The organism is Micromonospora sp. NPDC049679 (assembly GCF_040659735.1).
GTDB lineage: Bacteria > Actinomycetota > Actinomycetes > Mycobacteriales > Micromonosporaceae > Micromonospora_I.
The window spans coordinates 1-55892 of record NZ_JBFANZ010000032.1 but is presented as its reverse complement, the minus strand read 5'-3'; the positions used below and the strand labels follow the sequence as shown (position 1 = coordinate 55892).

Below are 55892 nucleotides of genomic sequence, written 5' to 3'. Positions count from 1 at the left end.
GAACGAGCTGACCCGCATCCCCGTTGCCGGTGACCGGCCGTACGACGTCCTGGTCGGACGCGACCTGTTCGGCGGCCTGCCGGCGCTGGTCGCCGGCGCCGAACGCGCCGCCGTGCTGCACGCCGCGCCGCTGAAGTCGCAGGCCGACAAGATCGTCGAACTGCTCGCCCGGGCCGGCATCCGGCCGCTGCTGATCGAGGTGCCCGACGCCGAGGCGGGCAAGACCGCCGAGGTCGCCGCGGGTTGCTGGGAGCAGCTCGGGGCGGCGGGCTTCACCCGTACCGATGTCGTGATCGGGGTCGGCGGGGGCGCGGTGACCGACCTGGCCGGCTTCGTCGCGGCCTGTTGGCTGCGCGGGGTGCGGTGGGTCCCGGTCTCCACCTCGCTGCTGGGCATGGTCGACGCCGCCGTCGGAGGCAAGACCGGGATCAACACCGCCGCCGGAAAGAACCTGGTCGGGGCGTTCCATCCACCGGCCGCCGTGCTCTGCGACCTCTCCCTGCTCGACACGTTGCCGCCCGCGGAACTCGTGGCCGGCCTCGCCGAGGTGGTCAAGTGCGGCTTCATCGCCGACCCGGAGATCCTCGAACTGCTGGAGGCCGATCCGCTCGGTGTGATCTACCCGGCGGGTGGCGTGCTGCGGGAGCTGATCGAGCGGGCGGTCCGGGTCAAGGCCCGGGTGGTCTCGGCCGACCTGCGCGAGTCGGGACTGCGCGAGATCCTCAACTACGGGCACACGCTCGCCCACGCGATCGAGAAGGTGGAGAACTACCACTGGCGGCACGGGCACGCCGTCTCGGTCGGGCTGGTCTACGCGGCCGCCCTCGCCCGCTGCGCCGGGCGGCTCGACCCGCTGACATTGGGTCGGCACCGCGCGCTGCTCGGCGCGCTGGGGCTGCCGACGAGATACCGCGCCGACGCCTGGCCGGAGCTGCTCGCCGCGATGCGGGTGGACAAGAAGGCCCGCGGTAACCAGCTCCGGTTCGTCGTGCTCGACGGGCTGGCCCGGCCGGCCATTCTGGAGGGCCCGGACGACGCCCTGCTGCGCGCCGCCTACCAGGAGATCGCCCAGCCATGAAGGTCTACGTACTCAACGGGCCCAATCTGGGCCGGCTCGGCACCCGCCAGGTCGACGTGTACGGCGTCACCTCCTACGCCGACCTGGTCGCGCTCTGCGAGGGCACGGGCGGTGAGCTGGGGCTCGATGTCGAGGTGCGGCAGACCGACGCCGAGCACGAGATGCTGGGCTGGCTGCACGCCGCCGCCGACGAGCAGGCCGCGGTCGTCCTCAACCCCGGCGCGTGGTCGCACTACTCCTACGCGTTGCGCGACGCCTGCGCCCTGCTGCGTGCCCCGTTGATCGAGGTGCACATCTCCAACATCCACGCGCGGGAGGAGTTCCGGCACCACTCGGTCGTCTCGGCCGTCGCCGCCGGAGTGATCTGCGGCCTCGGCGTCGATGGCTACCGGCTGGCGCTGCGGCACCTGGCGCTCGGTCGGGGTTGACCGCCCCGCGCACCCGCGCCAGCGCTGCGCGGTCCTGGCCAGTAGACTTGGCAGGTCCGTCCGCCACTTGAAGATCAAGGCAGGAAATGGCCAGCACGAACGACCTGAAGAACGGTTTGGTCCTCAACCTCGACGGCGAGCTCTGGGCCGTCGTGGAGTTCCAGCACGTCAAGCCCGGCAAGGGTGGCGCCTTCGTGCGCACCACGCTGAAGAACGTGCTCTCCGGCAAGGTCGTCGACAAGACCTTCAACGCGGGCACCAAGGTCGAGACGGCCACCGTCGACAAGCGGACCATGCAATACCTCTACGCCGACGGCGACGACTACGTCTTCATGGACCTGGACACCTTCGACCAGATCCACGTGCCGGGTGGCACCGTGGGCGAAGCCGCCAACTACCTGCTCCCCGAGGCCGAGGCGACCGTCGCGACCCACGAGGGCGTGCCGCTCTACATCGAGCTCCCCACGAGCGTGTTCCTCGAGGTCACGTACACGGAGCCGGGGATGCAGGGCGACCGCTCGACCGGCGGCACCAAGCCGGCCACCGTGGAGACGGGCGCGACCGTTCATGTGCCGCTCTTCATCACCATCGGTGAGAAGATCAAGGTTGACACCCGCGACGGCCGTTACCTCGGCCGCAGCTGATGGCAGAGGGTCCCAAGACGCAGATGCCCGCTCGCCGCAAGGCGCGCAAGCGGGCACTGGACGTGCTCTACGAGGCCGACGTACGGGATCTTCCGCCGGTTGAGGTGCTCGCCAACTACGTGCAGCGGATCGCCGCGCCCCATCCGGAGCACCTGCCCTACGCGGTGGGCCTGGTCGAGGGCGTCGCCAGCCACATGGCCCGGATCGACGAGCTGATCGCCAGCTACGCCGAGGGCTGGACCCTGGAACGAATGCCGGTGATCGACCGCAACCTGGCGCGGATCGCGGTGCACGAGTTGCTCTACGCCGACGAGATCGACGACGCGGTGGCCATCTCGGAGGCCGTCGAGCTCGCCAAGCAGATGTCGACCGACGACTCGCCGCGGTTCCTCAACGGCATCCTCGCCCGGATCGCCGACTACACCAAGCACTAGCGCCGATCGCGCGGCGCCGCGGTGATAACGCGGAGGGGCCCACGCCGGCTGGCGTGGGCCCCTCCGCGTGGTGCTCAGGACGCGAAGAACGCCCGCGGGTCGGCGACGAGCACGCCCTGCTCGTTGAGCCGCTCGATCAGACCCGACGCCGAGGAGTCGTAGACGATCGCCAGGGCGCGCAGGTCGTCGGCGCGGATGGAGAGCACCCGGCCGTTGTAGTCACCGCGCTGCTGCTGGATAGCGCGCGCGTAGCGGGCGACGTACGCCAGGTCCTCGGAGGCCTCGTCGTAGAGACGCTCCAGGTCCAGGACGATCTTGTTGGTCGACTCGTGCCGGACTCCGCTGCCGTCGGGCAGCAGTTCCGAGACGGGGACCCGGTAGAAGTCGGCCAGTTCGGCGAGGCGCGAGACGGTGACGGCGCGGTCGCCACGCTCGTACGAACCGACGACGACGGCCTTCCAGCGCCCGTTTGACTTCTCCTCCACCCCCTGCAGGGAGAGCCCCTGCTGCTGACGGATGGAGCGCAGGCGGGCGCCCAACGACTTGGCGTACTCAGAGGGCATACGGACACTCCCAGTGGCTGGCCCGGGGGATTTTCCCCGGCGATCGCTACGGAGCGTGACGGTACGGGGGTTCCGAGATGTGGTCAAGTGGCCAGTGCTGAGTGGTTGCGAAAATCGTGTGCGGTTCCGCGATTATTCGACTCCGCGGTGTGTTGTCGAGCGCACCGCAGCGTGGTCGGGCCAAGGTCACTGGTAACGTTGCGTGCAGCCATCAGCCCGACCGGAACGCGGTCGACGCTGGAAATTGACGTCCTTTAACGACCCGTCCGGTGAGGCGGGGAAGGGGGTCCGCCGTGGCCTACCCGCAGGCCGCTAAACCCGAGGTGGCGACGTCGCCACCCGCCAAGGTCATTTTGTCCAGCGCTGATCTGCATCGCGTGGTCGACCGCATCGCGCACCAGATCCTGGAGAAGACCCAGGGCGCCGACCGCACCGTCCTGTTGGGCATTCCGACCCGGGGCGTCCCGCTGGCCCGCCGACTGGCCGCGCGGATCCGCACCTTCGAGGGGATCGACGTCCCGGTGGGTGTGCTCGACATCACTCTCTACCGCGACGATCTCCGGCTCAAGGCCACCCGCGCGGTGGGCCCGACCGACGTGCCGCCGGCCGGCATCGACGGGCAGCGGGTCATCCTCGTCGACGACGTGCTCTTCTCCGGCCGTACCGTGCGGGCCGCCCTCGACGCGCTGAGTGACCTCGGCCGGCCGAGCTCCGTACAGCTCGCCGTGCTGGTCGACCGGGGGCACCGGGAGCTGCCGATCCGGGCCGACTACGTGGGCAAGAACATTCCGACCGCGGTCGCCGAGAGCGTCAAGGTCACGCTCGCGGAGAGCGACGGGACCGACGAGGTCAAGCTCGTGGGGGGTGGCTCGCTGTGAGCGCGAGGAGTGAGCTTGCGAGCCCGGCAGCCGCGAACGGAAGGGGTGCTCGATGATCAAGCATCTGCTCTCCGGGGCCGACCTCGACGCGCAGACCGCGACGCTGATCCTGGACACCGCCGCCGAGATGGCGACGGTCGCCGGTCGCGAGGTCAAGAAGCTGCCGACGCTGCGCGGACGCACCGTGGTCAACCTCTTCTACGAGGACTCCACCCGTACCCGGATCTCCTTCGAGGCCGCCGCCAAGCGGCTCTCCGCCGACGTGATCAACTTCTCGGCCAAGGGATCGAGCGTCTCCAAGGGCGAGAGCCTCAAGGACACCGCGCTCACCCTGCAGGCGATGGGCGCCGACGCGGTGGTCATCCGCCACCCCGCCTCCGGCGCCCCGCACCGGCTCGCCAACTGGGTCTCCGGCTCCGTCGTCAACGCCGGGGACGGCACCCATGAGCATCCGACCCAGGCGCTGCTCGACGCGTACACGATGCGGGCCCGGCTCGGACGCCTCGCCGGCCTGGAGGTCGCGGTCGTCGGCGACGTGCTGCACAGCCGGGTGGCCCGCTCCAACGTCCTGTTGCTCTCCACGCTCGGAGCGAAGGTCACTCTGGTCGGTCCGCCGACGCTGATCCCCGTCGACATCGCCACCGCGCTCGCCCCGGGGGTGCAGGTCTCCTACGACCTCGACGCCGTGCTGCCCACCGCCGACGTGGTGATGATGCTGCGGGTGCAGCGCGAGCGGATGGCCGACTCCTACTTCCCGTCGGCCCGCGAGTACGCCCGCCGCTACGGCCTCGACGGCCCGCGGATGCGCCGCCTGCCCGAGCACGCGATCGTCATGCACCCCGGTCCCATGAACCGGGGGATGGAGATCGCGGCGGAGGTCGCCGACTCACCCCGCTCGACCATCGTCGAGCAGGTCACCAACGGTGTCAGCGTCCGGATGGCGGTCCTCTACCTGCTCCTCGGTGGCCGGGGCGCGGGAGTCGCGCAGTGAGCGTCGGAAATGGAGATCCAGTGACCTCGTACCTCATCCGGGGCGTCCGTGTCCTCGGCCGGGAGCAGACCGACCTCCTGTTGCGCGACGGCGTCGTCGCCGAGTCCGGACGCGGGCTCGACGCGGGCGCTGCGCAGGTCATCGAGGCCGATGGGCTGGTGGCGTTGCCCGGCCTGGTCGACCTCCACACCCACCTGCGTGAGCCGGGGCGGGAGGACGCCGAGACGGTGCAGACCGGCTCGCGCGCCGCGGCGCTCGGCGGCTACACCGCCGTCTGCGCGATGGCGAACACCTCGCCGGTCGCCGACACGGCCGGCGTGGTGGAGCAGGTGTGGCGGCTCGGGCGCGAGGCCGGACTCGTCGACGTGCAGCCGATCGGCGCGGTCACCGTCGGGCTCGCCGGCGAGCGCCTCGCCGAGCTGGGCGCGATGGCGGCCTCCGCCGCCGCCGTGCGGATCTTCTCCGACGACGGGCACTGCGTGGCCGACCCGCGGCTGATGCGGCGGGCGCTGGAGTACGTGAAGGCCTTCGACGGCATCATCGCGCAGCACGCGGAGGAGCCCCGGCTGACCGAGGGCGCCCAGATGCACGAGGGGGAGGTCTCCACCCGGCTCGGGCTGACCGGCTGGCCCGCGGTGGCCGAGGAGGCGATCATCGCGCGCGACGTGCTCCTCGCCGAGCACGTCGGCGGCCGGGTGCACGTCTGCCATCTCTCCACGGCGGGCAGCGTCGACATCGTCCGCCAGGCCAAGGCCCGCGGCGTACGGGTCACCGCCGAGGTGACCCCGCACCACCTGCTCCTCACCGACGAGCTGGCCGCGAGCTACGACCCGGTCTTCAAGGTCAACCCGCCGCTGCGGACCGCCGCCGACGTGGCGGCGCTGCGCGCCGCGCTGGCCGAAGGGATCATCGACATCGTCGCGACCGACCACGCGCCGCACGCCGTGGAGGACAAGGAGTGCGAGTGGGCGTACGCCCGCCCCGGCATGGTGGGGCTGGAGACGGCGCTGTCGGTGGTGCTCTCCACCGCCGCCCTGCACGTCGACGGCCGCCCCGACTGGGATCTGATCGCCGAGCGGATGTCGCGGGTCCCCGCGCGGATCGCCGGTCTCGACGCCCACGGGCACGACCCGGCGCCCGGCGCCCCGGCCAACCTCACCCTGGTGGATCCGGCGGCCCGGCGCACCGTCGACCCCGCTGAGCTGGCCAGCCGTAGCCGTAACACCCCTTACGCGGGCACCGAGCTGCCCGGGCGGATCGTCGCGACCTTCCTGCACGGACACGCGACGGTCCTCGATGGAAAGGCAACGAAATGATCGGCGCGAGGAGTGAGCTTGCGAGTCCCGCAGTCCCGATCGGAGGAGTGAAATGACGAAGCGGCGAGCCGCCATCCTCGTGCTCGAGGACGGGCGCACCTTCCACGGCGAGGCGTACGGCAGTGTGGGGGAGACGTTCGGCGAGGCCGTCTTCACCACCGGCATGACCGGTTACCAGGAGACGCTGACCGACCCCTCCTACCACCGCCAGGTGGTGGTGCAGACCGCGCCGCACATCGGCAACACCGGGGTCAACGACTCCGACGACGAGTCCGGGCGCATCTGGGTCGCCGGCTACGTGGTGCGCGACCCGGCCCGGCTCAGCTCCAACTGGCGGGCCACCGGGAGCCTGGAGGACCGACTCGCGGCCGAGGGCGTCGTCGGGATCTCCGGCGTCGACACCCGGGCGCTCACCCGGCACCTGCGCGAGCGCGGCGCGATGCGGGTCGGCGTGTCCAGTGTGGATGATGACCCGCAGGCGCTGCTGCGCCGGGTGCGCGAGACGCCGCAGATGGTCGGCGCCGACCTCTCCGCCGAGGTGAGCACGGCCCAGCCGTACACGGTCGCCGCGGAGGGGGAGCACCGGTTCACCGTCGCCGCGCTGGACCTGGGCATCAAGCGCAACGTGCCGCGCCGCCTCGCCGCGCGCGGGGTGACCACGCACGTGATGCCGGCCGGGTCGGGCATCGACGACCTGCTCGCCACCGGCGCGGACGCGGTGTTCTTCTCGCCCGGCCCGGGCGACCCGGCCACCGCCGACCACGCGGTCGAGCTGGCCCGCGAGGTGATGCGTCGCGAGGTCCCGCTCTTCGGCATCTGCTTCGGCAGTCAGATCCTCGGCCGGGCGCTCGGCTTCGGCACCTACAAGCTCGGGTACGGCCACCGCGGGATCAACCAGCCGGTGCTCGACCGGGCCACCGGCAAGGTCGAGGTGACCAGCCACAACCATGGCTTCGCCGTGGACGCGCCGCTCAACCAGGTGATCGACACGGACTTCGGCGCGGTCGAGGTCAGCCATGTGTGCCTCAACGACAACGTGGTCGAGGGGCTGCGGGCCAGGGACGTGCCCGCGTTCACCGTGCAGTACCACCCGGAGGCGGCGGCCGGCCCGCACGACGCGGACTACCTGTTCGACCGCTTCGCAGAGTTGATCGACGGTGGTTCCGGGGCGCACCGCGCCGCGACCGCTGGGAAGGGCCACTGATGCCCAAGCGCACAGATCTGAACCACGTCCTGGTGATCGGCTCCGGGCCGATCGTGATCGGACAGGCCTGCGAGTTCGACTATTCCGGCACCCAGGCGTGCCGGGTGCTGCGCGCCGAAGGGCTGCGCGTCTCGCTGGTCAACTCCAACCCGGCGACCATCATGACCGACCCGGAGTTCGCCGACGCCACCTACGTCGAGCCGATCACCCCCGAGTTCGTCGAGCTGGTCATCGCCAGGGAGCGCCCCGACGCGATCCTCGCCACGCTCGGCGGGCAGACCGCGCTCAACACCGCGGTCGCGCTGCACGAGGCGGGTGTGCTGGAGAAGTACGGCGTGGAGCTGATCGGCGCCGACATCGAGGCGATCCGCCGCGGTGAGGACCGGCAGCTCTTCAAGGAGCTCGTGGCGCGCGTCGGCGGCGAGACGCCGCGCAGCCGCGTCTGCCACTCCATGGACGAGGTCCGCGACACCGTCGGCGAGCTGGGGCTGCCGGTGGTGATCCGGCCGTCGTTCACGATGGGCGGGCTCGGCTCCGGAATGGCCCACACCGACGAGGACCTGACCCGGATCGCCGGCGCCGGTCTCGCCGCCAGCCCCGTGCACGAGGTGCTGATCGAGGAGAGCGTGCTCGGCTGGAAGGAGTACGAGCTCGAACTCATGCGCGACAAGCACGACAACGTGGTGGTCGTCTGCTCGATCGAGAACGTCGACCCGATGGGCGTGCACACCGGCGACAGCGTGACGGTCGCCCCGGCGATGACCCTGACCGACCGGGAGTACCAGCGCCTGCGCGACCTCGGCATCGCCGTGCTGCGCGAGGTGGGCGTGGACACCGGTGGCTGCAACATCCAGTTCGCGGTCAACCCGCGCGACGGCCGGCTGGTCGTCATCGAGATGAACCCCCGGGTCTCCCGGTCGTCCGCGCTCGCCTCGAAGGCGACCGGCTTCCCGATCGCCAAGATCGCGGCGAAGCTGGCGATCGGCTACACCCTCGACGAGATCCCCAACGACATCACGCTGCAGACCCCGGCCGCGTTCGAGCCGACCCTCGACTACGTGGTCGTCAAGATCCCGCGGTTCGCGTTCGAGAAGTTCCCCGGCGCCGATCCGGAGCTGACCACGACGATGAAGTCGGTCGGCGAGGCGATGAGCATGGGGCGCAACTTCACCGAGGCGCTCAACAAGGCGATGCGCTCGATGGAGACGTCGTCCCTCGGGTTCTGGACCACGCCCGACCCGGCCGGCGCCACGCTGGAGTCCACCCTGGACGCCCTGCGCACGCCGCACGACGGTCGGCTCTACACCGTCGAGCGGGCGCTGCGGCTGGGCGCGACGGTCGCGGAGGTCGCCGCGGCGTCCGGCGGGATCGACCCGTGGTTCCTCGACCAGATCGCCGCGCTGGTCGACCTGCGCGCGCAGATCATGGCGGCGCCCGTACTGGACGAGGCGTTGCTGCGGCACGCCAAGCGCGCCGGCCTGTCCGACCGGCAGTTGGCCGCGCTCCGTCCGGAGCTGGCCGGCGAGGACGGGGTACGGACCCTGCGCCACCGCCTCGGCCTGCGCCCGGTCTACAAGACGGTGGACACCTGCGCGGCCGAGTTCGCCGCGACGACGCCCTACCACTACTCGTCGTACGAGGAGGAGACCGAGGTCGCCCCCTCCGACCGCCCCAAGGTGCTGATCCTCGGCTCCGGGCCGAACCGGATCGGGCAGGGCATCGAGTTCGACTACTCGTGCGTGCACGCGGTGATGGCGCTGCGTGCGGCCGGCTACGAGACCGTGATGGTCAACTGCAATCCGGAGACGGTCTCGACCGACTACGACACCGCCGACCGTCTCTACTTCGAGCCGCTCACCTTCGAGGACGTGCTCGAGGTCTGGCACGCGGAGGACTCGTCGGGGCGGGCGGCCGGCGGCCCGGGCGTGATCGGGATGATCGTGCAGCTCGGTGGGCAGACGCCGTTGGGGCTGGCGCGCCGGCTCAAGGCCGCCGGCGTGCCGATCGTCGGCACCTCGCCCGAGTCGATCCACCTCGCCGAGGAGCGCGGCGCGTTCGGGGCGGTGCTCGCCAAGGGCGGGCTGCTGGCGCCGGCGCACGGCATGGCCACCTCGTACGACGAGGCGAAGGCGATCGCCGACGAGATCGGCTACCCGGTCCTGGTCCGTCCCTCGTACGTGCTGGGCGGCCGGGGCATGGAGATCGTCTACGACGACGCCACGCTGCGCGACTACATCGGCCGGGCCACGGACATCTCGCCGGAGCACCCGGTCCTGGTCGACCGGTTCCTCGACGACGCCATCGAGATCGACGTCGACGCGCTCTGCGACGCCACCGGTGAGGTCTACGTGGGCGGCGTGATGGAGCACATCGAGGAGGCCGGCATCCACTCCGGCGACTCCTCCTGCGCGCTGCCGCCGATCACCCTCGCCGGGTCGCATCTCGCGGCGGTGCGCGACTACACCGAGAAGATCGCCCGGGGCGTCGGGGTGCGCGGCCTGCTCAACGTGCAGTACGCGCTCAAGGACGATGTCCTCTACGTCCTGGAGGCCAACCCGCGGGCGTCGCGGACCGTGCCGTTCGTTTCGAAGGCGACCGCGGTGCCGCTGGCCAAGGCGGCCGCCCGGATCATGCTCGGCGCCACGATCGCCGAGCTGCGCGCCGAGGGGATGCTGGCGCCGACCGGTGACGGGGGCGCCATGCCGGTCAACGCGCCGATCGCGGTCAAGGAGGCGGTGCTGCCGTTCCAGCGGTTCCGCACCCCCTCGGGCAAGGGCGTCGACTCGCTGCTCGGCCCGGAGATGAAGTCCACGGGTGAGGTGATGGGGATCGACACGTCCTTCGGCAACGCCTTCGCCAAGTCCCAGGCCGCGGCGTACGGCTCGCTCCCCACCGGCGGCAAGATCTTCGTGTCGGTCGCCAACCGGGACAAGCGGGGCATGATCTTCCCGATCAAACGCCTGGCCGACCTCGGGTTCGAGATCGTCGCCACGGCCGGCACCGGTGAGGTGCTGCGCCGGCACGGGATCTCCTGCGAGGTGATCCGCAAGCACTGGGAGGAGCCCGGCGACGGCCCGAACGCGGTCTCGTTGATCGCGGCCGGCGAGGTCGGGCTGGTGATCAACACGCCGCAGGGCTCCGGGGCGAGCGCCCGCTCCGACGGCTACGAGATCCGCAGCGCCGCGGTGACCGCCGACATCCCGTGCATCACCACGGTGCCGGGCGCCGCGGCCGCGGTGATGGGCATCGAGGCCCTGATGCGCGGCGACATGTCCGTACGGCCGCTGCAGGAGCTGCACGCGGCCCTACGGGCCGCCCAGTGACCCGCCCCGCCGCGTTGATCATGGGCATACGCGCGACATTCGGGACACTCGGATGGCGTGTATGCCCATGATCAACGGGTACGGGCTGGCCCGGGCCGCGCTGTTCCGGATCGGCGGCGGAGACGCCGAGGCGGCGCACGAGTGGACGCTGCGCCGCCTCGCGGCCGTGTCGGGCAGCCGGGTGGCGCTCGCCGCGCTGCACGCCCGCTACGCCGTGCCGGCGCCCCGCCGGGTCTTCGGGGTGGACTTCCCCAACGCGGTCGGGCTGGCGGCCGGCATGGACAAGAACGGCGTCGCTCTGCCGGCGTGGCCGGCGCTCGGCTTCGGCTTCGTCGAGGTCGGCACCGTGACCGCGCACGCCCAGCCGGGCAATCCACGGCCGCGGTTGTTCCGGCTCCCGGACAGCGAAGCCGTGATCAACCGGATGGGTTTCAACAACGCGGGTGCGGCCGCGTTGGCCGCCCGGCTCGGGGCGCTCGGCCCGCTGACCGACGGCTCGCGGTTTGGCGGCGGGCGCCGGGTGCCGCTCGGCATCTCGCTGGGCAAGTCGAAGGTGACGCCGCTGGACGAGGCCGTGGACGACTATCTGGCGTCGTACAAGGCGTTGAGCGGGCACGGCGACTACTTCGCGGTCAACGTCTCCTCGCCCAACACTCCCGGCCTGAGATCGCTGCAGGACCGCGATCAGCTCGACGCGATCCTGTCGGCCCTGGTGGGGGAGAAGCCGATCCTCGTCAAGATCGCCCCGGACCTGACCGAGACGGCGATCGCCGAGCTGCTGGAGGTCTGCCTGGACCGGGGCGCCGCCGGCGTGATCGCGACGAACACGACTCTCGCCCGCGACGGGCTGGCCTCCGTCGACACGCCGCGCGCAGGCGAGGCGGGCGGCCTCTCCGGGCGTCCGCTGACCGACCGGGCCCGCGCCGTCGTCTCCTTCGTGCACCGGGAAAGCGGCGGTGCGCTGCCGGTCGTCGGCGTGGGCGGGATCCTCGACCCCGACGACGCGGCCCGGATGTTCGACGCCGGGGCGAGCCTGGTGCAGCTCTACACGGGTTTCATCTTCCGCGGGCCGGCGCTGGTGCGCGCCATCGCCCGGCAGACCCGCCGGTGATTCGCGGATCCGGCCGGGCGGGCCGCCACACGCCCGGGCGTATCGCGGCCACGTGCCCGCCGGTGAGCGGCGGGCTCCCGTCCGGTCGCTCTGCTCTGCTTCCGGGCAGGAAGCGGGCGCCGGCCGGTCCGATGCCGATCGCTGACCCGACGTCCGCCGCTTCCTCCCGGGACGCAGAGCACAGGCGGGCGTCAGCATGTGCCGACGGAAGGGTGGCGATCGGGTGACCCCCGAGGAGATCGCCGGGTACGACGGGGCCCACGTCTGGCACCCCTACGCGCCGATGCCGGCGGCCATGCCGCCATACATCGTGGAGAGCGCCCGGGGCGTACGGCTGCGGTTCGCCGACGGCCGCGAGCTGGTCGACGCGATGTCGTCCTGGTGGGCGGCGATCCACGGCTACCGGCACCCGGTGCTCGACGCGGCCGTCACCGACCAGCTCGCCCGGATGAGCCACGTGATGTTCGGCGGCCTCACCCACGAGCCCGCGGTCACGCTGGCCCGGACCCTCGTGGAGCTCACCCCGCCCGGCCTGGAGCACGTGTTCCTCTGCGACTCCGGCTCGGTCAGCGTCGAGGTCGCGATCAAGATGTGTCTGCAGTACCAGCGGGGCCGCGGCCGTCCGGCCAAGCGGCGGCTCGCCACGTGGCGGGGCGGCTACCACGGGGACACCTTCCACCCGATGAGCGTCTGCGACCCCGAAGGGGGCATGCACCACCTCTGGACCGGCGTACTGCCCCGGCAGATCTTCGCGCCCCCGCCGCCCGACGGCGTCGACGCCCCCGTCGACGAGGCGTACGTCGCCGCGCTGACCGACGCGGTGGCGCGGCACGCCGACGAACTCGCCGCGGTCATCGTCGAGCCCGTCGTGCAGGGCGCGGGTGGCATGCGCTTCCACAACCCGGCCTACCTGCGGGTGCTGCGCGAGGTGACCGCCGCGCACGACGTGCTGCTCATCTTCGACGAGATCGCGACCGGCTTCGGCCGTACCGGGGCGCTCTTCGCCGCCGACCACGCCGGGGTGACCCCGGACGTGATGTGCGTGGGCAAGGCGCTCACCGGGGGCTACCTGACGCTGGCCGCGGCGCTCTGCACGCCGGCGGTCGCCGCGGGGATCTCGGCCGGGGGAGTGCTCGCGCACGGTCCGACCTTTATGGGCAATCCGCTCGCCTGTGCGGTCGCCAACGCCTCCATCGGCCTCCTGCGCGCCTCAACATCCCCAACGGGGGGTTGGGCGAGCCCTGCGCGTCACGGGGGCGGAACGGGCGACTGGGCGGGTGCGGTGACGCGGATCGAAGCCGGCCTGCGCGCCGGGCTGGCGCCGTTGGCCGACGCGCCCGGCGTGAGCGACGTCCGCGTGCTCGGCGCGATCGGGGTCGTGCAGCTGGACCGGGAGGTCGACATTCCGGCCGCGACGGCGGCCGCGGTCGCCGAGGGCGTCTGGATCCGGCCCTTCCGCGATCTGATCTACACCATGCCGCCGTACGTGGCGGACGACGAGGACATCGCGCGGATCGCCCGCGCGATCGGCGCGGCCGCCGCGGCGGCCTGAACGACAGGGGTACGGCATGGAGACCTTCGGCGTACGGCTGCACCGGGCGGTCCGCGAACGGGGGCCGCTCTGCGTCGGCATCGATCCGCACGCGTCGCTGCTGGAGCGCTGGGGGCTCGCGGACGACCTCGACGGGCTCACCCGCTTCACCGGGACCGTCGTCGAGGCCCTCGCCGACCGGGTCGCCGTCTTCAAACCGCAGTCCGCGTTCTACGAGCGTTTCGGCTCCCGCGGAGTGGCCGTGCTTGAGTCAACTATCCGACAGTTGCGTGAGGCCGGTGCGCTCGTCCTGCTCGACGTCAAGCGCGGCGACATCGGCTCGACCGTCGCCGCGTACGCCGCGGCGTACCTTGATCCGGCCAGTCCGCTGCACGTCGACGCGATCACCGCCAGCCCCTATCTGGGCGTCGGCGCGCTCGCACCGATGTTCGACACCGCCGCCGCGCACGGCGGCGGCGTCTTCGTGCTGGCGCTGACCTCCAATCCCGAGGGACGCGACGTCCAGCACGCGCGCACGGCCGACGGGCAGACCGTCGCCCAGACGGTGATCGATGCGATTTCCCAGCTCAATAGGGGTGCTGAGCCGCTCGGCAGCTTCGGACTGGTGGTCGGCGCGACGATCGGTGACACAGGTCACGATCTTTCCGGCGTCGGCGGTCCGCTCCTCGCGCCGGGGCTCGGCGCCCAGGGCGCGACCGCCGCTGACCTGCGTACGGTCTTCGGCACGGCGCTGCCGTCGGTCTTGCCGACGTACTCCCGAGAGGTGCTCGGCGCGGGTCCCACAGCGCCGGGTCTGCGTGCCGCGACCGACCGTGTGCTGGCCGAATGTCGGGCCGCGCTGGGTGTCGCGGCTGAGTGACCGGCCCGTCCTGTTTAAGTGATCATGGCGTGCCCACGTTGCCGAAAACGCCGCTGGCCGCTAGTTTTCCCCGCGCTGGGAACCACATGCCCCTTTGGTTCACAGCCACATCACGTTTCACAGCTGCGGCGGTGCGCCCCGCCCGTCGCAATAGGGACCTGAGGAGAACTGGTGCCGCTCCCGTCACTGACCCCCGAACAGCGTGCTGCAGCGCTCGAGAAGGCCGCGGAGATCCGCAAAGCCCGTGCCGAGCTGAAGGATCAGCTCAAGCAGGGCAAGACCACCCTCGCCGCGGTGCTGGACCGGGCGGAGGCCGACGACGTTGTCGGCAAGCTCAAGGTTTCGGCCGTCCTCCAGGCGATGCCGGGCATCGGCAAGATCCGGGCGACCCAGATCATGGAGAAGCTCAAGATTGCCGACAGCCGGCGCCTGCGGGGCCTCGGCGAGCAGCAGCGCAAGGCGCTGCTTGGGGAGTTCGCTGCGAACTGATTCGCAGGACCGTGTAGAAACAAGCAGTGAGCATGGATGACGACGCGCGCCCGGCAGCTCGGCTCACTGTCCTTTCCGGCCCCTCCGGGGTCGGCAAGGACAGTGTCATCGAGCTGATCCGGGCGCGCTCGCCGTGGGTCTGGCTATCGGTGTCAGTCACCACGCGAAAGATGCGCGACTACGAGGTCGACGGGGTGCACTACTACTTCGTCGACCGCCCCGAGTTCGAACAGATGATCGCCGACGGCCAGCTGCTGGAGTGGGCCGAGTTCGCGGGAAACCTCTACGGCACACCGCGTGCCGCGGTGGAGGCCCGCCTGCACAACGGCGAGCCGGTCCTGTTGAAGATCGACCTACAGGGCGCGCGGCAGGTCCGGGCCAGCATGCCCGAGGCGCAGCTGGTCTTCCTGGCGCCGCCGAGCGTCGAGGAGCTCAAGCGCCGGCTGATCGGGCGCGGCACCGACGACGACGAGACGATCCGGCGTCGGCTGGTGCACGCCGACGAGGAGCTCGCCGCCGAGCACGAGTTCGATGTAACGGTGGTCAACGACCAGGTCGAGCGGGCGGCTGAAGAGCTGGTAGGCTTGCTCGGTTCATCGTTTTTGACCCCTGCCCAACCGCAGAGCTCCGCCTGAGCAGATCTGCCCGGGAGCCTGTCGCCGGCCGACGATACAGAGGTTGCACACACGTGGGATCCATCGCGAATCCGGAAGGCATCACCAACCCGCCGATCGACGAGCTCTTGGAGAAGACCACGTCGAAGTACGCGCTGGTGATCTTCGCTGCCAAGCGCGCGCGACAGGTCAACGCCTACTACAGCCAGCTCGGTGAGGGCCTGCTCGAGTACGTGGGTCCGCTGGTGGAGACCACCCCGCAGGAGAAGCCGCTCTCGATCGCCATGCGGGAGATCAACGCCGGGCTGCTCACCGCTGAGCCGACCGACCAGCCCTGATCGTCCGGCTGCCGGCGCGATGGCTCCCCGTGTAGTCCTCGGCGTCGCCGGCGGGATCGCCGCCTACAAGGCGTGCGAGCTGCTGCGCCTCTTCACCGAGTCCGGCCACCGGGTGCGGGTGGTGCCGACCGCTTCGGCGTTGCGCTTCGTCGGGGCGCCGACCTGGGCGGCGCTCTCCGGCCAGCCGGTCGCCGATGACGTCTGGTCGGACGTGCACGAGGTCCCGCACGTCCGGCTCGGCCAGGAGGCCGACCTCGTCGTCGTCGCGCCCACGACCGCCGACGTGCTGGCCAAGGCGGCCCACGGGCTCGCTGATGACCTGCTCACCAACACCCTGCTGACCGCCCGCTGCCCGGTCGTGCTGGCGCCCGCCATGCACACCGAGATGTGGGAACATCCCGCCACCGTCGACAACGTGGCGACGCTGCGCCGTCGGGGTGTGCTGGTGATCGAGCCCGCTGTCGGTCGGCTGACCGGCGTCGACACGGGCAAGGGGCGGCTCCCCGATCCGGCGCAGATCTTCGCGTTCGCCCGTCGGGTCCTCGCCCGCGGCGCCGCCGCGCCACCCGATCTGGCCGGACGGCACGTCGTCGTCACCGCCGGCGGCACCCGTGAGCCGCTCGACCCCGTCCGCTTCCTCGGCAACCGGTCCTCCGGGAAACAGGGCTACGCCTTCGCCCGCACCGCCGCCGCGCGCGGCGCCCGGGTGACGCTCGTCTCCGCCAACGTGACGCTCGCCGACCCGGCCGGGGTCGATCTCGTCCGGGTGGGCACGACCGAGGAGTTGCGGGTGGCGACCCTGGCGGCGGCGGCCACGGCCGACGTGGTCGTGATGGCGGCGGCTCCCGCGGACTTCCGCCCCGCCACCTACGCCAGTTCGAAGATCAAGAAATCCGATGACGGCGTGTCGCCGGTGATCGAACTGGTCACCAATCCGGACATCGCCGCCGAACTCGGCGCATGCAAGCGTCCCGGCCAGGTGCTGGTGGCATTCGCCGCCGAGACCAGCGACGCGCTGGACAATGCGCGGGCCAAGCTCGTCCGGAAGCGGGCCGACCTGATCGTGGTCAACGAGGTCGGCGTCGACAAGGTCTTCGGCGCGGAGACGAACGCCGCCACGGTGCTGGGCGCGGACGGCTCGACGGAGGTGCTGCCCGAGCAGCCCAAGGAGGAGTTGGCCGAGGCGGTGTGGGATCTGGTGCTGCGCCGACTGGCCCACGAATCCTGATTGTGAGCAACCCTCCGGCTTGGCCTCCGCCGCTCCGTGGACGGTGGCTAGACTGCCGCGGGAACTACTCGTTGAGATTTAGGGAGCACCGTGGCACGCCGCCTATTCACCTCCGAGTCGGTCACGGAGGGGCATCCCGACAAGATCGCCGACCAGATCAGCGACGGCATTCTCGATGCGCTGCTGGCCGAGGACCCACGTAGCCGTGTGGCGGTCGAGACGCTGATCACGACCGGCCAGGTGCACGTCGCCGGTGAGGTGACGACGAAGGCGTACGCCGACATTCCGACCATCGTTCGCAAGACGATCGTCGACATCGGATACGACTCGTCGAAGAAGGGCTTCGACGGTGTTTCCTGTGGCGTGAGCGTGTCGATCGGCTCCCAGTCCCCGGACATCGCTCAGGGCGTGGACAGCGCGTTCGAGCTGCGGACCGGCGAGACCGGCGACCTCCTCGACGCGCAGGGCGCCGGCGACCAGGGGATGATGTTCGGCTTCGCCTGCTCGGAGACGCCCGAGTTGATGCCGCTGCCGATCGCGCTGGCGCACCGGCTGGCCCGCCGGCTCTCCGCCGCGCGCAAGGACGGCACGATCCCCTACCTGCGCCCCGACGGCAAGACCCAGGTGACGATCGAATACGACGGTCTCCGCCCGGTGCGCCTCGACACCGTCGTGGTGTCGAGCCAGCACGCCGCGGACATCTCGCTGGAGTCGCTGCTCACGCCGGACGTCCGCGAGCACGTCATCGCCCCGGAGCTGGAGGGGCTGGGGCTGGAGACCGAGGGCTACCGGCTGCTGGTCAACCCGACGGGACGCTTCGAGATCGGCGGTCCGATGGGTGACGCCGGTCTGACCGGCCGCAAGATCATCGTCGACACCTACGGCGGTTACGCCCGGCACGGTGGCGGCGCCTTCTCCGGCAAGGATCCATCCAAGGTCGACCGCTCGGCGGCGTACGCGATGCGGTGGGTGGCCAAGAACGTGGTCGCCGCCGGGCTCGCCGAGCGCTGCGAGGTCCAGGTGGCGTACGCGATCGGCAAGGCGCACCCGGTGAGCCTGTTCGTGGAGACGTTCGGCACCGAGAACGTGCCGGTGGAGCGGATCGAGAAGGCGATCGCCGCGGTCTTCGACCTGCGTCCGGCCGCGATCATCCGTGACCTCGACCTGCTGCGCCCGATCTACCAGCAGACCGCCGCCTACGGCCACTTCGGCCGGGAGTTGCCCGACCTGACGTGGGAGAACACCGACCGCGCCGGCGACCTGAAGTCCGCGGCAGGAGCCTGACCACCCGCGCCTCGTCCCGTCGATCAAGGACGTCTTCACATGGTTCGATCTCTGATCGTGTGAACACGTCCTTGATCGCGAATGGATTCCTTGATCGACGGGACGACGCCCCGGACGGGCCCGGATAGCTGACGGGCGGGGCGGGGTGGGAGACACGTCACCCGCGCGACTCCGCGAACCTGGGTGCCGTCGCCCGGACAGGGCAAGATGGCGCGGTGACGACCACGCGGAAGCGGAGCGACCGGCAGCCGGCCGAACGGCTGCCGGTCGCCCGCGTCTGCGTCGACGTGCCGCTTCCGCACCTGGACCGCCCGTTCGACTACCTCGTGCCGGCCGAGTTCGCCGACGATGCCCAGCCCGGAACGCGGGTCCGGGTGCGGTTCGCCGGCCAACTCGTCGACGGGTGGCTGTTGGCCCGGGCCGAGTCGTCGGAGCACGGCGGACGACTGGCCTACCTTGAGCGTCTCGTCTCACCCGAGCCGGTGCTGACCCCCGAGATCGCCCGGCTGGCACGGGCGGTCGCCGACCGGTACGCCGGAAACCTGGCAGACGTGCTGCGCCTCGCCGTCCCACCGCGTCACGCCCGCGCCGAACAGGCGCCCGCCGCGCCCGCCGATCCCGCGACCGCCGACGCCGCCACCGAGGTTGCCGCCAGCGCAGACACCGCCACCGGCGATGGCGCCACCGAGGATCCCGCCACCGCCGGGACCGCCAGCATCGCCAGCGCAGACGCCGCCACGGACGGCGCCGCGGCCACCGCCCTGACCGACGAGGGCAAGCTCGTGGAGACCCTGGCGGAGGGGTGGCGCGACTACCCGACCGGACCGGGCTTCCTGCGCGCCGTCGCCGCGGGTCGGGCGCCGCGGGCGGTCTGGTCGGCGCTTCCGGGGGAGGAGTGGCCGGTCCGCTTCGCGGAGGCGGCCGCCGCGACCGTCGCCGGCGGACGTGGCGTCGTCGCCGTGGTCGCCGACGCCCGTGACCTGGCGCGCCTCGACGCGGCGTTGACCGCCGTGCTCGGCCCCGGCCGGCATGTCGCGCTCTCCGCGGCGCTCGGCCCAGCCCGCCGGTACCGGGCCTTCCTGGCCGCGAGCCGCGGCACCGTGCCGGTCGTGGTCGGCACCCGGGCCGCGATGTTCGCCCCCGTCGAGCGGCTGGGTCTGGTCGCGATCTGGGACGACGGGGACGATCTGCACGCCGAGCCCCGGGCACCGTACCCGCACGCCCGTGACGTCTTGCTGACCCGCGCGCAGCTCGCCGACGCCGCGGTGCTCGTCGGCGGGCACGCCCGCACGGGCGAGGCGCAGCAACTGGTCGAGACGGGTTGGGCGAAGGAGATCGCGGCAACGCGGGAGACGCTGCGGGGGCGTACCCCGCAGATCGCCCCGACCGGCGACGATCCGCAACTGGCCCGCGACCCGGCCGCCGCGACGGCCCGGCTGCCGAGCCTGGCGTGGCAGGCGGCGCGCGCGGCGCTCAAGGCCGACACACCGGTGCTCGTGCAGGTGCCGCGGCGCGGCTACCTGCCGTCGATGTCCTGTGAGGACTGCCGCACCCCGGCGCGCTGCCCGCACTGCGCCGGTCCGCTCGCGCTGCGCTCGTCCCAGTCCACCCCCGCCTGCCAGTGGTGCGGCCGGGTCGCCGCCGCCTACGCCTGCCCGCACTGCGGCGGCCGCCGCCTCCGGGCCTCGATCGTGGGCGCCCGACGCACCGCCGAGGAGCTCGGCCGGGCCTTCCCCGGCGTGCCGGTCCGGACGTCCGGCCGCGACGAGGTCCTCTCCGTGGTGCCCGGTGGCGCCGCCGTGGTGGTCGCCACGCCGGGCGCCGAGCCGGTCGCCGAGGGCGGCTACGGAGCCGTGCTGCTGCTGGACACCTGGGCGCTGCTGACCCGCGCCGACCTGCGCGCGAGCGAGGAGGCGCTGCGGCGCTGGCTGAGCGCCGCGGCGCTGGCGCGGCCGGCTTCCGCCGGCGGCCGCGTCGTCGTGGTGGCCGACGGCGGACTGCCGCCGGTGCAGGCGCTGTTGCGCTGGGATCCGGGCTGGTTCGCCGCCCGTGAGTTGGCGGAGCGCCGCGAGCTGGGGTTCCCGCCGGCGGCCCGGATGGCGAGCGTCACCGGCCTGCCGCCCGCCGTCGCCGATCTGCTCGCGGCCGTGCGGCTGCCGGAGGAGGCGGAGCTGCTCGGTCCCGTGCCCGCCGGGGAGGACCAGGAGCGGATGCTGGTCCGGGTGACGCGGTCCCGCGCGGCGGCCCTGGCCCGGGCGTTGCATGAGGCGGCCGGGTTGCGCGCGGCGCGCAAGGCGAGCCAGTCGGTGCGGATCCAGATCGATCCGCTCGAGCTCTTCTGAGCGCCGCGCGCGGTCGCGCCCGTTACCGCGGGGCGCTGGCGATCACGGGCGGACGGTGCTGCGCGGTTTCGGGCATGATGGGGCCCTCAGCGCCCGATGGGGTCTTCGGCGCGCCTGGGAAGACCTGCTCCGGGAAGGTTCGTGCCGTGGACGCTGCCTCCGCCATCGCCCTGCTGATGACCCCCGACGGTCGACGCGACCCCTACCCGACGTACGAGCTGTTGCGGGCGCACGGTTCCGTCGTGGCGGCGGGCGACCGGTTCACCGTCGTCACCGGTTACGCGGCCGTCGACCAGCTGCTGCGCGATCCCCGGATGATCGTGCTGGAAGGCGAGATGCGCGATCAGCAGTGGCCGGACTGGCGCGACAACCGCGCCATCTCCTCGATCGCCATCTCGATGCTGCGGACCAACCCGCCCAACCACACCCGGATGCGTCGCCTGGCGGCCGGCGCGTTCACCGCGCGGCGGATCGCCGCGATGCGCGACGTGGTGACGGCCCAGACCACGTCGCTGGTGGCGGGGATGACCGAGCGGGGGCACGGCGGTCAGGCCGTCGATTTCATGTCGGCGTTCGCCTACCCGCTGCCGGTCGGCGTCATCTGCGCCCTGCTCGGGGTCCCGGCCGCCGATCACCCCTGGTTCCGGCAGCGCGCCGCCGATCTGACCGCGGTGCTGGAGCCGGAGATCAACCTCGACGAGATGGCGGCGGCGAGCCGGGGAGCGGCCGAGCTGGAGGAGTACTTCACCGAGCTGATCCGGCAGCGCCGTGCGGCGCCGGGCGAGGACCTGATCACCGCGCTGGTGCAGGCGCACGACGCGGGCGGGGACCGGCTCTCCGGCGACGAGCTCCTGGCCAACCTCGTACTGCTGCTGGTCGCGGGCTTCGAGACCACCACCAACCTGCTCGGCAACGGTCTGTTCGCACTGCTGGAGCGTCCGGAGCAGATGGATCGGCTGCGGGCCGACGACTCGCTCGCCGCCGCGTACGTGGAGGAGATGCTGCGCTTCGACTCCCCGGTGCAGCTCACTACCCGGGTCGCCGGCGCGTCGGCCCAGGTCGACGGAGCGACCGTTCCGGAGGGCTCCTGGCTGTTGCTGCTGCTCGGCGCCGCCAACCACGACCCCGCGCGCTTCGCCGACCCCGGCCGCTTCGATCCCGACCGGCCGCAGAACCACCCGATCTCGTTCGGCGCCGGCGCCCACTACTGCCTCGGCGCCGCGTTGGCCCGGTTGGAGGCCCAGGTGGCGTTCCCGATGCTGCTGCGCGCCCTGCCGGCGCTCGCCCTCGCCGGCGTGCCGCGACGCCGGGTCCGGCTCACCCTGCGCGGCTTCGCGACCCTGCCGGTCCGGGTGGGGTAAGAGCGGCTCGCGGCGGTGATCGGCGCACTCCGTAGACTGATACGGCAGCAAAAGCCGCCACCGACGAAGGAGCCACCGCGCGTGACCGTTCAGCCCATCCGTCTGTTCGGGGATCCCGTGTTGCGCACGCCGGCCGAGTCGGTGGTCGACTTCGACGCCGAGCTGCGCAAGCTGGTCGCCGACCTCACCGACACGATGCTCGAGCAGAGCGGCGCCGGCCTGGCCGCGCCGCAGCTCGGCGTGGGGCTGCGGGTCTTCACCTTCGACGTCGACGACGTCGTCGGGCACCTGATCAACCCGGTCCTCGAGTTCCCCGACGAGGAGGAAGAGGAGGGCCCGGAGGGCTGCCTCTCCATCCCCGGGCTCTACTTCGACACCAAGCGTCGGCTCAACGTGGTCGCAAAGGGCTTCAACGAGTACGGCGACCCGATGCAGATCGTCGGCACGGGGCTGATGGCGCGCTGCGTGCAGCACGAGACCGATCACCTCGACGGTGTGCTCTTCCTCGACCGGCTCGACCCGAAGGGGCGCAAGGAGGCGATGAAGGCGATCCGCCAGGCCGAGTGGTACGACCAGGGCGCCCCGCCGGTGATCAAGGTCAGTCCGCACGCCGCGGTGAGCCCGTTCGGGCTGGGTGGGTGAGCGGGATGCGCCTGGTCTTCGCCGGCACCCCCGCCGTCGCGCTGCCCGCCCTGGACGCCATCGCCGCGTCCCGGCATGAGCTCGTGGCCGTGGTCACCCGTCCCGACGCCCCGGCCGGGCGCGGCCGACGGCTGGTCCGGTCGCCCGCCGCCGCCTGGGCCGACGAGCGGGGCATCGAGGTGCTCACGCCGCAGCGTCCCCGCGAGCCCGATTTCCTCGACCGGTTGCGGGAGTTGGCCCCCGACTGCGTGCCGGTGGTCGCCTACGGCGCCCTGGTCCCGCCGGTCGCGCTGGAGATCCCGACCCACGGCTGGGTCAACCTGCACTTCTCGCTGCTGCCCGCGTGGCGCGGCGCCGCGCCGGTGCAGCACGCGGTGCTGCACGGCGACGCGGTGACCGGCGCGAGCGTCTTCCAGCTCGAGGCGGGGCTCGACACCGGTCCCGTCTTCGGCGCCCTGACCGATGAGATCCGGCCCACCGACACCTCCGGCGATCTGCTGGAGCGCCTCGCCGTCTCCGGCGCACAGCTGCTGGTGGCGGTCCTCGACGCGATCGAGGCCGGCAGGGTGCGCGCCGAGCCACAGCCGGCCGACGGTGTCTCCCTGGCGCCGAAGCTGACCGTCGAGGACGCGCAGATCCGTTGGGCGGAGCCGGCCTTCGCGGTGGACCGGCGGATCCGGGCCTGTACGCCCGCGCCGGGCGCGTGGACGACGTTCCGCGACGAGCGGGTGAAGCTCGGTCCGGTGCTGCCGGCCGCCGACGGACCCGACCTCAAGCCCGGGGAACTCCTGGTCGGACGCGGCCACGTGCTGGTCGGCACCGCGACCACCCCGGTCACGCTGGGCGAGGTCCGGGCCGCGGGCAAGAAGGCGATGCCGGCGCCCGACTGGGCGCGCGGCGTACGAGTGCAGACCGGGGAGAGGTTCGCGTGACTGATCGCCCCCACAGCACGGGACGTCCGCAACGCGCGGGACGCCCCGGCGATGACCGCTCCGGTCGCCCGGCCCGTCCGGCGCGGGCGGCGGACCTGCCGCGGCAGGCCGCATACGAGGCGATCGCGGCAGTGCACCGCGACGACGCGTACGCGAACATCGTGCTTCCGTCGATTCTGCGCGACCTGCGGCTGTTCGGCCGCGACGCCGCCTTCGCCACCGAGCTCACCTACGGCACGCTGCGCGCCCTCGGCACGCTCGACGCGATCATCGCCGCGGCCGCCGAGCGGCCGGTGGACCGGATCGACCCGCCGGCCCGCGACGCCCTCCGGCTGGGCGCCTACCAACTGCTGCACACGCGGGTGCCCCCCCACGCGGCGGTCTCCTCCACCGTCGATCTCGTACGGTCGGTCGCGCCGGCGGCCACCGGATTCACCAACGCGGTGATGCGCGAGATCACCACCCGCGATGTGGACGCCTGGGTGGAGCAGCTCGCCCCGCCGTACGACACCGATCCGATCGGGCACCTCGCCCTGGCCTACAACCATCCGCAGTGGATCGTCCGGTCGTTCCAGGAAGCGCTCGGTGGTGACCTGGGGGAGACGACCCGACTGCTGATCGAGAACAACGAGCGTCCCGCGGTGCACCTCTGCGTGCGGCCGGGCCGCGCCGATGTGATCGAGCTGGCCGACGAGGTCGGCGGGGCGCCGGGCGCCTTCTCGCCGTACGCGGTCTATCTGCCCGGCGGCGCGCCGGGTGAGCTCGCCGCGCTGCGCGACGGCCGGGCGCACGTGCAGGACGAGGGCTCGCAGTTGGTGGCGGCGGCGCTGGTCGGGGCGCCGCTGGACGGCGAGGACACCCGCTGGCTCGACCTGTGTGCCGGGCCGGGCGGCAAGACCGGTCTGCTCGGTGCCCTGGCCGTCGAGCGGGGTGCGGCGGTGACCGCGGTCGAGATCGCCGAACACCGCGCCCGGCTGGTCTCGCAGGCGACCCACGGGTTGCCGGTGACCGTGCTCTGCGCCGACGGGCGCTCCGTCGGGGCCGGTTCCGATCTGCCCGAGGGAAGTTTCGACCGGGTGCTGGTCGACGCGCCCTGCACCGGGCTCGGCGCGCTGCGCCGGCGGCCCGAGGCGCGGTGGCGACGGCAGCCCTCGGATCTGCCGCCGCTGACCCGGCTGCAACGGGAACTGCTCGGCGCCGCCCTGCGGGCGGTGCGTCCCGGCGGGTTGGTCGCCTATGTGACGTGCTCGCCGCACACCGTGGAGACACACGTGACGGTCACCGAGGCGGCGCGGCGCTCCGGCGTGCCGGTCGACTTCGTCGACGCCCGGCCGCTGCTTCCCGCGGGGATGCCGGGGCTCGGCGACGGGCCGACGGTCCAGCTGTGGCCGCATCGGCACGGCACGGACGCGATGTTCCTGGCGGTGCTGCGCCGCGGCGAGTGAGCGACGGCGGGTGTCCCGGCCGACGCCGCGGCTTCCCGGTCGACCGCGAGAGACCGAACGGTAGCGGGTGGCGGTAGCGCCGACGGGCCCGTGCACCGTCCCTATCGCAGCGGGAGCACCTTGTCGCCGCCGCCCTGCACCGAGCGGGTCAGCAGCGGGGCGCTGCGCCACAGGAAGCACTGGACGCCGCGGTTGCCCGCGCTCCACGCCTGCTCGTTCGGCGGGTAGATGATGGTGCCCGCGCGGTATTTCGCGGTGTTCCGCGGCACCTTCGCGTAGCTCGCGACGACGTCGAGACAGCCCTTGTGGGTGCGGTCGGAGTCCTTGACGAGGGATTCCCAGGTGATGTCGGGGGCGGTGTAGATCCCGACGTACTCGCTGTGGTGCGGCTTGTCGCAGCCGATCGGCTCCATCCGCTCGACCCTGTCCTTGACGATCTTCGGCTCGAAGCAGCCGTAGGCGAGCGGGGAGGCGCCGGCGGCCGCGCCCGCGAGGCTGCTCGTGCGGGTCACCCGCGCCCCGTCGTCGAGGTTGTCCATCTCGCCGAGGTCGCAGCGGAACCACCTGCCGCCACCGGACCAGGCGTGCTCGGAGGCGATGACGACGCTGAGCTCCAGCCGGGTGCCCCGCCATTCGGCCCCGACGAATTCGGTCGCCTTCTTGTCGCACTCGGCGTAGGCGGCGCGGGCCGCCGGAGAGCCGGCGGGCGGCGGCGTCGCGCGTGCGGCGTGCTCCGCCGTGAAGGTGCCGACGTGCACCGTCTCGAGCACGTGCGACGCGGCGCAGTCGGAGGGGTTGTAGACGCTGACGTAACCGGTGTCGTCCCACCGCTGGTGGCAGATCTTGGCGGCCGGCAGGAACGGCTTCGGTTCGCCGAGCGCCGCCCAGTCGTCGGTGAGGACGCCGTCGACGCCCCCCGGCGTGCCGCAGCCGGCGAGCGCCACGGCCATGACGCCGCCCAGCGCCATCGCGGTCAACCACCGTCGCATCGCAGGCCCTCCCCAGGGACTTCCGGGTCATCCGCGCGCGGCCCGTGCCGCGCCAGGGTGACCCACCGGCGCAGGAGCATATGTCACGGGCGTCCGGTGCTGATGTCCCGTGGCACGCATCCCCGTCGATCGCCTCAGGGCCGTGGGGGATTCGCCGGGTACGCGGGTGTTCGAGCTGCTCCGGTCCGACGCGGGCGGGTACAGCGCACCGCGCCGATGGTCGGGAGGCCGTCCGTTGCGCAGGACCCGCCCGGTGGCGCGTATCACGATCGTGCCGATCATTCGTACACTGGCGCGGTGACCGCACCATCGCCGATCGTCGCGCCCAGCATTCTCGCCGCCGATTTCGCCCATCTCGCCGCGGAGGCCCGGGCGGTGGAGGGGGCCGCGGACTGGTTGCACGTCGACGTGATGGACAACCATTTCGTGCCCAACCTGACCATCGGCCTGCCGGTCGTGCAGAGTCTGCTCGCGGCGACGAGCCTGCCGTTCGACGTCCATCTGATGATTGAGGACCCACGTCGGTGGGCCCCCGCCTACGCCGACGCCGGCGCCTACAACGTGACCTTCCACGCCGAGGCCTGCGACGACCCCGTCGCGCTCGCCAAGGAGTTGCGCTCGGCGGGGGCCAAGGCGGGGCTGGCGATCGACCGGGACACCCCGATCGACCGCTATCTGGAGCTGCTCCCCAGCTTCGACACATTGCTGATCATGACGATCAAGGCCGGTTTCGGTGGTCAGCGGTTCATCCCCGAACTGCTCGACAAGGTGCGCGCCGCGCGGCGGCACGCCGCGAGCGGGCATCTGGAGCTGCGGATCGAGGTGGACGGCGGGATCGCCGCCGACACCATCGAGCAGGCCGCGGCGGCCGGGGCCGACGCGTTCGTCGCGGGCACCGCGGTGTACGGCGCCGAGGACCCGGCCGAGGCGGTCCGGAGCCTCCGGCGACTCGCCGAGCAGACGCCGCGCCAGTGGTGACTGCCGATCCGGCCGACGAACGTGACCTGATCCTCGTCGTCGACGACGATCCGGACATCGCGCGCTTCGTCGAGGTCAACCTCAAGCTGCACGGCTTCGATGTCGTGCTCGCGAGGGACGGCCAGGAGGCGTTGGACCTGATCGAGCGGCAGCGCCCCGACCTGGCGGTCGTCGATCTGATGATGCCGCGGATCGGTGGGCTCGAACTCACCCGCCGGCTGCGCGCCAACCCGATGACCGCGGTGCTGCCGATCATCATGTTGACCGCGAAGGGGATGACCGTCGACAAGGTGGTCGGGTTGACCGCCGGCGCCGACGACTACCTGGTCAAGCCCTTCGACACCGCCGAGCTGGTCGCCCGGGTCGCGACCACCCTGCGGCGCAACCGGGAGTTCCGCGAGGTCTCCCCGCTGACCGGGCTGCCGGGCAACGCCCGCGTCGGACGGGAGATCACCGACCGGGTCCGCAGCGGCACCGACTACGCGGTCGCCTACATCGACATCGACCGGTTCAAGAGCGTCAACGACGTGTACGGGTTCGTCCGTGGCGACGAGTTCATCACCACCCTGGCCCGCTGCCTGCATCGCGCGGTGGTCTCCGTCGGCCTGCCGCCGGCCTTCCTCGGCCACATCGGCGGCGACGACTTCGTCGTGGTCTGCGCGCCGGAGCAGATGCGTCCCCTGATGGAGCGGGCGATCCCCGACTTCGAGCGCGCCGCCGACGACCTCTACGACCCGCAGGACGCGCAGCGCGGCTACGTCGAGGTGAAGGACCGGCGCGGCACCATCCAGCGCGCGGCGCTGGTGACGCTCTCCGTCGGCGCGGCCTTCTCCACCGGCAGCCGCCGCTTCACGGACTCGCGGGAGATCATCGCGGTCGCCAACGAGATGAAGTCGGTCGCCAAGGGGCAGTGGGGTTCATTCATCGCGACGGATCGACGGTTGTCCGAGGACTGACCCTGTGAGGTAGGTCGCCCTCGTGCGTGGGCGCGCCCGTCGGCGTGTAACACTCGGGTAGTACCCACCACGCGCTGGCGGGACTCGGTGTAATTCCGAACCGGCGGTGATCCGCGGCAGCAGCCACGGTAAGCCCGCGACCCGGTCGTCACCAACGGCCGGTGGACCTGGTGTGATCCCAGGGCCGACGGTTGGGGGCAGGGCGGCCCGGTGGGCCACCCGGCGCCCAGAAAGTCCGGATGGGAGACAGCGCGCGGGACGGACGAGCCTATCGGCGGCCGGCACTGTACGCCGCTGTCGAGGCTCACCGGGTCGGCTGTGCCGTCCCCTCTCCGCCGCCGCTCGCTGCCGTCGGCCCTCGCTGTCCGGCCGGCGGATCCTCTCCCCGCCCGCGCGCCACACCGGCACGCGAGGAGAAGAGGGGTCATGGCGAGCGTCTCCCCAGACGAGGCGATGCGCCGCGCCATCGAGTTGGCCAGCCGTGGTCTCGGCTCGACCAGTCCCAATCCGGTGGTCGGCTGCGTGCTGCTCGACCCGGCCGGCGAGGTGGTCGGGGAGGGCTTCCACGCCTACGCGGGGGGCCCGCACGCGGAGATCGTCGCGCTGGCCCAGGCCGGCGACCGGGCCCGTGGCGGCACCGCCGTGGTCACCCTCGAACCCTGCAATCACACCGGACGGACCGGACCCTGCGCCCAGGCGCTCGTCCGGGCCGGCATCACCCGGGTCGTCGTCGCGGTGACCGATCCCAATCCGGTCGCCTCCGGCGGAGTGGACAGCCTGCGCGACGCCGGGGTCGAGGTCCAGACCGGGGTACGCGAGGCCGAGGCGGCGGCCGGCAACATCGCCTGGCTGACCGCGGTCCGGCGGGGCCGGCCGTACGTCATCTGGAAGTACGCCGCCACCCTCGACGGTCGGTCCGCCGCCGCCGACGGCACCAGCATGTGGATCACCTCCGAGGCTGCCCGCATCGACGTCCACGCGCTGCGTGGCACGGTCGACACGATCATCGCCGGGGTCGGCACGGTTCTCGCCGACGATCCGCGGCTGACCGCCCGCAACCTGCGCGACGGCAGCCTCGCCATCCGCCAGCCGTTGCGCGTCGTCGTGGACAGCTCCGGCCGTACCCCGGCGGGTGCCCGCGTGCGCGACGGCGCCGCGCGGACGTGGGTGGCGACCGCCGCCGAGGTCGGCGCGGCCCCCGATGGGCGGGTCGACCTGACCAGGCTGCTGGAGCTGCTCTACCAGCGCGGCGTGCGGTCGGCGCTGCTGGAGGGCGGCCCGACGCTGGCCGGCGCGTTCCTCGCCGCCGGTCTGGTCGACCGGGTCGTCGGATACGTCGCGCCGAAGCTGCTCGGCGCCGGTCCGCCGGCGCTGGCCGGCACCGGCGTGCAGACCATTTCCGACGTCATCGACCTGACGTTCACGGACCTGACCCAGGTCGGTCCCGACCTGCGGTTCACCGCAGTGCCCCGGCAGAGAAAGGGCTGATCGATGTTCACCGGCATCATCGAGGAACTCGGCGAGGCGGGCCGTCTCGACTGGCACGGCGACGGCGGTGTGCTCGCGATCCGCGGGCCGCTGGTCGCCGCCGACGCCCGCCACGGGGATTCGATCGCGGTCAACGGCGTCTGTCTGACCGTCGTCTCGGTCGAGGGGGACACGTTCACGGTCGACGTGATGAAGGAGACCTTCGACCGCAGCGCGCTCGGCGGCCTCGCCGCCGGCGATCCGGTCAACCTCGAACGCGCCGCCACGCTCGCCACCCGGTTGGGCGGCCACATCGTGCAGGGGCATGTCGACGGGGTCGGCGCGATCCTGTCGCGCACACCGGGCGAGCGGTGGGAGGAGGTCCGTGTCGCCCTTCCGCCGGCGCTGGCCCGCTACGTGGTCGAGAAGGGTTCGATCACCGTCGACGGCGTCTCGCTGACGGTCGTCGCGGTCACCGACCCCCCGCTCGACGCGGACCCGGCTCCGGCCGGCGCCGAGCACGCGTTCACGGTCAGCCTGATCCCCACCACGCTGGAACTCACCACGCTCGGGCGCAAGGCCGTCGGCGCGCTGGTCAACCTGGAGGTCGACGTGATCGCCAAGTACGTGGAGCGGTTGCTGCCCAAGCCGGGCGGGCTGCCGCTGGCCGGTGAGGAGCGGTGATGGAACTGCTGCGCTGGCTCCTCGACGCCCGCCTCGAGGTCGCGGGGTCGGCCGTGCTGTGGCGCGAGATCGTCGGCAACGTCTTCGGTCTGGCGTCCGCGCTGCTCGGCATGCGCCGCGTGGTCTGGGCATGGCCGGTCGGCATGTTCGGCAACGCGCTGCTGTTCACCGTCTTCCTCGGCGGGGCGTTCGCCACGCCACAGGCCGTCGACCTGTACGGCCAGGCGGGACGGCAGGTCTTCTTCTTCACCGTCAGCCTCTACGGATGGTGGAGCTGGTCGCGCACCCGCCGGCAGGGCACGTCGCCGGACGGCGGCGCGGTGACGCCCCGGTGGGCCACCGGGCGAGAGCGGGTGGCGCTGGTCGCGGCCGCGCTGCTCGGCACGGCCCTGGCCTATCCCGTTCTCGCCGCGCTCGGATCGTGGGGCCCGCTCCCCGACGCGTGGATCCTCGTCGGGAGCCTGCTGGCCACGTACGGCATGGCCCGCGGCTGGGTCGAGTTCTGGCTGATCTGGATCGCCGTCGACGCCGTCGGCGTACCGCTGCTGCTGAGCAGCGGGTTCTATCCTTCCGCGGCCATGTACGGCGTCTACGGAATCTTCTGCGCGGTCGGCTTCGTCAGCTGGCTGCGCACCTCGCGTGCCCTGACCCGGACAGCGCGATCAACCTCACCGAGCTACGCGGAGGCCATCGCATGAACGACTTCGGCACCATCGAACGGGCGCTCGCCGACATCGCGGCGGGACGGCCGGTGGTCGTCGTCGACGACGCCGACCGGGAGAACGAGGGCGACCTGATCTTCGCCGCGGAGCTGGCGACGCCGGAGCTGCTGGCCTTCACCGTCCGTTACACCTCCGGGTTCATCTGCGCGCCGCTCACCGAGGAGGACGCCGACCGGCTCGAACTGCCGCCGATGTACCACACCAACCAGGACCGGCGGGGCACCGCGTACACGGTCACGGTCGACGCGCGCGAGGGGGTCAGCACGGGCATCTCGGCCGCGGACCGGGCGCACACCATCCGGTTGCTGGCGGACCCGTCGACCAACCCGGTCGACCTGGCCCGCCCCGGACACGTGGTGCCGTTGCGGGCCAAGCCGGGCGGCGTGCTGCGCCGGCCGGGGCACACCGAGGCCGCGATCGACCTGGCCCGGCTCGCCGGGCTGCGTCCCGCCGGGGTGCTCTGCGAACTGGTCAACGACGACGGCACGATGATGCGCCTGCCGGATCTGCAGAAGTTCTCCGCCGAGCACGGCCTGACGCTGATCAGCATCGCCGACCTGATCGCCCACCGCCGGCACACGGAGCAGCAGATCGAGCGGGTCGTCGAGGCGCGCATCCCCACCGAGCACGGCATCTTCCGGGCCGTCGGCTACCGCGCCGAGTACGACGCGGCCGAGCACGTGGCGCTGGTCTACGGCGACCTGACCGACGGTCAGGACGTGCTGGTCCGGGTGCACTCCGAATGCCTCACCGGCGACGTCTTCGGCTCGTTGCGTTGCGACTGCGGTCCGCAGCTCAACGCGGCGCTGGCCCGGGTCGCCGAGGAGGGGCGCGGGGTGGTGCTCTACATGCGCGGACACGAGGGGCGGGGGATCGGCCTGCTGCACAAGCTGCAGGCGTACCAGCTGCAGGACCTCGGACGGGACACCGTCGACGCCAACCTGGAGCTGGGTCTGCCGGCGGACGCCCGCGACTACGGCACCGGCGCCCAGATCCTCTCCGAGCTGGGGGTCCGGTCGATGCGGCTGCTCACCAACAATCCGGCGAAGCGCGCCGGGCTGGAGGGGTACGGCCTGACCGTGGTCGGCCGCGAGGGGATGCCGGTGCGCCAGCACCCGGAGAACGTGCGTTACCTGCGGACGAAGCGGGACCGGATGGGTCACCTGCTTGAACTGGACGACATCGCGGAAGGGCTCGCATAGTGGCTGGTTTCGGGGAACCCGGGCTGGAGACGGTCGACGCGCACGGCCTCACGGTCGGTGTGGTCGCCACGCGCTGGCACAGCGATCTCGTCGACCAGATGCTCGACCGGGCGGTGGCGGCGGCGAAGGCGTCCGGAGTGGACGACGTCGTGGTGGCGCGGGTCGCCGGCTCCGTGGAGCTGCCGGTCGTGGCGCAGGCCCTCGCCCGCCGCTGCGACGTGGTGGTCGCGCTCGGCGTGGTCGTCCGCGGGCAGACGCCGCACTTCGACTACGTGTGCCAGTCGGTGACCGACGGGCTGACCCGCGTCGCGCTCGACGAGTCGACTCCGGTCGGCAACGGTGTGCTGACGGTCAACACGATCGAGCAGGCGCGCGACCGTGCGGGCCTGCCCGGTTCGGCCGAGGACAAGGGGTGGGCGGCGACGGTGGCCGCCCTGGACGCCGTCCTCGCGATCCGAACCCTGCACACCGCCTGACGATTCCGGGTTCGTGGTGATCAGGGGATGCGCAGCCCGCTGCGGATCGCCTGATCATGCCGGAGCGTCTAGAGGCGACCGGCCTCGATGATGCGACGCAGGAACTGGCGCGTACGGGGCTGGGTCGGCTCGCCCAGCACCTGCTCCGGCGGCCCCTGCTCGATCACCCGTCCGCCGTCCAGGAAGCAGACCCGGTCGGCGACCTGACGGGCGAAGCTCATCTCGTGCGTGGCGAGCACCATCGTCATCCCCTCCGTCTTGAGATCCCGGATCATCGACAGCACCTCGCCGACCAGTTCGGGATCGAGCGCCGAGGTCACCTCGTCGAGCAGCATCAGCCGCGGCGAGTTGACCAGCGCCCGCACGATCGCCACCCGCTGCTGCTGCCCGCCGGAGAGCCGGTCCGGATAGGCGCCGGCCTTCTCGGCCAGCCCGACCCGGGCGAGCAACTCGCGCGCCTGCGCCTCCGCCTCCGCCCGGGGCCGACGGTGCACCCGCTGCGGCGCCAGCGTCACGTTGTCCAGCACCGTCATGTGCGGGAACAGGTTGTACGCCTGGAAGACGATGCCGATCCGCTGGCGTACCCGGTCGGGATTCACCCGCGGGTCGGTGATGTCCTCGCCGTCGAGGTGGATCGTGCCGTCGTCGATCTCCTCGAGCAGATTGACGCAGCGCAGCAGCGTCGACTTGCCCGAGCCGGAGGCGCCGATCAGGGCGACCACCTCGTGCTCGGCCACGTCGAGGTCGAGGCCGTCGAGGACGACGTTGCCGGAGAACGTCTTGCGTAGTCCCCGGCAGGAGAGCACCGACATCTATCCCCCCGCCTGTCGGCGTGCGGCGCGCAGCGTCACCCAGTCCGTCACCGCGATCAGTGGGATGGCGAGCAGCACGAAGAGCACCCCGGCCAGGATGTACGGCGTGTAGTTGAAGGTTTCCGCGGTGGCGATCTGGGCCGCGCGGACCGCGTCGATCGGCCCGGCCAGGGAAACCAGGCCGACGTCCTTCTGCAGCGCCACGGTGTCGTTGAGCAGCGGCGGCGCCACCCGGCGGACGGCCTGCGGCAGCACGACGTGCCGCATCGTCTGCCGGTAGGTCAGCCCGAGCGAACGGGCGGCGGCGAGTTGGCTGGGATGGACCGACTCGATGCCGGCGCGGAACACCTCGGCCAGATAGCCGCTGTACGTGATCACCAGGGCGATGCCGCCGAGCACCAGCACCGACGGCATGCCCTGCAGGCGCAGGCCGGGCACGCCGAGGGTCAGCACGTAGAGCACGATGATCAGGGGCAGGCCCCGGAACGTGTACGTGTAGCCGGTCGCCAGCGCCCGCACCGGAAAGAAGACCGGACCGCGCAGGGTGCGCAGGATCGCCACGACCAGCCCGAGTGCGAGCGCGCCGAGCGCGCAGAAGACCAGCAGCCGCACGTTGAGCCAGAGTCCGATCAGGACCTCCGGCAGCGCCGCGCGGGCGATGCGCAGGTCGAAGAAGGACGACTGCACCCGATCCCAGCCGGGCGAGCCGGTGACCGCGACGACGAGCAGGGTGCCGAGCACCCCGGTGGAGGCCGCCGCGATCAGCACGGAGCGGACCGTCTGCCGTCGCCGGTAGGCGGTCCGCTCGCGGGCAGCCTCGGAGCGGGTGTGGTGATCCGTCCTCACGTGAGTTCGGCGGCGCCCGCCGTCTGGGCGAGCCACTGCTTCTCCAGCGCGGTGAGGGTGCCGTCGTTGCGGAGCGCGTCGACCGCCTGGGTGACGCAGCCGGTCAGCGGGGAGTCCTTGTCGAGCACCAGGCCGAACGGCTCGGGGACTCCGACCTGCGGCATCTGTCCGACGATCGTCGCGTCGGTGACCTCGGCGCCGGTGATGTAGAAGGCGGTCGGCAGGTCGACGACGAGCCCGTCGATCTGCCCGTTCTGCAGCGCCTTCTTGGCGTCGTCGTTGGAGTTGTAGACCTGCGGCTTGCCGGTGGGCCTGATCACGTCGGTGATCGCCTGGTAGCTGGTGGTGCCGACCTGGGCGCCGAGCTTGGCGTCCTTGAGCTCCGCCAGCGACTTCGCCTTCGCGATCTTCGACGTCTTCAACGCGATGACGGTCTGCCGCACCAGGTAGTACGGCGACGAGAAGTCCACGGCCTTCTTGCGCTCGTCGGTCACCGAGAACTGGTTGATGTCGAAGTCGTACGTCTTCGGGCCGGGCGCGATGGCGTTGTTGAAGGTGACCCGGGTCCAGACCACGTCCTCCCTGGCGTACCCGAGCTTCTCGGCCACGGCGTAGGCGACGGCGGACTCGAAGCCCTTGCCGTTCTCCGGCTTGTTGTCGGAGAACCACGGCTCGTACGCCGGGTCGTCGGTGCCGACGGTCAACTTGCCGCCGGCTCGGGTCTTCAGCGTGTCCTTGCCGCAGGCGGGGCCGCTGGCGCTGGGGGTGGAAGGGGTCGGTTCCTGCGGGGCGCAGCCGACGAGGGCGGCGAGGAACACGGTCGCGGTCACGAGAGTGACGGGCACGGATCGGCTAGCCATGGCGGACAGCATATGGCCGGGTGAGCGCGCCGCCGGTCCTCGTCCCACCAGGGGAAACATCGAGTTGGCCACAATTTCTCCGGGTCCCTCGGGGCGCGGGCGGCGCCCCGGGTCCACCTGGTGGGCCGCGGGGCGACCCGGCCGGCGACCGGGGGAGACCCGGCTGGGAGAATCCAGAACCGTGAAGACGTTCGAGGAGCTGTTCGCCGAGCTGCAGGCCAAGGCGTCCGCCGGCACGCCGGGTTCGGGGACGGTGGCCGCGCTGGAGCGCGGCGTGCACGCGATCGGCAAGAAGGTCGTCGAGGAGGCGGCCGAAGCGTGGATGGCGGCCGAGCACGAGGGGCCGGAGCGCGCCGCGGAGGAGATCTCCCAGCTGCTCTACCAGGCTCAGGTGCTGATGCTCGCTACCGGACTGGAGCTCAAGGACGTCTACCGACATCTGTGATGTGCCCTCGCGAAGAATCCCTTTCGATCGAAGGAGCACCGTCAGATGCTGCGCATCGCCATCCCCAACAAGGGCACCCTGTCCGCGCCCGCCGCGCGGATGCTGCGCGAGGCGGGTTACGCCCAGCGCACCGACGACCGTGACCTGGTCTGCCGCGACGAGGTCAACGACGTCGAGTTCTTCTACCTGCGCCCCCGCGACATCACCACCTATGTGGGCTCCGGCGATCTCGACCTCGGGATCACCGGCCGGGACCTGCTCGTCGACGCCGGCGCGCAGGCCGAAGAGGTGCTCGACCTGGACTTCGGTGGCGCGACGTTCCGCTTCGCCGCCCGCCCGGAGACGCTGTCGACGGTCCAGGAGATCAACGGCCGCCGCATCGCCACCTCCTATCCGGGCGTCGTCGAGCGGTACCTCGCCGAGCACGGGCTCACCGGCGACGTGGTCCGGCTCGACGGGGCGGTGGAGAACGCCGTCCGCCTCGGGGTGGCCGACGTGGTCGCCGACGTCGTCTCGACCGGCGCGACGCTGCGCCAGGCCGGGCTGGCGATCGTCGGTGAGCCGCTGCTGCGCTCCATGGCGGTGCTGATCCGCCGGATCGGTGCGCCCGGCGGCGGCCAGATCGACCAGCTCACCCGCCGGTTGCAAGGGGTGCTCGTCGCCCGGCGGTACGTGATGCTCGCCTACGACGTCCGCGCCGACCTGCTCGACCAGGCCAGCGCGCTGACCCCCGGCATCGAGTCGCCGACCATCTCGCCGCTGCACCGGGAGGGCTGGGTCGCGGTGGAGGCGATGGTCCGTCGGGCGGAGATGCACCGGATCATGGACGAGCTGTACGACCTGGGAGCGCGTGCGATCCTGGTCACAGACATCGCGGCCTGTCGCCTGTGAAGCTGCCGGACATGAAGCGTCCCGGCAGGAAACGTTCCGCGATGAGGTCTTCCCGGACGGCAGCGGCCGGCAAGACGAGCGCATGAAGACGCTGCCGCCGTGGGCGGCGCTCTGCCTCGCCGGCGCGGGCGGCGTCACCTCCGCCGCGCAGAGCGCCATCAACGCCGAGTTGGGCGCCCGGGTCGGCAACGCCGCGATGGGCGCCGTGGTGAACAACCTCGGTGGCTCCCTGCTCGTGCTCGTGGGACTCTTCGCCATGCCGTCGATGCGCGGCGGGCTGCGTACCCTGCGGCATGCCCACCTGCCGTGGTGGGCCTACCTGGGCGGGGCGGGCGGAGCGTTCTTCGTGACGGCGGCGACCTACACGGTGCCGGTGCTCGGGGTCGCCGTCTTCACCATCGCCCAGGTGGCCGGCAACAGCATGGGTGGACTGGCCGTGGACCGCACCGGGCTCGCCCCCGCCGGGCGGCTCGCGTTGACCGGGCCGCGGGTGGCCGGCGCGCTGCTCGGCATCGCGGCGGTCGGGCTGTCGCAGCTCGGCCGCCCGATCGGCGATCTCGCCGTCGGCGTGGTCCTGCTCGCCATGGCCGGCGGGCTGGCCGTGGCGCTGCAGTCGGCGCTCAACGGCCGGGTCTCCGCCGCGAGCAGCACCGCGGCCGGCACGGCGGTCAACTTCGCGGTGAGCACGCCGCTCGTGCTCGTCGCGGCGGCGGCGCTCGGCGCGTTCGGCGCCGCCGCGTCGGCGCCCTGGCCGAGCGAGTGGTACCTCTATCTCGGTGGCCTGTTCGGCGTCTGCATCGTGGTGATCCTGCTGGTCAGCGTCCGCTCGGTCGGGGTGCTGCGCACCGGGTTGAGCGTGGTCGGCGGTCAGCTCGCCGGCGCGATGCTGCTCGACCTGCTGATCCCGGGCAAGCCCGGTATCAGCGGCGCGCTGCTGATCGGGGCGGTGCTGACGCTGGCCGCCGTCGTGGTCTCCGGCCGCGCCGTCCGCCCGGTCCCCACCGGCACCTGACCCCCCACCCCCACCCCCGGCCCCCTGCGCCGCTCGCCGCCCCGTCGATCAAGGGCATATGCGCACGCGTTGATCTCCGATCGTGTGAATACGTCCTTGATCGACGGGGAGGTCCTTGCCACGGGGTGGCGGTGGGTGGTCGGGCGCGCTGGTGGCACACTCGTCTGCGTGACCGATTCCGACGTCGTACGCCTGCGGCCGCACCGGATCCGCGTGATGTGCTGGGTTCTCGCCACCGCGCTCCTGGCGGTCTTCACGCTGGTCGGCACCGCGTTGCGCGGGGGGACCGGCGAGGGCATGGGCACGTTTCAGCGCGGCGACCAGCTCGCCATGATCGGGCTCGGGGTGCTCGGCGCGGCCGGCGTCCTGCTCTTCACCCGTCCGCGGGTGGAGGCGGACGCGCGCGGCGTGAAGGTGCGCAACGTGTTCGGCTCGTACGAGCTGCCGTGGGAGGTCGTGCGGGCGGTCCGCTTCGATCGGGGCGCGGCCTGGGCGAGCCTGGAGCTGCACGACGACGATCTCCTCTCGATGGTGGCGTTGCAGGCGGTTGACCGGGAGCTCGCGGTCGACGGGGTCCGGGCGCTGCGCGCGCTGCACGCGGCGCATTCGCGGGTGCCCGCCGCCGGCTAGTTCGTCGACCGGCCGCACCCGCGCGAACGCGAGCCCCGGTTCGCTGAGACGGCATCCACCTGATAACCTTGCTCCGTCGACCACGCTGTCACTGCGCGTGACAGCTGCGAAGCGGAGCGCCTGCTCCCACCCGCGTCGCCTCTTCGGTGGCCGGGTCCGGTCACCCGAGTCGGGTTCACCCGACCTGGGTTGCGCGTCCTTTTGTGACGCGCGTTGACCGGTCGAGCGGGCCCTGGCATGCGCCGGGGCCTTCTGCTTTCCTGGTCCGGTTCCCATCCGGGAGCCGGTGGGGGTCGGCGCCGCAGGAGAACGGACTCGAGGAGGCCCCATCAGCGTCGAACCACGCGTGAACGATCAGATCCGGGCACGTGAGGTCCGACTGGTCGGTCCTGAGGGTGAGCAGGTGGGCATCGTCCCGCTGGAGCGCGCCCTGCAGCTGGCCGCGGACGTCGACCTGGATCTGGTCGAGGTTGCGCCGATGGCGCGCCCGCCGGTGTGCAAGCTCATGGACTTCGGCAAGTTCAAGTACGAGAGTGCACTCAAGGCGCGCGAAGCCAGGCGGAACCAGCAACAGACCGTCATCAAGGAGATGAAGCTCCGCCCGAAGATCGACCCGCACGACTACGAGACCAAAAAGGGTCACGTGGTGCGGTTCCTCAAGGCGGGCGACAAGGTCAAGGTGACGATCATGTTCCGCGGTCGCGAGCAGAGCCGCCCGGAGCTGGGCTACCGGCTCCTGCGCCGGCTTGAGACCGAAATTTCGGAGCTGGGCTACGTCGAAGCCGCTCCGAAGCAGGACGGCCGTAACATGATCATGGTTTTGGCTCCGCACCGGGCCGTCAAGGCTTCCGCCACGGCGGCCAAGGCGGGCACACCGCGCGAGCGTGAGGGTGCCGAAGAGGTGCCGTCGGCCGAGGCGGCCGAACCCGCCGGGACCACCGGCGAGTAACAGGGGAGAGACGTTTCACATGCCGAAGATGAAGCCCCACACCGGGATGGCCAAGCGCGTCAAGGTGACCGGTGGCGGCAAGATCGTCGCTGAGCAGGCCGGTAAGCGCCACCTGCTGGAGAGCAAGTCCTCCAAGCGGACTCGCCGGCTGACGGGCGTGGTCGAGGTGGCCAAGGCCGACGTCAAGCGAATCAAGAAGCTGCTCGGCCGCTGACGCGCGCCACCTGACCTGAAGGAGTAGTTGAGATGGCACGCGTCAAGCGGGCAGTAAACGCGCATAAGAAGCGCCGTACGATCCTGGAGGGCGCCAAGGGCTACCGCGGGCAGCGCTCCCGGCTGTATCGCAAGGCCAAGGAGCAGATGCTGCACTCGTTGCAGTATGCCTACCGGGACCGTCGTGACCGCAAGGGCGACTTCCGGCAGCTCTGGATCACCCGGATCAACGCGGGCGCCCGGGCCAACGGGATGACCTACAACCGCCTCATCCAGGGCCTCAAGCTGGCCGGGGTCGAGGTCGACCGCAAGATCCTGGCCGATCTGGCCGTCACCGACGAGGTCGCCTTCAAGGCCATCGTCGAGGTGGCCCGTGCCGCGGTCGCGGCCGAGGGCACCGGTGGCGCGGCGGCCCAGGCCGCCTGATCCGCTTCACGTAATCGGGGCGTCTCTCATGTCGATGTATCCGCATGAGGGGCGCCTCGATCGCGTCTGGGATCCCGACGCGCCGCGCTTCACCGCCCGTACCCCCAGGATCGTCGCGGCACGGCGGCTGCAGCGGCGCCGGGAGCGCGACGCGACCGGCCGGTTCCTGGTCGAGGGACCGCAGGCGGTCCGCGAGGCGCTCACCGTGCCCGGCCTGGTCCGGGAGCTCTTCGGCACCCCCGCCGCGTTGGACCGGTACGCCGAGCTCGCCGCCGCGGCGGCGAGCGCCGGGGTGCCGATCTCACCGGTCACCGACGACGGGCTCGCGGCGCTCTCCGAAACCGTCGCGCCGCAGGGCGTCGTCGCCGTCTGCGAGCAGCTCGACGTGCCGCTGGAGCGGGCGCTCGACAACAGGCCCCGGATGGCCGCCGTGCTCGCCGGGATCCGCGATCCGGGCAACGCCGGCACCGTGCTGCGCACCGCCGACGCCGCCGGGGCGGCCACGGTCGTCTTCGCCGGCGAGGCCGTCGACCCGTACAACGGCAAGTGTGTCCGTTCCACCGCCGGCAGCCTCTTCCATCTCGACGTGGTGCGCGCCGCCGACCCCGCCGCCGTCGTCGTCGCCCTGCGCGACGCCGGTCTGACGGTGCTCGCCGCGACCGGCCACGGCGAGACCGATCTGGATGAGCTCGCCGACTCCGGTGGGCTGTCCCGGCCGACCGCCTGGCTCTTCGGCTCCGAGGCCCACGGCCTGCCGGCCGAGTTGGCGGAGGCCGCCGACGCCCGGGTCCGGGTGCCGCTGCACGGCCGGGCCGAGAGCCTCAACCTCGCTGCCGCCGCCGCCGTTTGCCTGTACGCTTCGGCCAGAGCATTGCGATCCGAGGAGTCCCCGACATGAGCGCCCGACGGCACTCGTTTAGCCAGCCCGCCGGTACCGGCGGGTGGCAGGGCTGATCCTCTCCTGCTCTCTCCTCCCACCGGCGGGCTACGGCGAAGCCGCGCGTCCGTAAACTCTGATGGCCATTGCGTCCGCGATGGCCGCACGCCGTGAGGGAGTGCCCGCTCGTCATGACCTACCGCAATGATCCGTACGATCCGAAGCAGGTGGCGCTGCTCGACCAGGGCGCCCTGGCCGACGCCGTCGCCGCCGCGGAGAAGGCGTTCGCCGGGGCCGCCGACCTCGACGCGCTCGCCGCTCTCCGCCATCTCCACATGGGCGACCGTGCCCCCGTCTCGCTGGCCCGCCGCGAGATCGGCGCGCTGCCGCCGGCCGCGAAGTCCGACGCCGGCAAACGGGTCAACCTGGCCCGTGCCGCGATCCAGACGGCGTACGACGCCCGGCTCGCCGAGCTGACCGTCGAACAGGCCGAGCGCGTCCTCGCGCAGGAGCGGGTCGACGTGACGCTGCCCTGGGACCGGCGTCCCCGCGGCGCCCGCCACCCGCTGAGCACGCTGATGGAGCGGATCGGCGACCTCTTCGTCGGCATGGGCTACGAGATCGCCGAGGGTCCGGAGGTCGAGCTGGAGTGGACCAACTTCGACGCCCTCAACATTCCGGCGGACCACCCCGCGCGTGGGCTGATGGACACGTTCCACCTGGACCTTCCCGGTCTGGTGCTGCGCACCCACACCTCGCCGGTGCAGGCGCGCACGATGCTGCGGCGCGAGCCGCCGATCTACGTGGTCTGCCCCGGCCGCGTCTACCGCACCGATGAGCTCGACGCCACCCACAGCCCGGTCTTCCACCAGGTCGAGGGGCTGGTCGTCGACAAGGGCATCACGATGGCGCACCTCAAGGGCACCCTCGAACACTTCGCCCGGACCATGTTCGGCGCAGACGCGCGGGTGCGTTGGCGGCCGCACTACTTCCCGTTCACCGAGCCGTCCGCGGAGTTCGACGTGTGGTTCCCGGAGCACCGGGACGGGCCGCGCTGGGTCGAGTGGGGTGGCTGCGGCATGGTCAACCCGCGGGTGCTGCGCGCCTGCGGGATCGACCCCGACGTCTTCTCCGGCTTCGCGTTCGGGATGGGCATCGAGCGGACGTTGATGGTCCGGCACGGGGTGAGCGACATGCGCGACATGGTCGAGGGCGACGCGCGGTTCACGCGCGCGTTCGGGATGGAGGTCTGAGATGCGGGTCGGAGTTTCCTGGCTGCGCGAGCACGTCGACCTGCCCGCCGACCTCAGCACCGAACAGCTCGAACGCGCGCTGGTCAGCCTCGGTCTGGAGCCGGAGTCCATCGAGGACCTGGGCGCCACGATCACCGGGTCGCTGGTGGTCGGCGAGGTGCGCGAGATCGAGGAGCTGACCGGCTTCAAGAAGCCGATCCGCTTCTGCCGCGTCGACGTCGGCACCGCCAACGGCACCGGTGAGCCGCAGGAGATCGTCTGCGGTGCGACGAACTTCGCCCCCGGCGACCGGGTCGTGGTGATCCTCCCCGGCGGCGTGCTCCCCGGCGGGTTCGCGATCGGCGCCCGCAAGACCTACGGGCGCAACTCCAACGGCATGATCTGCTCGGCGCGCGAGCTCGGCATCAGTGACGAGCACGCGGGCATCCTGGTACTGCCGCCGGAGGTCACCGCCAAGCCCGGCGACGACGCGCGCCCGGTGGTCGGCCTCGACGACGTGGTGGTCGAGTTGGAGATCACCCCGGACCGGGGCTACGCGATGTCCGTACGTGGGATCGCCCGCGATCTCGCGCTCGCGCTCGGGGTGCCGTTCCGTGACCCCGGCGCGGTGCCGGCGCCCGGTGCGACGCCGACCCCGGCCTACCCGGTCGAGGTGCGCGATCCGGTGGGCTGCGACCGCTTCGCGGCGCGGGTGGTGCGCGGCATCGACGCCGCCGCGCCGTCCCCGGCGTGGATGGCGAAGCGGCTGACCGTCGCCGGCATCCGCAGCATCTCGCTCGCCGTCGACATCACCAACTATCTGATGCTCGAGCTCGGCCAGCCGATGCACGCCTTCGACCTCGCCCGCCTGCACGGGCCGCTGGTCGTGCGGCGCGCCGCGCCGGGCGAGAAGCTGACCACCCTGGACGGGGTGGCGCGGGTGCTCGACGCCGAGGACATGGTGATCTGCGACGACACGGGCCCGATCTCGCTCGCCGCGGTCATGGGCGGCGAGACCAGCGAGGTCGTGCCGGGCGCCACGACGGACGTGCTCTTCGAGGCGGCGCACTGGGACCCGGTGATGGTGGGGCGCACGGCACGGCGGCACAAGCTGTTCAGCGAGGCGGCCAAGCGCTGGGAGCGCGGGGTCGACCCGGCGGTCGCGCTGGTCGCGCTGGACCGGGCGGTCGCGCTGCTCACCACGTACGGCGGCGGCGCCGCTGGTGGCGAGATCCTCGACATCGATCACGTGCGGCCGCTGGCGCCGGTCGTGATCGACGCCGGGCTGCCGGGGCGTCGGGTCGGGGTGCCCTACCCGCCGGCGCAGGTGACGGATCTGCTGGAACGGGTCGGCTGCGTGGTCGCGACCGAGGGGGAGCGGCTCACGGTCACCCCGCCGAGCTGGCGTCCCGATCTGACCGACCCCGCCGACCTCATCGAGGAGGTCGTCCGGCTCGACGGGTACGACAACGTGCCCAGCGCGCTGCCGCTGGCTCCGGCCGGCCGGGGGCTCACCGACGAGCAGCGCCGCCGGCGTTCGGTGGCGCGTGCGCTCGCCGAGAACGGCTACGTGGAGGTCCTCTCCTACCCGTTCGTGTCGACCGGGTTCCCCGACGCGCTCGGGCTGCCCGCCGACGATCCCCGTCGGGCGGCGGTGCGGTTGGCCAATCCGCTCTCCGACGAGGAGCCGCTGCTGCGCACCACGGTGCTGCCGCCGCTGCTCGCGACGTTGCGCCGCAACATCGGGCGGGGGCAGCGCGATCTGGCGCTCTACGAGATCGGCGTGGTGTTCGAGCCGCGTTCCGGCGTCGGCCGGCCGCCCGCGATGGGGGTCGCCGACCGTCCCTCCGAGGCCGACTTCGCCGCCGCCGACGCGGTGGTGCCGCACCAGCCGTGGCACGTCGGCGCGGTGCTCGCCGGTGAGGTGGAGCCGGGCGGCTGGTGGGGCCGGGGCCGGGCGGCGAGTTGGGCCGACGCGGTCGAGGCGGCGCGGATCGTGCTCGACACCGCCGGCGTGCGGGGCGACCGGGTCGTGGTCCGGCAGGGCGAGCGGGCCCCGTGGCACCCGGGTCGCTGCGCCGAATTGGTGGTGGACGGGACGGTCGTCGGGCACGCCGGTGAGCTGCACCCGGCCGTGCTGACCGCGCTGGAGCTGCCCCGCCGTACCTGTGCGATGGAGCTCGACCTCGACGCGTTGCCGTCGGCGCCGGTCACGCCGGCGCCCCGGCTCTCCGGGTTCCCGCCGGCTCTGATCGACGTGGCTCTGGTGGTGGACGCCGGGGTGCCCGCGGCCGATGTGCAGCGGGCGCTGAGTGACGGCGCGGGGGACCTGCTGGAGTCGGTGCGGTTGTTCGACGTCTACGCGTCGGAGCAGTTGGGCGAGGGGCGCAAGTCGCTGGCCTACAAGCTGACGTTCCGCGCGCCGGACCGGACGCTCACGGTCGAGGAGGCGGTGGCCGCCCGTGACACGGCGGTGGCCGAGGCGGCGACCCGGGTGGGCGCGGTACTGCGTAGCTGAGGCATGAACAGGGCCCCTTCTTGTCCGATTCCGGGCAGGAAGGGGCCCTTTTGCATCCGCCGTTCCGTGGCTCGTCATTCAGTCGAGTGCATGATGTTGCGATTGATCCCGCATCCTGATACCTTCGCTTGCATAGGAATGCGGAATACTGGGATGTGGGGGTGGTTATGGGGATCCGAGTCGCGGTCGCTGGCGCGAGCGGCTACGCCGGGGGTGAACTGCTGCGCCTGATCGCCGGGCACCCCGAGTTCGACCTGGTCGCCGCCACGGCGCACAGTCAGACCGGCGCGCCGGTCTCCGCCGTACATCCGCAGCTCGTCGGGCTGGACCGGGTGCTCGGGGCGACCGAGCCGGCGACCCTGGCCGACGCGGACCTGGTCTTCCTGGCCCTGCCGCACGGCCAGTCGGCGGCGCTCGCTGCCGCCCTGCCGACGACCACGAAGGTGGTCGACCTCGGCGCGGACCACCGGCTGCGCGACGCCGCGGCCTGGACCCGCTACTACGGCGGCGCCCACGCGGGCGCCTGGGCGTACGGGCTGCCGGAGCTGCCCGGCCAGCGCGCGGTCATCGCCGACGCGAGCCGGGTGGCGGCCACCGGCTGCTACGCCGTCGCGACCATCCTGGCGCTGGCCCCGCTCGTCGCGGCCGGCGCGGTCTCGCCCGACGACGTCGTGGTGGTCGCCGCCTCCGGCACCTCGGGAGCGGGCAAGTCGCCGAAGGTCGGTCTGCTCGGCAGCGAGGTCATGGGGGACCTGTCGCCCTACAAGGTCGGCGCGCACCAGCACGTCCCCGAGATCAAGCAGGCGACCGGCGCGGCGACCCTGTCGTTCACCCCGGTCCTGGCGCCGATGCCGCGGGGGATCCTGGCCACCGTCACCGCGTGGCCGATCGCCTCGGCGTCGGACGCGCGCGCGGTGCTGACCGAGGCGTACGCCGACGCTGCCTTCGTGCACATGCTGCCCGAGGGTGTCTGGCCGCACACCGCCGCGACGCTGGGCTCCAACTCCTGCCACCTGCAGGTGACCACCGACGTCGACTCCGGGCGGGTGATCGTGGTCAGCGCGATCGACAACCTCGGCAAGGGCGCGGCCGGCCAGGCGGTGCAGTGCGCCAACATCATGTTTGATTTGCCTGAAGTGTCTGGTCTGTCGGTTTACGGAGTAGCGCCATGAGTGTCACCGCCCCGAAGGGGTTCCGGGCGTCCGGCGTCGCCGCCGGACTGAAGAGCAGCGGCGCCCTCGACGTGGCCCTCGTGGTCAACGACGGCCCCGACGCCACGGCGGCGGGCGTCTTCACCGCCAACCGGGTCAAGGCGGCCCCGGTGCTCTGGAGCCAGCAGGTGCTGCGCGCCGGCATCGTCCGCGCGGTGGTGCTCAACTCCGGCGGCGCCAACGCCTGCACCGGTCCGCTCGGCTTCCAGGACACCCACGCCACCGCCGAGTTCGCCGCCGGCACCCTGACCGCCAGCAACGCCCGACTGCTCGTCGGCGCGAGCGACGTCGCGGTCTGCTCCACCGGGCTGATCGGCGAGCGGTTGCCGATGGACAAGCTGATCCCCGGGGTCCGCTCCGCCGTGCGGGCGCTCTCCCGGGACGGGGGTCCGGCCGCCGCTGAGGCGATCATGACGACCGACACCCGTCCCAAGACCACCGTGGTCGCCGGCACCGGCTGGCGCGTCGGCGGGATGGCCAAGGGCGCGGGGATGCTCGCCCCCGCCATGGCGACCATGCTCTGCGTGCTCACCACCGACGCCGTCGCCGGCTCCGGCGCGCTCGACGAGGCGCTCCGCGAGGCATGCCGGGTCACCTTCGACCGGGTCGACTCCGACGGCTGCATGTCCACCAACGACACCGTTCTGCTGCTGGCCAGCGGCGCCTCCGGCATCGAGCCGACGCAGGCGGAGCTGACCGCGGCCGTGACCGCCGCCGCCCACGACCTCGCGCAGCAACTCGTCGGCGACGCCGAAGGCGCGACCAAGCAGATCGCCATCGAGGTGGTCGGCGCGGCGAGCGAGGCCGACGCGGTGGAGGTCGGCCGCTCGGTGGCGCGCAACAACCTGGTCAAGACGGCGCTGTTCGGCAACGACCCCAACTGGGGGCGGATCCTCGCCGCGGTCGGCACCACGGCCGCCGCCTACGAGCCCGACGCGGTCGACGTGGCCGTCAACGGCGTCTGGGTGTGCCGCTCCGGCGCGGCGGCCGAGGACCGCTCGAAGGTCGACCTCGCCGGGCGGGACGTGACCATCCGGATCAATCTGCACGCCGGGGAGGCGACGGCCACCATCTGGACCAACGACCTGTCCCACGCGTACGTGCACGAGAACTCGGCCTACTCGACATGAGCGTCCCGACCGATCTCACCCGCGACCTCTCGGCGGCGCAGGCCAAGGCCGCCACGCTGATCGAGGCGCTGCCCTGGCTGGCCCGCTTCCGGGGCGCCACCGTCGTCGTCAAGTACGGCGGCAACGCGATGATCGACCCGCAGTTGCAGCGGGCGTTCGCCGCCGACATGGTCTTCCTGCGCTACGCCGGCCTCAAGCCGGTCGTGGTGCACGGCGGCGGTCCGCAGATCTCCTCGATGCTCGGCCGGCTCGGCATCGCCAGCGAGTTCAAGGGCGGTCTGCGGGTCACCACGCCGGAGGCGATGGATGTCGTCCGGATGGTGCTCGTCGGCCAGGTCGGCCGGGAGCTGGTCGGGCTGATCAACGAGTACGGCCCGTACGCCGTCGGACTCTCCGGGGAGGACGCGCAGCTCTTCACCGCGGTGCGCCGCCCCGCCTACGTCGACGGCGAGCCGGTCGACGTCGGCCAGGTCGGCGACGTCGACACGGTCAACGCCTCGGCGGTGGCCGACCTGATCGGGGCGGGTCGGATCCCGGTGATCTCGACCGTCGCCCCGGACGTCGAGGGAGTGCTGCACAACCTCAACGCCGACACGGCCGCGGCGGCGCTCGCGGTCGCGCTGGACGCGCGCAAGCTCGTGGTCCTCACGGACGTGCCGGGGCTCTACGCGGACTGGCCCGACACGGCCAGCCTGATCTCGCAGATCACCACGGACGAGCTTGCCGCGCTGCTGCCGAAGCTGGAATCGGGGATGGTGCCGAAGATGGAGGCCTGCCTGCGTGCCGTACAGGGCGGGGTCCCCGCCGCGCACGTGGTCGATGGCCGGGTGGCGCATTCGACGCTGTTGGAAGTCTTCACCTCGGAGGGGTTCGGAACGATGGTGGTCGCGAACGGAGCGGGCGGAGGTCTCCCGTCATGACGTCGCTGGTCGAGCGCTGGTCGCAGTCGCTGATGGACAACTACGGCACGCCGCCGCTGGCCCTGGCGCGCGGCGAGGGCGCGGTCGTCGTCGACGAGGCCGGTCGCTCCTATGTGGATCTGCTCGGCGGCATCGCGGTCAACTCCCTCGGGCACGCGCACCCCGCGATCGTCGACGCGGTCACCCGGCAGATCGCGACCCTCGGGCACGTCTCCAATCTCTACGTCGCCGAGCCGACGGTGGCGCTGGCCGAGTTGCTGCTGACGCTGACCGGCCGCCCCGGCGCCGTCTACTTCGGCAACTCCGGGGCGGAGGCGGTGGAGGCCGCGTTCAAGCTCTCCCGCCGCACCGGCCGGACCCACGTGGTGGCCGCCGTCAACGGCTTTCACGGCCGCACCATGGGTGCGTTGGCCCTGACCGGCCAGCCGACCAAGGCTGACCCGTTCCGGCCGCTGCCCGGCGAGGTCACCCACGTCCCGTACGGCGATGTCGAGGCGCTGGCGGCCGCGGTCACCGACCGGACCGCGATGGTGATCCTCGAACCGATCCAGGGTGAGGCGGGGGTCGTCGTGCCGCCGGCGGGCTACCTCGCGGCCGCGCGGGAGATCACCACCCGGCACGGGGTGCTGCTCGCCCTCGACGAGGTGCAGACCGGCATCGGCCGCACCGGCCACTGGTTCGCCCACCAGGCCGAAGGGGTCGCCCCGGACATCATCATGCTGGCCAAGGGGCTGGGTGGCGGGCTGCCGATCGGCGCCTGCATCGCCTTCTCCGACTCCTCCGTCGTCGACCCGGCCGCGCTGTTCACGCCGGGCAGCCACGGCAGCACCTTCGGCGGCAACCCGGTCTGCTGCGCGGCGGCGCTCGCGGTGCTGCGCACGATCGCCGCCGAGGGGCTGCTCGATCACGTGAAGCGGGTCGGCGAGCAACTGCGCCGGGGCGTCGAGGCGCTGCACCACCCGATGATCAGCGGGGTACGCGGGGCCGGGCTGCTGCTCGGGATCGTGCTCACCGCGCCCGCGTCCGGGACGGTCGCCGGGCTGCTGCGTGACGCCGGCTTCCTGGTCAACCCGATCCAGCCCGATGTGGTCCGGCTCGCCCCGCCGCTGATCCTCACCGCCGAGCAGGCCGACGCGTTCCTCGCGGCGCTGCCCGCGGCGCTCACCGCCGCCGAGGCCACATCTCGTCCGACGAGCCCGACCGGCGCATCCGCCCCCGACGACATGGACCACCCCTCATGACTCAGCACTTCCTGCGCGACGACGACCTGACCCCGGACGAGCAGTCCGCCGTCCTCGACCTCGCCGCCGCGATGAAGGCCGACCCGTACGGCTACCGTCCGCTCGCCGGGCCGCAGTCGGTGGCGGTGCTCTTCGACAAGCAGAGCCTGCGCACGAGGATCTCGTTCGACGCCGGGGTCGCCGCGCTCGGCGGCAACCCGATCGTCATCGACACCCAGGCCACCCACTTCGGGCGGGGTGAGAGCCTCGCCGACGCCGGCCGGGTGCTGTCGCGCTACGTCTCCGCGATCGTCATGCGCACCCACGGCGATGAGCGGCTGGCCGAGTTGACCAGCGGCGCGACCGTGCCGGTGATCAACGCCCTCACCGACGGCTTCCACCCCTGCCAGATGCTCGCGGACCTGCTGACCATCCGCGAGCGCTGCGGCGGCACGGCCGGCCGGACCCTGGCGTACGTGGGCGACGCGGCCAACAACATGGCGCAGTCCTACCTGCTCGCCGGAGTGACCGCCGGCATGCACGTGCGCGTCGCCGGTCCTTCCGGTTACGACCCGTCCCCGGCGGTGGTCGGCCGGGCCGACGAGATCGCCGCCCGGACGGGCGGGTCGGCGCAGGTGATGCGCGACCCGTACGAGGCGGTCGACGGGGCGGATGTGATCGCGACCGACACGTGGACCTCGATGGGGCAGGAGGGGGACGGCCGGGACCGGCTCACCCCGTTCTGGCCCTACCAGGTCAACGGGAAGCTGCTCGCGGCCGCCGCGGCTGACGCGATCGTGCTGCACTGCCTCCCCGCGCACCGGGGCGAGGAGATCACCGACGAGGTGCTCGACGGTGTGGCCAGCGCGGTCTTCGATCAGGCGGAGAACCGGCTGCACGCGCAGAAGGCGCTCCTGGCGTGGCTGCTGGGCGTCCGCCCGACGCCCCCCGCGGGGGAAGCGGTCGCGACCGGGGGGCAGCCCCGGTGACCGGTCCGGTGACCCGTACGGCCCGGCACGCGCGCATCGTCGAACTGATCCGCGAGAAGCCGATCCGCTCGCAGACGGAGCTGGCCGAGCTGCTCGCGGGGGACGGTGTGCAGGTCACCCAGGCGACGCTGTCGCGGGATCTGGAAGAGCTGGGCGCGGTCAAGGTACGCGGTGGCGACGGCCCCGCCGTCTACCTCATCCCGGAGGACGGCAACCGGCCGTTGCGCCCGGCCGAGCAGGCGCCGGCCCGGCTGGTCCGTCTGCTGCACGAGCTGCTCACCGGCGTCGACTCCAGCGGCAACATCGCCGTGCTGCGCACCCCGCCGGGGGCGGCCCAGTTCCTCGCCAGCGCGCTGGACCGCTCGGGGCTGTCGGAGATCGTCGGCACCATCGCCGGCGACGACACCATCCTCGTGGTGGCCCGCGAGGAGGTCGGCGGCGCGGCGCTGGCCGACAAACTTTCCGGCTGGGCGGCCGCGCAACCGGGGTAACCCCTCGCGCGGACGCGTTACTTGATACAGACAATTGCGAAAGGAGCACCACATCGTGACTGAGCGGGTCGTACTGGCGTATTCGGGGGGTCTCGACACCTCGGTCGCTATCCCATACCTGTCCGAGCAGACCGGCGCCGAGGTGATCGCGGTCGCGGTCGACGTCGGCCAGGGTGGCGAGGACATGAACGTCATCCGGCAGCGGGCGCTGGACTGCGGGGCCGTGGAGTCCGAGGTGATCGACGCGCGCGAGGAGTTCGCCGCCGACTTCTGCCTGCCGGCGCTGCGCGCCAACGCGCTCTACATGGACCGCTATCCGCTCGTCTCCGCGCTGAGCCGGCCGCTCATCGTCAAGCACCTGGTGACCGCCGCCAAGAAGTACGGCGGCACGATCGTGTCGCACGGCTGCACCGGCAAGGGCAACGACCAGGTCCGCTTCGAGGTCGGCATCGGCGCCCTCGCCCCCAACCTCAAGGTGATCGCCCCCGCCCGGGACTTCGCCTGGACGCGGGACAAGGCGATCGCGCTGGCCGAGGAGAAGGGGCTGCCGATCGACGTCACGCACAAGTCGCCGTACTCGATCGACCAGAACCTGTGGGGCCGCGCGGTCGAGACCGGCTTCCTCGAGGACATCTGGAACGGTCCGATCGAGGACCTCTACGCCTACACCGCCAACCCGGCCGAGCCCCGTGACCCGGACGAGGTCGTGATCACCTTCGACTGCGGCGTGCCGGTCGCGATCGACGGCGAGACGGTCACCCCGTACCAGGCGGTCGTGGAGCTCAACCGGCGTGCCGGCGCGCAGGGCGTCGGGCGGCTGGACATGGTCGAGGACCGGTTGGTCGGCATCAAGAGCCGCGAGGTCTACGAGGCGCCGGGCGCGATCGCGCTGATCACCGCGCACCAGGAGTTGGAGGCGGTGACGGTCGAGCGTGACGTGGCCCGCTTCAAGAAGAGCGTCGACCAGCGGTGGGGCGAGCTGGTCTACGACGGCCTCTGGTTCTCCCCGCTCAAGCTGGCGCTCGACGCGTTCATCGACGAGACCCAGAAGCACGTCACCGGCGAGGTGCGGCTGACGCTGCACGGCGGACGCGCGGTCGTCACGGGGCGGCGCTCGGAGGCGAGCCTCTACGACTTCAACATGGCCACCTACGACACGGGCGACACGTTCGACCAGTCGCTGGCCAAGGGGTTCGTGCAGCTGTGGGGCCTGCCGAGCCGGATGGCGGCGGCGCGCGACGCCCGCCTCGGTGGCGACCAGTTCTGACGAGGGGCGGGGCGGAAACGCCCCGCACTCGCAAGAAGGGATCTTCTCAGTGAGAATGGCCGACGTGGACGACAAAAGCCTGACCGAGAACAGCGCCGGCACCAATCGCACCAGCCTGTGGGGTGGCCGCTTCGCCGGGGGACCTGCGGAGGCGCTGGCACGGCTGTCGGTCAGCGTCCAGTTCGACTGGCGACTCGCCCCGTACGACCTCGCCGCTTCCCGGGCGCACGCCCGGGTGCTGGCGCGGGCCGGGCTGCTGGACGCCGAGGAGCTGGGCAGGATCCTCGCGGCCCTGGACGACCTGGAGGCGGCGTGCGCCTCCGGGTCGTTCCGCCCGACCATCGAAGACGAGGACGTGCACACCGCCCTGGAGCGAGGGCTTTTGGAACGGCTCGGCACGCTCGGCGGCAAGCTGCGCGCCGGTCGCTCCCGCAACGACCAGGTCGCCACCGACCTGCGGCTCTACCTGCGTGACCACGCGCGTGGCGTCGCCGCGCGGCTGATCGAGCTGGCCGACGCGTTGGTCGAGCAGGCCGAGCGGCACCTGGATACGCCTGCCCCCGGCATGACCCACGTGCAGCACGCCCAGCCGGTGACATTCGGACACTGGCTGCTGGCGCACGTCCAGCCGCTCCTGCGCGACCTCGACCGGCTGCGCGACTGGGACGTCCGCACCGCCATCTCGCCGCTGGGCGCGGGCGCGCTCGCCGGTTCGTCGCTGCCGCTCGACCCGGTGCAGGTCGCCCGCGAGCTGGGCTTCACCGCCCCGGCGGCCAATTCGATGGACGCGGTCGCCGACCGTGACTTCGTCGCGGAGTTCCTGTTCATCACCGCGATGGCCGGGGTGCACCTCTCCCGGCTCGGCGAAGAGGTGGTGCTCTGGACCTCGCAGGAGTTCGGCTGGGTCGAGCTGGACGACTCGTTCGCCACCGGGTCGTCGATCATGCCGCAGAAGAAGAACGCGGACATCGCCGAGCTGGCCCGCGGCAAGTCCGGTCGCCTCATCGGCGGCCTGGTCACCGTGCTGACCATGCTCAAGGGCCTGCCGCTCGCCTACAACCGGGACATGCAGGAGGACAAGGAGCCGGTCTTCGACGCGGTCGACACGTTGGAGCTGCTGCTGCCGGCGCTCGCCGGCATGATCTCCACGATGACCGTACGGGTGGACCGGCTCGCCGCCGCCGCGCCGGTGGGCTTCACCCTGGCGACCGAGGTCGCCGACTGGCTGGTCCGCAAGGGCGTGCCGTTCCGGGAGGCGCACGAGGTCACCGGTCGGCTGGTCGCGCTCTGCGTGGCTCGGGACTGCGCGCTCGACGAGGTCTCCGACGAGGATCTGGGGCTGGTGAGCGAGCACCTGGACCCGAGCGTGCGCGACGTGCTCTCGGTCCGTTCCGCGCTCGCCGCCCGCACCACGCCGGGCTCCACCGGCCCCGGTCCGGTCGCCGACCAGCTCACGGCGGCGACGGACAAGCTCGCCGGCTGGCGCGAGTGGGCCACCGAGCAGGTCGTCCCCCGCTGACGACGGGCCTCGCCCATGCAGCCGGAGTGGCAACAACGGGACATGTGTCGAGGTGGCCGACAACCTCGCCGGAGCCGTCGGTGATGCGGGAAGGCAAGGACGCGACGGTCCGGTCCTGGCGTTCCGGCCCGCCGGATGGCGGGTCTTCGTCGATGGAGTAAAGGCCGACGCGTTCGGCGAGCACGGGCGCGGAACTGTCGGTGGGGCCTCGTAGTCTCGCGGAATGAGCGAGCGGAGGCACGAGGAGCACGAGCGTTACTGCGCGGCGGTCGAGGACGAGGTCGGCCGCTTCGTCGAGCTGGTGAGCGGGGCGGACCCGACGACGGTCGTGCCAACGTGTCCTGGGTGGACGATCGCCGACCTGATGAAGCACCACGGCACCACGTACCGGTGGCAGGACGAAATCGTGCGGCGCCGACTGCAGGAGCGCATCTGGTCGCGGGACGTGCCGCTCGGCCTACCCGACGACGCGGCCGACTATCCGGCGTGGGTGGCCACAGGGGCGAAGTCGCTGCTGGGCACGTTGCGGGCGACCGACCCGGAGACCCGCGTCTGGACGCCCTTCGGCACCGGGGACCGGGTGCGCTTCTGGCCCCGGCGGGTGCTGTTCGAGGCGGTCATCCACCGCGCCGACGCGGAGATCGCGCTCGGCCGTACGCCGCACATCGATCCCGCGATCGCCGCCGATGGCATCGAGGAGCTGCTCACCATCATCCCGGGGGCCCGCTGGGTGGTGGAGCGGTTCGGCGAGTTCGATCGGCCGGGCGCGACGCTGCACCTGCACGCCATCGACTCGGCAGGCGAGTGGCTCATCACCACCCGGTCGGACGGCCTCACGTGGGCGCGCGGGCATGGCACAGCCGACGTCGCCGTCCGGGGAGTGGCGGGAGACCTGCTGCTGATGGTCTACGGACGCCTGCGAGTGCCCGACGCTCGCCTCACGGTCTTCGGCGACCACGAACTGTTGACGAGCTGGCTGGAGAAGGCGGCGCTGTAGGCGCTGAAATCCGACGGGAAAGGCCAGGGCCCGGTTCGACCGGTGGGTGGGGCTGTGCTCTGCTTGCGCAATGACGGACGACGAGACCAGGGGACTCGGCGAGCTACTCGCCGGACCGGTCGAGCCGGCGGCGCGTGGCCTCCTCGGCTGTCGGCTCTCCGCCGGCGGGGTCACGGTCCGCATCACCGAGGTCGAGGCCTATGCGGGTACGGCCGGCGACGCCGCCTCGCACGCGCACCGCGGCCGCACCCGGCGCAACGCCGTCATGTTCGGCCCGTCCGGGTACACCTACGTCTACTTCACCTACGGAATGCACTGGTGCATGAACGTGGTCACCGGTCCGGAGGGGGAGGCCTCGGCGGTACTGCTGCGGGCGGGCGAGGTGGTCGACGGGCTGGACGTCGCGCGGGCACGGCGCACCGCCGTACGCCGGGATTTAGATCTTGCTCGTGGTCCCGCCCGGCTCTGCGCGGCACTCGGCCTGGACGGTGCCGCCTACGGGCTGTATCTGCTCGGGGATGGGCCGGTGCGGCTGCGGCCACCGGCCGAGCCGGTGCCCGCGGAGGCGGTCGCGGCGGGGCCCCGCGTCGGGGTGACCGGGGCGCACGACCGGCCATGGCGGTTCTGGCTCGACGGCGAGTCGACGGTCAGCCAGTACCGCCGCCACGTCCCGAAGCGTCGGCCCACCATCGGGACCTAACCGGGTTGCCTGTGCGTGCGCCGCAGCGCCTCATCCACGGCCTCCGCAGTGCGTGCGACCACGGCGGAACCGTCGTCCAACAGCAGGATCGGCCGCTGGATGAGTTCAGGCGCCTCGACCATCGCGTCGATCCAGCGCCGAACGTCCCGTTCCTCCCGCGGCCAGTCCGCCATGCCGCGCGCCAGTGCCGCCGGCTCACCGGTGCGGCAGATGTCCCACGGCCGCGCACCGAGCCGACCCAACACGTCGATCAGCTCGTCGGCCGTGGGTGGTTCCTCCAGGTACGGACGCAGCCGATAGGGGAATCCCGCGGCGTCCAACGCGGTGCGGGCGCATGCGGACTTCGAGCACGAGGGGTTGTTCCACAGCTCCATGAAAGGCATCGTCGCAGCCCGAGTCGTCGTCTGGGGTACGGCGCCGCCCGGTGGGCGAGGCCCGGGAATGACGCAGGGTGCGGGCTGGTTGCATCCCTCGCAAGCCTGATCCTCTGGTCGTCCGCTCGGCGGGCGGCGCGTCCGCTCCGGCGGACGGCATGGGGAATGGCGGAGGCCGGGCGTCAGTTGTCCTGGTGGCGAGGCTGGTTCCCGCTGGTGGTTCGTTACGACGGGCCGCCCGGGAATGACCCGGACTCGCACATGGTTATGCCCCTTGGTTCTCGGACGCGTCGCGGGTGACCTGACCAACAGCCCCCCGGTTTGGAGACGCGAGACCGGGCCGGGTAATGTTTCGCAACGGCAGGGAAACGGACGCCATAGCGGCCGGTCTGCTGAATCCCAAGATCAGGCGTGGTGGTTTGCTGCTGCGTGTGTTGGTGGGGTTGGCCGTGCGTGAAGCGTGACAATCTGGTTGATATCGGGTTGACATGGTGGAAGCGGGCGGGTAACGTAGTCAAAGTGCCTGGCGGCGACGCCGGGTGATAATTGAAGCCCCGTCGGGTTGTTTCACATGATTGTGGGATGGCTTGCGGTGTGTGTTTGTTCTTTGAGAACTCAACAGGGTGCTTGATAAGCCAGTGCCAATTTGATTTATTCCCGGGCCGGCTGGAATCGTTTACGGTTTTGGTTGGTTTGGATTCCTTTGGCAACATTTGTTGCCGGGACATGTTTTCCACATTTTTTGTTGGAGAGTTTGATCCTGGCTCAGGACGAACGCTGGCGGCGTGCTTAACACATGCAAGTCGAGCGGAAAGGCCCTTCGGGGTACTCGA

General features: G+C 72.0%; 55 protein-coding genes, 1 rRNA gene and 1 pseudogene (1 of these 57 running past the window's edge). 51 read left to right on the top strand and 6 right to left on the bottom strand.

Translation table 11 applies throughout. The features are described 5' to 3' along the window. The 4 genes from aroB to nusB all read left to right on the top strand — a co-directional run. A protein-coding gene (gene aroB, locus AB0J06_RS20015; RefSeq protein ID WP_357430434.1) for a 3-dehydroquinate synthase crosses the window boundary here: on the top strand, positions 1–1078 show its 3' portion. Its footprint begins 2 nt before the window's first position; the window shows 1078 of its 1080 coding nt (coding positions 3–1080); only part of the start codon is in view: it crosses the left edge, with 1 base visible at position 1; it ends in the stop codon at positions 1076–1078. Continuing rightward, positions 1075–1506, top strand: coding sequence for a type II 3-dehydroquinate dehydratase (aroQ, locus tag AB0J06_RS20010; RefSeq protein WP_357430433.1), 432 nt, complete (start codon positions 1075–1077; stop codon positions 1504–1506). Before aroB ends, aroQ begins: the two co-directional genes overlap by 4 nt. An 86-nt stretch (positions 1507–1592) precedes the next feature. Beyond that, complete coding sequence (efp, locus tag AB0J06_RS20005) at positions 1593–2150, top strand: elongation factor P (protein WP_357430432.1); 558 nt, start codon at positions 1593–1595, stop codon at positions 2148–2150. Positions 2151–2173: 23 nt separating this feature from the next. Further along, the gene (nusB, locus tag AB0J06_RS20000; protein WP_357430446.1) at positions 2174–2584 is read left to right on the top strand and encodes a transcription antitermination factor NusB; all 411 of its coding nucleotides are present in this window, start codon (positions 2174–2176) and stop codon (positions 2582–2584) included. A gap of 74 nt (positions 2585–2658) precedes the next feature. Here nusB and AB0J06_RS19995 read toward each other — a convergent pair whose 3' ends face one another. Beyond that, positions 2659–3147: a transcriptional regulator gene (locus AB0J06_RS19995; RefSeq protein ID WP_357430431.1), complete on the bottom strand. Its 489-nt coding sequence runs from the start codon at positions 3145–3147 to the stop codon at positions 2659–2661. A 293-nt stretch (positions 3148–3440) separates the two neighbouring features. Between AB0J06_RS19995 and pyrR the strand changes: the two genes are divergently transcribed. The 18 genes from pyrR (at position 3441) to AB0J06_RS19905 (ending at position 25056) form a co-directional block, all read left to right on the top strand. Next, the gene (pyrR, locus tag AB0J06_RS19990) at positions 3441–4025 is read left to right on the top strand and encodes a bifunctional pyr operon transcriptional regulator/uracil phosphoribosyltransferase PyrR (protein WP_357430430.1); all 585 of its coding nucleotides are present in this window, start codon (positions 3441–3443) and stop codon (positions 4023–4025) included. Between the two features lie 52 nt (positions 4026–4077). After that, positions 4078–5016 (top strand): aspartate carbamoyltransferase catalytic subunit, encoded by a 939-nt coding sequence (locus AB0J06_RS19985; protein WP_357430429.1) that lies wholly within the window; start codon positions 4078–4080, stop codon positions 5014–5016. Between the two features lie 20 nt (positions 5017–5036). Then, the gene (locus tag AB0J06_RS19980) at positions 5037–6332 is read left to right on the top strand and encodes a dihydroorotase (RefSeq protein ID WP_357430428.1); all 1296 of its coding nucleotides are present in this window, start codon (positions 5037–5039) and stop codon (positions 6330–6332) included. Positions 6333–6384: 52 nt separating this feature from the next. Beyond that, entirely contained in the window at positions 6385–7536 is a 1152-nt protein-coding gene (gene carA, locus AB0J06_RS19975; RefSeq protein ID WP_357430427.1) for a glutamine-hydrolyzing carbamoyl-phosphate synthase small subunit, read from the top strand. Further along, the gene (carB, locus tag AB0J06_RS19970) at positions 7536–10859 is read left to right on the top strand and encodes a carbamoyl-phosphate synthase large subunit (protein ID WP_357430426.1); all 3324 of its coding nucleotides are present in this window, start codon (positions 7536–7538) and stop codon (positions 10857–10859) included. Before carA ends, carB begins: the two co-directional genes overlap by 1 nt. Positions 10860–10926: 67 nt before the next feature. Continuing rightward, positions 10927–11970 (top strand): quinone-dependent dihydroorotate dehydrogenase, encoded by a 1044-nt coding sequence (locus AB0J06_RS19965; RefSeq protein WP_357430445.1) that lies wholly within the window; start codon positions 10927–10929, stop codon positions 11968–11970. Between the two features lie 223 nt (positions 11971–12193). Then, positions 12194–13522, top strand: a complete 1329-nt coding sequence (gene bioA, locus AB0J06_RS19960) for an adenosylmethionine--8-amino-7-oxononanoate transaminase (protein WP_357430425.1) — start codon at positions 12194–12196, stop codon at positions 13520–13522. 16 nt (positions 13523–13538) lie between these two features. Continuing rightward, a complete protein-coding gene (gene pyrF, locus AB0J06_RS19955; RefSeq protein ID WP_357430424.1) occupies positions 13539–14381 on the top strand; it encodes an orotidine-5'-phosphate decarboxylase in 843 nt (280 codons plus the stop codon). Positions 14382–14552: 171 nt separating this feature from the next. Then, a complete protein-coding gene (gene mihF / locus AB0J06_RS19950) occupies positions 14553–14870 on the top strand; it encodes an integration host factor, actinobacterial type (protein ID WP_357430423.1) in 318 nt (105 codons plus the stop codon). 32 nt (positions 14871–14902) lie between these two features. Continuing rightward, positions 14903–15505, top strand: coding sequence for a guanylate kinase (gene gmk, locus AB0J06_RS19945; RefSeq protein ID WP_357430422.1), 603 nt, complete (start codon positions 14903–14905; stop codon positions 15503–15505). A gap of 53 nt (positions 15506–15558) precedes the next feature. Further along, positions 15559–15822: a DNA-directed RNA polymerase subunit omega gene (rpoZ, locus tag AB0J06_RS19940; RefSeq protein WP_007075826.1), complete on the top strand. Its 264-nt coding sequence runs from the start codon at positions 15559–15561 to the stop codon at positions 15820–15822. A 19-nt stretch (positions 15823–15841) separates the two neighbouring features. Continuing rightward, positions 15842–17050, top strand: a complete 1209-nt coding sequence (gene coaBC / locus AB0J06_RS19935) for a bifunctional phosphopantothenoylcysteine decarboxylase/phosphopantothenate--cysteine ligase CoaBC (protein WP_357430421.1) — start codon at positions 15842–15844, stop codon at positions 17048–17050. Positions 17051–17140: 90 nt separating this feature from the next. Then, positions 17141–18334, top strand: a complete 1194-nt coding sequence (gene metK / locus AB0J06_RS19930; RefSeq protein WP_357430420.1) for a methionine adenosyltransferase — start codon at positions 17141–17143, stop codon at positions 18332–18334. A gap of 179 nt (positions 18335–18513) precedes the next feature. Continuing rightward, positions 18514–20676, top strand: coding sequence for a primosomal protein N' (locus AB0J06_RS19925; protein ID WP_357430444.1), 2163 nt, complete (start codon positions 18514–18516; stop codon positions 20674–20676). A 146-nt stretch (positions 20677–20822) separates the two neighbouring features. Further along, positions 20823–22037 carry a cytochrome P450 gene (locus tag AB0J06_RS19920; RefSeq protein WP_357430419.1) on the top strand — a complete coding sequence of 405 codons (1215 nt, stop codon included), beginning with the start codon at positions 20823–20825 and terminating at the stop codon, positions 22035–22037. An 81-nt stretch (positions 22038–22118) separates the two neighbouring features. Then, positions 22119–22679 (top strand): peptide deformylase, encoded by a 561-nt coding sequence (def, locus tag AB0J06_RS19915; protein WP_357430418.1) that lies wholly within the window; start codon positions 22119–22121, stop codon positions 22677–22679. A 5-nt stretch (positions 22680–22684) separates the two neighbouring features. Continuing rightward, positions 22685–23611 carry a methionyl-tRNA formyltransferase gene (gene fmt, locus AB0J06_RS19910; RefSeq protein WP_357430443.1) on the top strand — a complete coding sequence of 309 codons (927 nt, stop codon included), beginning with the start codon at positions 22685–22687 and terminating at the stop codon, positions 23609–23611. Then, the gene (locus AB0J06_RS19905; RefSeq protein WP_357430417.1) at positions 23608–25056 is read left to right on the top strand and encodes a transcription antitermination factor NusB; all 1449 of its coding nucleotides are present in this window, start codon (positions 23608–23610) and stop codon (positions 25054–25056) included. Before fmt ends, AB0J06_RS19905 begins: the two co-directional genes overlap by 4 nt. A 101-nt stretch (positions 25057–25157) precedes the next feature. On the opposite strand, the gene AB0J06_RS19900 is transcribed toward AB0J06_RS19905, so the two are convergent. Next, positions 25158–26045 (bottom strand): septum formation family protein, encoded by an 888-nt coding sequence (locus tag AB0J06_RS19900; protein WP_357430416.1) that lies wholly within the window; start codon positions 26043–26045, stop codon positions 25158–25160. A gap of 297 nt (positions 26046–26342) precedes the next feature. On the opposite strand from AB0J06_RS19900, the gene rpe reads away from it, so the two are divergent. The 7 genes from rpe (at position 26343) to ribH (ending at position 32530) form a co-directional block, all read left to right on the top strand. Continuing rightward, on the top strand, positions 26343–27023 hold the full coding sequence (gene rpe, locus AB0J06_RS19895; protein WP_357430415.1) for a ribulose-phosphate 3-epimerase: 681 nt from the start codon (positions 26343–26345) through the stop codon (positions 27021–27023). Next, positions 27017–27979, top strand: coding sequence for a response regulator (locus AB0J06_RS19890; RefSeq protein ID WP_357430414.1), 963 nt, complete (start codon positions 27017–27019; stop codon positions 27977–27979). The genes rpe and AB0J06_RS19890 overlap by 7 nt, the downstream gene beginning before the upstream one ends. Before the next feature lie 426 nt (positions 27980–28405). Continuing rightward, entirely contained in the window at positions 28406–29467 is a 1062-nt protein-coding gene (gene ribD / locus AB0J06_RS19885; protein WP_357430413.1) for a bifunctional diaminohydroxyphosphoribosylaminopyrimidine deaminase/5-amino-6-(5-phosphoribosylamino)uracil reductase RibD, read from the top strand. 3 nt (positions 29468–29470) lie between these two features. Next, positions 29471–30130 carry a riboflavin synthase gene (locus AB0J06_RS19880; protein WP_357430412.1) on the top strand — a complete coding sequence of 220 codons (660 nt, stop codon included), beginning with the start codon at positions 29471–29473 and terminating at the stop codon, positions 30128–30130. Beyond that, on the top strand, positions 30130–30828 hold the full coding sequence (gene pnuC, locus AB0J06_RS19875) for a nicotinamide riboside transporter PnuC (protein WP_357430411.1): 699 nt from the start codon (positions 30130–30132) through the stop codon (positions 30826–30828). The genes AB0J06_RS19880 and pnuC overlap by 1 nt, the downstream gene beginning before the upstream one ends. Further along, complete coding sequence (locus AB0J06_RS19870; RefSeq protein WP_357430410.1) at positions 30825–32054, top strand: bifunctional 3,4-dihydroxy-2-butanone-4-phosphate synthase/GTP cyclohydrolase II; 1230 nt, start codon at positions 30825–30827, stop codon at positions 32052–32054. The genes pnuC and AB0J06_RS19870 overlap by 4 nt, the downstream gene beginning before the upstream one ends. Further along, positions 32054–32530 carry a 6,7-dimethyl-8-ribityllumazine synthase gene (gene ribH, locus AB0J06_RS19865; RefSeq protein WP_357430409.1) on the top strand — a complete coding sequence of 159 codons (477 nt, stop codon included), beginning with the start codon at positions 32054–32056 and terminating at the stop codon, positions 32528–32530. Before AB0J06_RS19870 ends, ribH begins: the two co-directional genes overlap by 1 nt. Before the next feature lie 68 nt (positions 32531–32598). Here ribH and AB0J06_RS19860 read toward each other — a convergent pair whose 3' ends face one another. The 3 genes from AB0J06_RS19860 to AB0J06_RS19850 are packed head-to-tail and all read right to left on the bottom strand — an operon-like array spanning position 32599 to position 35048. Further along, a complete protein-coding gene (locus AB0J06_RS19860; RefSeq protein WP_357430408.1) occupies positions 32599–33342 on the bottom strand; it encodes an amino acid ABC transporter ATP-binding protein in 744 nt (247 codons plus the stop codon). Next, entirely contained in the window at positions 33343–34188 is an 846-nt protein-coding gene (locus AB0J06_RS19855; protein ID WP_357430407.1) for an amino acid ABC transporter permease, read from the bottom strand. Further along, positions 34185–35048 carry an ABC transporter substrate-binding protein gene (locus tag AB0J06_RS19850; RefSeq protein ID WP_357430406.1) on the bottom strand — a complete coding sequence of 288 codons (864 nt, stop codon included), beginning with the start codon at positions 35046–35048 and terminating at the stop codon, positions 34185–34187. The genes AB0J06_RS19855 and AB0J06_RS19850 overlap by 4 nt, the downstream gene beginning before the upstream one ends. 163 nt (positions 35049–35211) lie before the next feature. On the opposite strand from AB0J06_RS19850, the gene AB0J06_RS19845 reads away from it, so the two are divergent. From AB0J06_RS19845 to AB0J06_RS19745, 21 genes and pseudogenes are all read left to right on the top strand, one after another. Further along, positions 35212–35493, top strand: coding sequence for a phosphoribosyl-ATP diphosphatase (locus AB0J06_RS19845; protein ID WP_357430442.1), 282 nt, complete (start codon positions 35212–35214; stop codon positions 35491–35493). A gap of 45 nt (positions 35494–35538) precedes the next feature. After that, positions 35539–36384, top strand: coding sequence for an ATP phosphoribosyltransferase (hisG, locus tag AB0J06_RS19840; protein WP_357430405.1), 846 nt, complete (start codon positions 35539–35541; stop codon positions 36382–36384). Positions 36385–36466: 82 nt separating this feature from the next. Next, positions 36467–37396, top strand: coding sequence for a DMT family transporter (locus tag AB0J06_RS19835; RefSeq protein WP_357430404.1), 930 nt, complete (start codon positions 36467–36469; stop codon positions 37394–37396). Positions 37397–37564: 168 nt separating this feature from the next. Then, positions 37565–38026 (top strand): PH domain-containing protein, encoded by a 462-nt coding sequence (locus AB0J06_RS19830; protein WP_357430403.1) that lies wholly within the window; start codon positions 37565–37567, stop codon positions 38024–38026. Between the two features lie 346 nt (positions 38027–38372). Next, positions 38373–38975: a translation initiation factor IF-3 gene (gene infC / locus AB0J06_RS19825; protein WP_357430441.1), complete on the top strand. Its 603-nt coding sequence runs from the start codon at positions 38373–38375 to the stop codon at positions 38973–38975. Between the two features lie 19 nt (positions 38976–38994). After that, the gene (gene rpmI, locus AB0J06_RS19820) at positions 38995–39189 is read left to right on the top strand and encodes a 50S ribosomal protein L35 (RefSeq protein ID WP_357430402.1); all 195 of its coding nucleotides are present in this window, start codon (positions 38995–38997) and stop codon (positions 39187–39189) included. Positions 39190–39221: 32 nt separating this feature from the next. After that, positions 39222–39614 carry a 50S ribosomal protein L20 gene (rplT, locus tag AB0J06_RS19815; RefSeq protein ID WP_357430401.1) on the top strand — a complete coding sequence of 131 codons (393 nt, stop codon included), beginning with the start codon at positions 39222–39224 and terminating at the stop codon, positions 39612–39614. Between the two features lie 34 nt (positions 39615–39648). Continuing rightward, positions 39649–40512, top strand: coding sequence for an RNA methyltransferase (locus AB0J06_RS19810; protein WP_357430440.1), 864 nt, complete (start codon positions 39649–39651; stop codon positions 40510–40512). A gap of 170 nt (positions 40513–40682) precedes the next feature. After that, positions 40683–41744 carry a phenylalanine--tRNA ligase subunit alpha gene (gene pheS / locus AB0J06_RS19805; protein WP_357430400.1) on the top strand — a complete coding sequence of 354 codons (1062 nt, stop codon included), beginning with the start codon at positions 40683–40685 and terminating at the stop codon, positions 41742–41744. A 1-nt stretch (position 41745) separates the two neighbouring features. After that, positions 41746–44241 (top strand): phenylalanine--tRNA ligase subunit beta, encoded by a 2496-nt coding sequence (pheT, locus tag AB0J06_RS19800; protein WP_357430399.1) that lies wholly within the window; start codon positions 41746–41748, stop codon positions 44239–44241. Positions 44242–44408: 167 nt separating this feature from the next. After that, entirely contained in the window at positions 44409–45413 is a 1005-nt protein-coding gene (argC, locus tag AB0J06_RS19795; protein ID WP_357430398.1) for an N-acetyl-gamma-glutamyl-phosphate reductase, read from the top strand. Further along, positions 45410–46582: a bifunctional glutamate N-acetyltransferase/amino-acid acetyltransferase ArgJ gene (argJ, locus tag AB0J06_RS19790; RefSeq protein WP_357430397.1), complete on the top strand. Its 1173-nt coding sequence runs from the start codon at positions 45410–45412 to the stop codon at positions 46580–46582. Before argC ends, argJ begins: the two co-directional genes overlap by 4 nt. Then, positions 46579–47502 carry an acetylglutamate kinase gene (argB, locus tag AB0J06_RS19785; protein ID WP_357430396.1) on the top strand — a complete coding sequence of 308 codons (924 nt, stop codon included), beginning with the start codon at positions 46579–46581 and terminating at the stop codon, positions 47500–47502. The genes argJ and argB overlap by 4 nt, the downstream gene beginning before the upstream one ends. Further along, positions 47499–48743, top strand: a complete 1245-nt coding sequence (locus tag AB0J06_RS19780; RefSeq protein ID WP_357430395.1) for an acetylornithine transaminase — start codon at positions 47499–47501, stop codon at positions 48741–48743. The genes argB and AB0J06_RS19780 overlap by 4 nt, the downstream gene beginning before the upstream one ends. Beyond that, complete coding sequence (argF, locus tag AB0J06_RS19775) at positions 48740–49711, top strand: ornithine carbamoyltransferase (RefSeq protein ID WP_357430394.1); 972 nt, start codon at positions 48740–48742, stop codon at positions 49709–49711. Before AB0J06_RS19780 ends, argF begins: the two co-directional genes overlap by 4 nt. Then, positions 49708–50202: an arginine repressor gene (locus AB0J06_RS19770; RefSeq protein WP_357430393.1), complete on the top strand. Its 495-nt coding sequence runs from the start codon at positions 49708–49710 to the stop codon at positions 50200–50202. The genes argF and AB0J06_RS19770 overlap by 4 nt, the downstream gene beginning before the upstream one ends. 55 nt (positions 50203–50257) lie before the next feature. Beyond that, positions 50258–51469, top strand: coding sequence for an argininosuccinate synthase (locus AB0J06_RS19765; protein WP_357430392.1), 1212 nt, complete (start codon positions 50258–50260; stop codon positions 51467–51469). A gap of 55 nt (positions 51470–51524) precedes the next feature. Then, entirely contained in the window at positions 51525–52988 is a 1464-nt protein-coding gene (gene argH / locus AB0J06_RS19760; protein ID WP_357430439.1) for an argininosuccinate lyase, read from the top strand. Positions 52989–53007: 19 nt separating this feature from the next. Then, positions 53008–53202, top strand: a pseudogene (locus AB0J06_RS19755) (DUF397 domain-containing protein); the annotation flags it as partial. Positions 53203–53211: 9 nt separating this feature from the next. Then, the gene (locus AB0J06_RS19750; RefSeq protein WP_357430391.1) at positions 53212–53985 is read left to right on the top strand and encodes a maleylpyruvate isomerase family mycothiol-dependent enzyme; all 774 of its coding nucleotides are present in this window, start codon (positions 53212–53214) and stop codon (positions 53983–53985) included. Between the two features lie 70 nt (positions 53986–54055). Continuing rightward, positions 54056–54685, top strand: a complete 630-nt coding sequence (locus tag AB0J06_RS19745; protein WP_357430390.1) for a DNA-3-methyladenine glycosylase — start codon at positions 54056–54058, stop codon at positions 54683–54685. On the opposite strand, the gene AB0J06_RS19740 is transcribed toward AB0J06_RS19745, so the two are convergent. Further along, a complete protein-coding gene (locus AB0J06_RS19740) occupies positions 54682–55059 on the bottom strand; it encodes an ArsC/Spx/MgsR family protein (protein ID WP_357430389.1) in 378 nt (125 codons plus the stop codon). The two genes, AB0J06_RS19745 and AB0J06_RS19740, sit on opposite strands and share 4 nt — an antisense overlap. 742 nt (positions 55060–55801) lie before the next feature. Here AB0J06_RS19740 and AB0J06_RS19735 point away from each other — a divergent pair. Next, positions 55802–55892 (top strand): 16S ribosomal RNA (locus AB0J06_RS19735); the annotation flags it as partial.

What these genes read in the sequence shown, in the direction of transcription:
- argC (WP_357430398.1), top strand. Translation starts at nt 44,409, where the DNA reads ATGGGGATCCGAGTCGCGGTCGCTGGCGCGAGCGGCTACGCCGGGGGT.
- pheS (WP_357430400.1), top strand. Translation starts at nt 40,683, where the DNA reads ATGACCTACCGCAATGATCCGTACGATCCGAAGCAGGTGGCGCTGCTC.
- AB0J06_RS19780 (WP_357430395.1), top strand. Translation starts at nt 47,499, where the DNA reads ATGACGTCGCTGGTCGAGCGCTGGTCGCAGTCGCTGATGGACAACTAC.
- AB0J06_RS19850 (WP_357430406.1), bottom strand. Translation starts at nt 35,048, where the DNA reads ATGGCTAGCCGATCCGTGCCCGTCACTCTCGTGACCGCGACCGTGTTC.
- rplT (WP_357430401.1), top strand. Translation starts at nt 39,222, where the DNA reads ATGGCACGCGTCAAGCGGGCAGTAAACGCGCATAAGAAGCGCCGTACG.
- gmk (WP_357430422.1), top strand. Translation starts at nt 14,903, where the DNA reads ATGGATGACGACGCGCGCCCGGCAGCTCGGCTCACTGTCCTTTCCGGC.
- aroQ (WP_357430433.1), top strand. Translation starts at nt 1,075, where the DNA reads ATGAAGGTCTACGTACTCAACGGGCCCAATCTGGGCCGGCTCGGCACC.
- argH (WP_357430439.1), top strand. Translation starts at nt 51,525, where the DNA reads ATGGCCGACGTGGACGACAAAAGCCTGACCGAGAACAGCGCCGGCACC.
- nusB (WP_357430446.1), top strand. Translation starts at nt 2,174, where the DNA reads ATGCCCGCTCGCCGCAAGGCGCGCAAGCGGGCACTGGACGTGCTCTAC.
- AB0J06_RS19995 (WP_357430431.1), bottom strand. Translation starts at nt 3,147, where the DNA reads ATGCCCTCTGAGTACGCCAAGTCGTTGGGCGCCCGCCTGCGCTCCATC.
- AB0J06_RS19880 (WP_357430412.1), top strand. Translation starts at nt 29,471, where the DNA reads ATGTTCACCGGCATCATCGAGGAACTCGGCGAGGCGGGCCGTCTCGAC.
- pnuC (WP_357430411.1), top strand. Translation starts at nt 30,130, where the DNA reads ATGGAACTGCTGCGCTGGCTCCTCGACGCCCGCCTCGAGGTCGCGGGG.
- fmt (WP_357430443.1), top strand. Translation starts at nt 22,685, where the DNA reads ATGCGCCTGGTCTTCGCCGGCACCCCCGCCGTCGCGCTGCCCGCCCTG.
- AB0J06_RS19810 (WP_357430440.1), top strand. Translation starts at nt 39,649, where the DNA reads ATGTATCCGCATGAGGGGCGCCTCGATCGCGTCTGGGATCCCGACGCG.
- ribD (WP_357430413.1), top strand. Translation starts at nt 28,406, where the DNA reads ATGGCGAGCGTCTCCCCAGACGAGGCGATGCGCCGCGCCATCGAGTTG.
- AB0J06_RS19860 (WP_357430408.1), bottom strand. Translation starts at nt 33,342, where the DNA reads ATGTCGGTGCTCTCCTGCCGGGGACTACGCAAGACGTTCTCCGGCAAC.
- AB0J06_RS19740 (WP_357430389.1), bottom strand. Translation starts at nt 55,059, where the DNA reads ATGGAGCTGTGGAACAACCCCTCGTGCTCGAAGTCCGCATGCGCCCGC.
- pheT (WP_357430399.1), top strand. Translation starts at nt 41,746, where the DNA reads ATGCGGGTCGGAGTTTCCTGGCTGCGCGAGCACGTCGACCTGCCCGCC.
- argJ (WP_357430397.1), top strand. Translation starts at nt 45,410, where the DNA reads ATGAGTGTCACCGCCCCGAAGGGGTTCCGGGCGTCCGGCGTCGCCGCC.
- AB0J06_RS19870 (WP_357430410.1), top strand. Translation starts at nt 30,825, where the DNA reads ATGAACGACTTCGGCACCATCGAACGGGCGCTCGCCGACATCGCGGCG.
- hisG (WP_357430405.1), top strand. Translation starts at nt 35,539, where the DNA reads ATGCTGCGCATCGCCATCCCCAACAAGGGCACCCTGTCCGCGCCCGCC.
- carA (WP_357430427.1), top strand. Translation starts at nt 6,385, where the DNA reads ATGACGAAGCGGCGAGCCGCCATCCTCGTGCTCGAGGACGGGCGCACC.
- efp (WP_357430432.1), top strand. Translation starts at nt 1,593, where the DNA reads ATGGCCAGCACGAACGACCTGAAGAACGGTTTGGTCCTCAACCTCGAC.
- AB0J06_RS19985 (WP_357430429.1), top strand. Translation starts at nt 4,078, where the DNA reads ATGATCAAGCATCTGCTCTCCGGGGCCGACCTCGACGCGCAGACCGCG.
- argF (WP_357430394.1), top strand. Translation starts at nt 48,740, where the DNA reads ATGACTCAGCACTTCCTGCGCGACGACGACCTGACCCCGGACGAGCAG.
- AB0J06_RS19835 (WP_357430404.1), top strand. Translation starts at nt 36,467, where the DNA reads ATGAAGACGCTGCCGCCGTGGGCGGCGCTCTGCCTCGCCGGCGCGGGC.
- argB (WP_357430396.1), top strand. Translation starts at nt 46,579, where the DNA reads ATGAGCGTCCCGACCGATCTCACCCGCGACCTCTCGGCGGCGCAGGCC.
- rpmI (WP_357430402.1), top strand. Translation starts at nt 38,995, where the DNA reads ATGCCGAAGATGAAGCCCCACACCGGGATGGCCAAGCGCGTCAAGGTG.
- coaBC (WP_357430421.1), top strand. Translation starts at nt 15,842, where the DNA reads ATGGCTCCCCGTGTAGTCCTCGGCGTCGCCGGCGGGATCGCCGCCTAC.
- carB (WP_357430426.1), top strand. Translation starts at nt 7,536, where the DNA reads ATGCCCAAGCGCACAGATCTGAACCACGTCCTGGTGATCGGCTCCGGG.
- pyrF (WP_357430424.1), top strand. Translation starts at nt 13,539, where the DNA reads ATGGAGACCTTCGGCGTACGGCTGCACCGGGCGGTCCGCGAACGGGGG.
- AB0J06_RS19745 (WP_357430390.1), top strand. Translation starts at nt 54,056, where the DNA reads ATGACGGACGACGAGACCAGGGGACTCGGCGAGCTACTCGCCGGACCG.
- AB0J06_RS19965 (WP_357430445.1), top strand. Translation starts at nt 10,927, where the DNA reads ATGATCAACGGGTACGGGCTGGCCCGGGCCGCGCTGTTCCGGATCGGC.
- AB0J06_RS19900 (WP_357430416.1), bottom strand. Translation starts at nt 26,045, where the DNA reads ATGCGACGGTGGTTGACCGCGATGGCGCTGGGCGGCGTCATGGCCGTG.
- AB0J06_RS19750 (WP_357430391.1), top strand. Translation starts at nt 53,212, where the DNA reads ATGAGCGAGCGGAGGCACGAGGAGCACGAGCGTTACTGCGCGGCGGTC.